We start from the raw sequence: 57,671 nt of genomic DNA on the forward strand, positions 1-57,671 counted from the left end.
ATGCGGCAACGCAGAACTCGGTCTTCAGGCATGCATTAAACAACGGCCTAGAGCGAGCACGTTCAAGGCGCAAATGCGGTTCGAAGGCTAAGTCGATAAAAAAGTGTGAAGATCACAAAAAAGCCCCGCCTTCTCACGAGGGCGGGGCTTTGATGAGGGACATCGACCGCTAGATCACGGTCGCACGTTGACGGGCTGTTTGGCGCTGGTGGCTTGAACGGGGGGCGGAACAGGCTTGGGCGCGATGGTGAAGAAGTAGCCGCCGCTACTGGTACCAGCAGAGTAGTCGAACTGTTTGGCGAGTTCGCAGGAGCTGAGGGCGGCGGCAAGGGCGAGGATGCTGAGGAGCTTGATTGCTTTCATGGCAACGGACGCGGGGTGTCAAATCACTAGGCAGATTACGGCAGCGTAGGTTTGCCAATCCGATCTTCGATCAGCTTCCGCGTAACGGACTTGTAATGATCCGTCTGTTCTTTGGTGAGGCCGATCAGGATGGCCATGTCTTCACGGGCAGCGGAGAGGGCGGCGTTCATCTTGTCTTCGCGCTCTTCCACATCCCGCTTATGAGCTGCCCATGTCTCGACGATCTCGCGCCTGTAATCAGCCACCTCGCTTTTGTGATCCTTCTGCTGCTGAAGGTAGAGCCTGCCGATGTAAACGAGAGCGATCAAGAGCAACACTTTCAAACTCAAATCCTCCCAGCCTTTGTAGTCGCCAGAGATGTCAGCCAGGAAGGTGCCCAGGCCCAAAGCTGAAGCGATGGCCAGCTTGATTTCAAACGCGAGATTATCGAATTGCTGTAGCATATTCTAACCAATGTTTGTTATTCGCCCTTGGCGGCGTCCCAGAGGGCTTTGTAGTGCAGGCCGTAGGAGACCATGATCTGTCGGAAGCGCAGCGTGGTGACAACGTGCAGCTGGTCACTCGCATCAGCGATACTCTGCGGAGTGGCATCTGTGATCAGGCCCAGGGCCTGGGCTTCACGAACTAGATTGAGCATCTGAGTGAACTGCGACCGATCCCGATCCTTGAGGCTGAGAACGAAGCCTTCAGGCTGGACGGTGTAGCCCACTGCAAGGGCATCAGCGGCTAGCTCACGCGCTGTCTTTAAACGCACTTCCCATTGCCTTTCCACACGATCCGCAAACCAAACCACTTTGGGTTCTGCCACTTCGTTGGAAGCCACTTCAGGAGCTGGTGTCTTGATCAAAGGAACCACTTGAGGCGGCTGCCAGACCGCCAGGAGCGGCACGCGTAGAACCTCCAGATCTGGCACGCCCTGCTCATCCACAGGCAGGGTGACGAGCGTGAAGGTATCCGTGCGGCCAAACTGCTTGTAGTCATCAGCTTGGCAGAAGGCGCAAAGGAGAAGGAAAAGAAGGAAGGATTTCATGATCTTAGTAGGCTAGTTCCACGATGTCGGCACGCATTACTGAGCGCCAGTTTTCGGAGGCGATGTTGGTCACCTTAACGTCCAAGGCATCGTTGGTGTCATCGGCCGTGATGGTGATGTCGGTCGCTGCATTGGATTCGTAATCGGTGCCCACGGTGGCCACATCCAGAAGCGTCGTCGTGCCGCTCACATTCTTAATGATGATATGCCTGGTATAACGATAAGCATCGCCGCCCGTGGACTTGCCCCCGATAACCATAATTTGGATCCCCATCACCTTACCAGCCGGGATAGTGAACCGGGAGGCCGAGCCGTTGAGAAAGAGCGTTGTAGGCGTGGCACCAGTCGTGTTGTTGCGAGCGACAAGAGCGCCCGCCTGGGCATCGCCAGTCGCACTGAAGATGCCCGCCGCCCATGCATCCATCCCAAATCGATCCGACAAAGCACCCGTGCCACCCGCACGGCCATGTTCCGCCGTGACTGAATTCGATTGGCCTCCCCCGATGAAACCAAATTGTGCGCTCACAGAATTACCGATGCCCGCAAACACACCCGCATAGTTTGAGGACGCGGTCGCCTGATAGCCGATGGCCTGGCTACCCGTGCCCCCGGTCGCTGAGGCCAGATACCCGCCCGCCATCCCATAGTTCCCTGTGGACCTGGAATATCGTCCCCAAGTGATGGAAGAAGTGCCGCTGGCAGTATCGGCTGCAGCGTTACGGAATGGCCCTTGCAGATCAATGGAGTAAGAACCCAACTTATTGCCCCCGGTCGCCGTACCATCCGACTCGCCGTAAAGCTTGAAGCCGCCCGTGCCTTTCGGAGTGAGGACTAGGTCCACATTCGTTGTCCCACTTGTCACCGTCAGCTCGGCTGCATTGATGGTATTGTTCGGCGATGCCGTATTGAGCGTTTCTGTGATGTTGGTTAGGCCCGATCCTCCTGAGGGTGCCGCCCACTTCATGCCCTTCGTCTCAGCGCTATCTGCCGTCAAGACGTGGGTATTGGTCCCCACGCCAAGGTCTACCCAGTTCGTCCCATCGCCCACGATCAGACGGCCTTTGGTAGGTGCGAGGCCTGCTACGTCTGCGAGCTGCGCATCGTAGGCCTGGACGTTGGTGCCGATGGCTAGGCCGAGGGCCGTCCGTGCAGCGCTCTCCGTAGTGGCCCCGGTGCCACCGCTGGCGATGTTCAGGGTGCCGCCCAGGGACAGCGTGCCGCTCGAGGTGATTGGTCCTCCCGTGAGCGTCATCCCGGTGCTACCACCACTACCCGATACGCTCGTCACAGAACCGACGCCCGTCGTGGTCCAGCTCGTCGTGCCGTCTGCATTGGTCGTCAGCACTTGGCCAAGGGTTCCAAAGCCGGAATACGGCTGAATCAGAAGCCGTCCGGGCTTGCGTGGCAGCATGATCTCCTCGCCATCGCCTGCAAACGGATCAGCGACAAGATGCTGCGAGTGATAGCTCACTTCTGGGGCATCTGGATAATCAGGATTGAAGAAGAACCTAATGCCCTGCGAGCCACCCCCGCTGGGAGCGTCTAACATGATGGGGATACCATATGCGTCATCGACCTGGTATCCAGACACGGCGGTGAGCCTCCCCTTGGCATCCACGGTAAAACCTGCAATCTCATGCGTGCCTGGCGAGACACCTGTGGAAGCCAGCGTGGTGGCCACCGATCCCGTGCCAGATCCCGTGACATCGCCTGTCAGTGCAGTGATGCCACTGCCGCCAGAAACGGTGCCCCATTTGATGCCTTTTGTCTGCGCACTGTCTGCGATCAGCGCTTGCCCATCGGTGCCCACGGCGAGGTCCACAAAGCTGGTGCCGTTTCCAACCAGCAGGCGACCTTTCGTCGGAGATAGTGCTGAGATGTCAGCCAGACTGTTCGCATAAGCCTGCACATTAGAACCAATCACCAGCCCCAGGGCGGCCCGGCCTCCGGCCTCCGTCGTTGCACCCGTGCCACCGTTGCTAATAGGCAGGGCACCCGTCACATCCCCGGTTAGGTCAATGATGGACCCTAGCACGGTCGTGTCCGGGTCGTAAGGCTGGACATCTACCCCTAGCTCCAAACCAAGCGCGGCGCGGGCATCGGTCGCATTTGCGCTCCCCGTTCCACCGTTGATGATCGGCAGCGTATCCGCTACCTCACTGGCCAGACTGATCGTATTGCCCAGGATGGTCGTATTAGCATTGTAAGCCTGCACATGAGTGCCGATCACCAACCCCGCCAGGGTCCGCAGACCTGAGTCATTCGCCGCCTCCAGCAGGCCGCGTCCATAGCTCGTCGTCGTCAGCGCTGCGATGTTCGTGAGATCCGAATCCAACGGCTGATAGCCCGCCACCGCTGCCGAGGTGGTGAGGTAGGAGGAAAGGTCACTGGTGAGAGCCACCGTCCCTGCGAGATCCCGCCAAGTGATTGTCCGGCCCGTGGTCAACGTCCCGGCGAAGGTCATCGTGCCACCCGTCAGCGTGCTCGCGAAATTCGTCAGCCCACCGCCACCTCCACTGCCAAACCCCAAGACGGTGCTTCCATCTTCAGCTTGGATAGTGGCCCCGGCTTTGATGATCAACGTGCCGCCGCTGGAGATCTCAATCGTTTTCCCGGTGGGCAGTTTAAAGCCTGCCGTCAGGTTTCCGGCAGATTTCGTTTTCACCACAGGCTCGGTGTTTTGAGCGGATGCCGAGCCATATAAGGCCAGGCCTAGCAGGATATTCAGGAGGGTCTTTTTCATCAGGCAATTTCTTTCCAGGTCTTGAGATTTTCAGCCGAGCGGTCGTCAGGGAGGATGGTTCCAGCAGGCACATCCTCGACGTCTTCATCATCAGGATCCGCGTATAACAAAAAGTGTCGTCGCACATCACGCTCGCCATCATGGATGATGACTTGAATCAGCGTGCGAGCTGACAGAGACACCGTAGGGATGCCATCCAGCTTCGTCGCACCGCCGCCCGTTAGGCCGATGATGTCAGCATAGTAAGGCACCGTGCGGGCCGGGTTTGGAACGGGATTCGGGATGTCGCCAGGCTCGATGTAAGCATTGACGATGAAGAGCGCGAAGGGATAGCTACGGCGCGGGACATCCTCGCCCGTGGGGGTCCACTCAATCTGCGCCATCACCTGCAGGCGATCCTTACCCTCGATCAAGGCCCGGAGGTCCACACCATCGACGAGGCAGGTAAACAGATAGCGGCTCGCTTCAGCGGATCCTGAGGCCACCCACGCGGCATCCATCACAAGCGGATCTTCCGTGTGCTTCTGAGGCTGCTTGATCACCAGCATGCCGGCCGTGGCCACATCCACCGCGAAAGGCACCTCGGCTTGCAGAAAGGCAACGCTCAAATTCAGCGCCGTCCCCAGCAAGGCCTCCAGTGCAGGCGCTGCATTGTCCACATTCGAAGCCTGCACTCGGCCGGTGGCGTGATTGATGAAAACGGGTTGAGCATCCACGCTCCCCCCGTCATGTCAAAGCGCCCGAGGGTTAACACGTGTTAACCCTCCCTAGTTCATCTCCCAGAAGCTCACACAGGCCCCAGCCTTGACCGTGATGGCACTGCCGGAAACTTCGCTGGCGAACCGGGCGATCACATCCCCATCCGCGCTAGGCTTCACCGTGCCTTTGATGATGGCCACATTACCGGCCGCTAAGCTGGTGGCACCTGCTCCCGCAGGCGTGTCATACCGGGCGCACACCGCCGCCAACACAGGCCGCCCTTCCTCCCGATGGTTCTTCGCCTTCACAAGCCATTCTTTGGCCGCCATGCAGTACCCGCCAAACTGCGCCCAAGCATGAGCCACACTGCCCGGCGGAATCTTACCCGGCCCCTTGCTCGGCTTATTCTTCGCCGCCACCACCGGGCCGCGCCCGCTCGGCTTCCGACGTTTGTTTGCCGCTCCCGCGACCGCTGCATTCATGTAGCTCATAATTCGGATGTGTGTTTTGTTGGTTAGGCACGTTTCCCATCACGCTCTCAGCGACAGTTCCGGATCTTCGCGCCGGATCTCACAGGCCGCGTTTCGGCTCCGCCGCCGCAGGTGCAGCACGTAGCCCCCAGGAAAGGTTCGCCCTTCAAAGCGACAGCACAGACGGCCAAACGCACTCCGCTCGCTGGGCAGGGACTGCCCGCTGGCCAGCATCCGGGGAAACAGGTTCAGGCTCTTCGCCAACTCGCGTAGCGTTTCCGCAGGCATCGGCTTTAGCCCATAGGCCCGGAATCCCTCTTCCAGCAGACGCTGAAACTCCGCTTCATCCAGATCCAGCACACTGGCCACCGGCTTGCAGCTCTGCAAAACATCCAGCAGCAGCAGCCGAGGAAACGCGAACAGCCGCCCCAGGCCGGGCCGTTCCACCGTCGAAGTCACCACCCCCATCGCCTTGCAGTAGCGGCGCGCCAGTTGCCCCAGCTCAATCTTTTTCTCCAGGCTCCAGCCCGCACAGTGATCCCGCACAAACGAAAGCAAAGTCACCGATTCCCCCTCGCCTCCACCATCCACCACAAAGCTCCCCGTCTGGCGAATGGCCGGCAAAACTTCCGATGTCACCCACTTGCGAAACACCTTCGCCTCAGGCTTGCGACTCTTGAAGATCAGCGCATACAGGCCGGATTCAGAGATGATGTTGAAAACCTTAGCCCCAGGACTGCCAGGCCGACCCTCGGGATTATCTAGGGTCGCTTTCTCATCTTCATCCAAAGCCTTAACCGCATCACTCGGATTCTGGATTTCCAAAGCTCGACAGACATCGACAGCCACAAACCAAGGCTCTTGCCCACGCATCATCACGCGGATCGGAGCACTGTTGAAGTCGAAGATTTCAAGGCTCATAAAATCGAAGGCTTATTGATTTTGATTGCCTATTAAGCAGCCATCTCAGGCTTAGTGAGCTGCATCAGGACAACCTTCCCGGTCTGCCTTCTTTCTGAGATGACGCGGATCATGCCCTGACGGAGCAAATCAGCGACAGACACCCCCGTTTCCTGCGAAAGAGCCTCTGCGGGCTCATTCAATTCAGGCGGAAGCGTCACAGTGGTTCTAGCGGCTTGTTTCTTCATGGCGTTATCAATGTTAACAATGATAACGCTGACGGCAAACACTTTTTGATGACAAAGTTAACTTTGTGATGAATCCATCAGAGCCATGAGTAAAAAAGACGCCCGCACATTAGGGCTGCGACTAGATGCCAATGACACATCTCGCGTAGCAAAATTTGAAAATGAAACCTCAATAGAGGGCGTCTCCCTCGCCCGAGCCGCTTTAAAGGCCGCCCTTGATTGCTACGAGGAAAACGGAGAGATAAGCGTCCCTCTGCGCTTCAGTATTGCACCGTCAAAGCAGCAAGCCCCAACCGTGAAACCGGGGCAGAATGCCAAACCTGTCGATTTCTCCAACATTACACCACTTCCGAAGCAGCATCTCGCCGCCGAAGACGAAGGGTCGGTGGAAGCCGATCAGTCGCAGCCGAAGAAGGTCAGCTATACCTCTGGCAAACGCAAGAAGGCCTAACGACGCCTAACCAATCATCCAACATCATCCCCTTCAAAAGCCCGTGGTAAAACCCACGGGCTTTTTATTGTGATGCCGCCAAAAGTCTCAGCGAAACAAACTGCAAGCCACCAATGATCAATGGTGCAAAGATCCAGACTCTCACGAGGTTCCAAATCCCGCTCGACGCCTGCCCTTTCGACATTTGCATCAAGCATAGCGCGGTGGCCACCATTGCCCACACACTCCACACGACATAGGCGAATAGGCCGATCAAAGGGACCAACCCTGTAAGGCAGATCACAGTGGTCACTACGTTAATGGCCAAGCCATAACCCTTTGCCAGCTCTGTATCCCGCTGGCGCATTGCCTCCTCAAAGGAAGCCTCGCGCCGCGCTGCAGCAGGTTTAGGCGTCATCTGCCGATGCAGCGCCTCCTCATGATCCAGCTCATCCACGAGCGGCAGCCAATCCGTCTCCCCTTGCCGACAGATCTGAGCCGTGGCCATCGCCTGGCCAGCCTCATACATCCGCTTGAGTTGTCCCATCGCATACGGCCCCTCGGCTGGGGATGCGCCATCTCTGGAAAGCCAATACACATTCATCTAAGAAACATCTCCTGCCAAACGTGCAGGATGCAAGTATGAAATTCGCCCTACCCGCAGGCCCGCTAAAGGTAGGGCGCATTGTCCCAATGCGCAGCCTTCCCCGGCCCGGTAGGGCGCATTGTCCCAATGCGCAGCCTTCCCCGGCCCGGTAGGGCGCATTGTCCCAATGCGCAGCCCGCCTTACAACCCAATCTGAAACCAGGCCTCGCCCTCCTCTTTGCGCAGCGGCCGCCGGTATGATTTACGGATCTCGCTTTCGCTATTCCCGCACCATTCTGCCACCTGGCTTCGGCTGTGCCCTTGAGCTAGCCGATACGAGATGTAGCTGTGCCTCAGGACATCCGCAGGCCACACCTCGATGATGCCCCGCCTCCTCGCCAGCTTGGAGAGGTACTCCCCGGCCATCGTGCCACAGATCACCTCATGCATGCGGCCGCGAGAAAAGGTTTTTGGCCGGGGATCGATGATCTTACCCCCGAGGATGGTCCTTACATTGTCCGGGATGGGCACAAACCGCTGCCTCATCACCTTATTGGCCACCTTGGCCGCCAGCTCCACATACCCACGGTCAAAGTCCCACATGCTCGGAGACATGCGCAGGATCTCTTTGGGGCGAGGGCCTAACCAACAGGCTGTCACGAAATAGTTCAGCAGTTTCGGCTCATCTTCCCGAACCGCCTGCAGCAGCGCCGTCGCTTGAGCCACCGTCAGGATCTCGGGGATGCCTTGCGCCACACGCTCACGCTCCAAAGTCTCGCCCGGATGCTTCTCGCCCTTAGGCCAGTAGTTCCAGGCCCGGCACTTATTCAGCAGCGTTCGCCAGCAGTCTAACCGATTGTTGTGTGTTCTCGGAGCCACCGCCTTCCCGTCTGTCATGCGACGGTTCACCCACGTTCCAAGGAATGCCTCCGAGACATCGCAAACGATCATCTGCCCATAGGTCTTATTGAAAAGGCCAATCTCCTTTTCCAGCGTCTCCACTGTCTCTTGATCCCGTTTCCCGTAGCTGTCGATCAGACGATCAAACGCAAACTTAACCGTGACCCTCTCCACGGTCGCCAGGCCCGAACTCTCATAATGGGCCACCGCCCGCTCAAAGAACTGCCATCCGCCAAACTTCCGCTCCGCCGCTTCCCATTGATCTAGCAGCGCGAAAGGCGACCTATCACCGCTCACTTTTTTAAGCCTCTCAAGCAGCACATGATCCGCCGTCGTCATGATGCGGCCGCCCTGGCCAGCGCTCAGCTCACGCACCTTCTTTTCTGCGAATTCCACAGCCTTCTCGCGCTTCGCCTTCGTTGTGGACCTCGTTTTGCCGGCCTCGCTCCAGCTCACCTTCCAGTACCCGTTCCCCCGCTCATAGATATGAGCCACCGCCGCCCCGAATTTGACCTCGATGACGCCCGGCCTGCTCTCAGTGATGCCTTTTTTCTTCTTCAATTTCTACACCACTTTACACCAAACTAAAGGCGCGAAAAGGCGTAAAAAGGCATCTTTTGGCAGAAATCCCCCAAACCCAAAAAAAAGCCCCGATGCCTGATTCTACAAGGCTCGAGGCGCGTTTGGGAATGGCGGAAGGGGTGGGATTCGAACCCACGGTGAACTTGCGCCCACGTCTGATTTCGAGTCAGGTACTTTAGACCACTCAGCCACCCTTCCGTGCTGCATGCAGCGACGTCATGTTAGGCAGAAGCGGAGGTTTGGCAAGATGTGCGTGGGAGATTTTCACTTTGGAAAAAAGTGCGTGCGTTTCTCCCGCCCTGTGCCTATGCTGGTTCTGTGACCTTTTCGGCCCAGACTCTGCTTTTGCTCTCCCTGCGACTTACGCTAGGGTAGGCGGCCCGTGTTTCCTCGCCATGCTTTGCCGTCACGTCACGGCATCCCCGCCCCCGGTCATTTCAGGAAATTTCTTTCCTGCAAAGCCTGCCAATCTTGTTAAAGCTGTCTAAATCTGTCCTGTCATGTTGAAGAATCCGTCCTCTAAATACCAGCCGTTTCGGCTGGTCTCTCTGCCGAATCGTCAGTGGCCCACGCGCCATCTCACCCAGGCGCCGCTGTGGTGCAGTGTGGACCTGCGCGATGGCAACCAGGCGCTGGCGGTGCCGATGAATGTTTCCCAAAAGCTGGAGATGTTCGATGCGCTGGTGAAGTGCGGGTTTAAGGAAATCGAGGTGGGTTTCCCCTCGGCCTCGAACACGGAGTTCAATTTTAACCGACGTCTGATCGAGGAAAATCGCATCCCAGAAGATGTCACCATCCAGTGCCTGGTGCAGGCGCGGGAGGACTTGATCGAAAAAACGGTGGAGTCCCTGCTGGGGGCGAAAAAGGTGGTGATCCACATGTACAACTCCACCTCGCCGGCGCAGCGGAAGTATGTGTTTGGCAAGACGAAGGAGGAGATCATCGCCATCGCCATCAAGGGCGCGCAGATGATCAAGGACCGTCTGCATCGCCTGGAGTCCACGGGCACGGAGGTGACGCTGCAGTATTCGCCGGAAAGCTTCAGCGCCACGGAGGTGGAATTCGCCAAAGAGATCAGCGAAGCCGTGATGGATGTATGGCAGCCGACGCCGCAGAAGAAGATGATCCTGAACTTGCCGGACACGGTGGAGGTGGCCATGCCGAATGTGTATGCCGACCAGATCGAGTGGATCTGCACGAACATCAAAAACCGCGAGAGTTTGATCATCAGCCTGCACACGCACAATGACCGTGGCACCGGCACCGCCGCGACGGAGCTGGGCCTGCTGGCGGGTGCGGATCGTGTGGAAGGCACGCTGTTTGGCAATGGCGAGCGCACGGGCAATCTGGACATCGTCCAGGTGGCGATGAATCTGTACATGCACGGCATCTCTCCGGGGCTGGATTTCAGCGACATGAATGGCCTGATCCGCATGTATGAGCACACCACGGGCATGACGGTGCCACCGCGCCAGCCATATGCCGGGGAGCTGGTCTTCACCGCTTTCAGCGGCAGTCACCAGGATGCCATCAAGAAAGGGCTGACAGGTTATGAGGAGCACAAAACCATCTGGGATGTGCCTTACCTGACGATTGATCCGAACGACATCGGCCGGGAGTATCATGAGGTCATCCGCGTGAATAGCCAGAGCGGCAAGGGCGGTGTGGCTTACCTGCTGGAGAGCGAATTTGGCATCGAGCTGCCGAAGGACATGCAGCGTGAGTTCGGCCCCATCGCCAACAACTTGGTGGATACCCTGGGCCGCGAAGTGAAGGCGGCGGAACTGCGCGCGATGTTCTGGAAGGAATACATCGAACGCGAGACACCTTTCTCCCTGCACCACTTCCATGCCGATGGCGTGGACGGTGTGTTTACCTGCCGCAGCAGCTTGGTGAAAAATGGGCAGGAGATCGGCATCACGGGCACGGGCAATGGCCCCATCGCGGCCTTTGTCCAGGCGCTGATCCAGGACGGGGGCGCGCAGCCATTTGAGGTGGTCTCCTACCGCGAACAGAGCCTGGAGGCAGGCTCCGAAGCCAACGCCATTTCCTACATCCAGATCAAGCTGAAGGACGGCAAAACCGTCTGGGGTGCGGGGGTGGATACGAACATCGAGCTGGCCTCCATCAAGGCCGTGATCAGCGCGGTGAATCGCGCTTCCTGAAAACCAAAAAGTGAACTTCCTGGCATCATGCGGCTTGATCTTAGGCCGCCTGTTGCCAGGGTAGCGGCCATGACTCAACCCCAACGCGAAGCCCTGTTCGACCTCCTTGCTCTCTCGATCTATGCCGATGCGCATATCTCGCTGGTGGAAGAAGACCTCATTCAGTCGGCCTTCGTCTCCAAAGGCTGGAAGTCTGAATACCCCAAGAGCCTTTTCATCGAAGAGTCCTTCGCCCGCGCCCGTGAAGTGGCGGAAAGCGACGACACCGTGATGGATTACCTCACGGAACGCTCCGCCGTCTTCACCACCAAGACCGCGCAGGCCGAGGTGCTGGGCATCGTCAAAAATCTGCTGGAGCGCGATGGCATGACGGCAGATGAAAACGAGTTTTTCAATCTACTGATCCAGGCGATGCCAAAGGCCAAGTAGTGATACTTCCGTGACGGCTGTGCAGGGGAGGGCAAAGAGTTTCCCAATCCCTGCCGTATGGCTGTCATGGACAGGCGCGACTTTCTCAAAACCAGCACGGCAGCCGCTCTCGGGGCACAGGTTTTTACCGCTCCAGCGGCGCATTCGGCCAGCCCCAGCGCCCGGCAGCCGGACCTCATCAAAACAGAAAATGCCAAACCGGGTGCGAGCTACCAGCTCACCCGCATGCGGCCAGATGGCGCGAAGTCTTTCCGCTCGTCCGTCATTGAGGGCTACTGCTCCCGCCAGTCCGCGAAGGCGGGGGAAACGCTGGAGATCTTCGTCAGCACCGCGCCCGTGGCCCGGTTCCAGATCGAGGTCTTCCGCATGGGTTATTATGATGGCGTGGGCGCCCGGCTCATGGCCACTCTGGGCCCCTTTGAGGGCAAGACCCAGCCCGTACCCGCCATGGCAGAGCAGCGCCTGCGCGAGTGTTCTTGGGAGGCCACCACCACGCTGACCATCCCCGCAGACTGGCCCAGCGGCGTGTATCTGGGCCGTTTGTCCACCCTGCCTGCACAGGCGGAGGAGCCCTACTGGCAGAGCTACGTCATCTTCATCGTCGCGGATGATCGCCCGGCCGACATCCTCTTTCAATGCAGCGACAATACCTGGCAAGCCTACAATCGCTGGCCAGAAAATGAGTCTCTCTATACCGATCCCCGCGCTGCCCACGCCCCCGGTGTCAGTGTGAGCTTTGACCGCCCATATGGGAAGTATGTGCAGATCCTGGATCACCCCTTGAGCATGGGCAGTGGCGAGTTTCTGCTGTGGGAGTACCCGCTGTGCTACTGGCTGGAAAAGGAGGGGTACGATGTCACCTACTGCTCCAACGTGGACAACCTGGACGCCGCTAACCTCAAGCGTTGCAAAACGATGATCAGCATCGGCCACGATGAATACTGGGACCTGCGCCAGTATGACTATGTGAAGCAGGCCATCGCAGACGGGCTGAACGTGCTGTGGCTTTCCGCCAACGACGTGTACATGGTCACCCCCTTCACGCCAAATGGCCAAGGGCAGCCGAATCGCCGACTAACCCGCGAGACCTGCTTTGGCGAATTTCGCGAAGAAGAAAAAGAGGCCTATTCCAAGGTGCTCGGCCCCTTTGAAAAGACCGGTCCAGATGAGCGCGACATCATCGGCGCACGCACCATCGTGCCCTTCAATGGCGGCGGCGACTGGACCTGCACGAAGCCTGACCACTGGCTCTTTGCAGGCACCGGCATGAAGCAGGGCGACAGCATCCCCGGCCTGGTGGGGTGGGAATTTCATGGCGAGCCCGATCTGCAACGCCCCAGCCTGGAGGTGGTGGCCGAGGGCAACGTCTGGGCCGGCGGCACGCGCCTGGGCAGGTACGCAGCAACGATCTTTGAAGGACCAAAGAAGAACTTCGTCTTCAATGCCAGCACCATCTTCTGGAGCCAAGGCCTCAGCACCCCACCCGGCCACATCATTCCCTGGAGCCATTTTTCCCGCCCGCACGGGCCGGATGAGCGCGTGCAGCGCATCACGCGGAATCTGCTGCAGCGCAGCTTGGCGTGAGGGCGGCGAAGGCGGAATCTGTGGAAAAAAGAGGCTTGGTAAAATGGGAGGCTGCTCTCGTCATCTTTCGCCTCACCTCCTTTTTTGTTATGCTCTGGGTCTATCGTCGTGAATGCATGCGAGCCGTAATGGGTGAGTTTCGGCCTAACGAGAAAGATGGAGGCCGACTTCGGTCACGCTGAAGAAGTAACGCATCGGATCACAGGTGGGGTCTGGGCGAGCTAAAGCTCGGGCTACTTTGGCTGCGCCTCGGTTGCGACTCTTTTTGTTAGGCGCGTCCATTTCCGATTGGGCAATGGGTGTGGCGCAGGCGACTTCAGAAGTCCCGAAGTGACGAGACAACAAAGCCCAGGGCCAGCCTGGGAACCAGGCGCAGCCCTGGGGAATAGGACGGGCGGTATTCTCCCATGCCATCGAGCCCTGAAAGGGCGGGAGAGGAGAAGGTGGTGCGGCCATACTGCCTCGCCCTTTCAGGGCTTGGGGAGGGAGACGATTTTCTCTTGGGAGTCCCAGGGCTTCGCTCGCTAAGGCTCGCTGACCCTGGGCTGGGTTGTCCCGCCCCGCTGGGGCTGGGGGAAGAGTGGGTTGAGGGTGTCAGGAGTAACGAATTGGTAATAGATCACAAAAAATCTCCACCTGCCGTTGACCGAGTCGCTCCGTTGTTGGATTGAGAGGTCATGTGGTCCTACCTGAAAACGTGGCTCCTGCAGCGACGCCTTTCTAAAGCCCAGCAACGCCTGATTGAGGTGCTGGAGCAGACGAAACTCTACATCGCACAATCCGAGGAGTCCATCTACTCCCCTTTTACCCCCACGGAGATCGCGAGCGATTTAACAAAGGCGATTGAAAGCCTGAAAGGGGGTCATTCCATCGACACAAGTTTGCTTCAAATGCATTTTGCACCCGCGAGCTCGATCCAGGAAACAGCCCTGAATGCTGGATGGGTGGACCCCTATTTAGATCTTTCCCGCCAGTTTGATGAATTGATTGAAGCGGTATCGTAACTGACACTGAAGGGCTAGGGATGCGGCGTTGAAAAGCATCCTGTTCTGAATGCGATCATCCATGAATTGCCTAACCGAAAATGAGATTTCGCACTGGTTGCGAGAGCGCGGTATCACGGAGGACCCTTATCACCAAGTTCCCCCAACGAGTTTTTATCTTCAGTTTTTCACGCCGCCAAATCAGTCTGCGGGTTCTTTTTTCCGGCAGTATTGGGACCGCATCATCGGTTGCGAAGCAGCGCTCGTTCACATCACGGACTGGGGGCTTTATACGAAGAGTGAAATGATTCCCATCATGGGCATTCGTGCCCTGCACTCCGAGACGCGTTGGCTCATTGATGCGCCGGGTCATCTTCTAGAAACCCACGAGTCTGAGACGGTCATTTCACTGATGACCCTCACGACTTTTTTCGCCTGGTCCTCTTATTTGTATAGCCCATTGGGCCATTCGATCCTCTACAACTGGGAGGGAGATATTTTTGATTTTTGGACGGACGATGCTGCGAAGATGGAGATGATGAAGGGACTGCTCGTGGACTTCAACCTGCGAGAAACAACGGAAGCCAAGTAAGGAGGATATTTTCACATCATGACGAGCGAAGAAGCCTTGCAGAAATTCGGTTTGCCCGCAGCGCCGGAAGATCGGGATGAAATTCGACGGCTCCTTGCTTTGGAGATTGAGCGTGAGCGCCAAGGAGAAAGCGGAGAAGAAATGCTGCGGACGTTGTGTCTTCAGCTCTTCAGTTTAGGGTATCCTGAAGATGCGCTTCTCATCTGGGAGGCCAAACAGTCCAGCTTCAATGCTGGCTATGGCCTCGACATTCAGTTTGTTTGCGGTGCCGGATTGACGGTTACTAAGGATTATCTTTCTCAATCTAGCGTGCTGGAGTCATCGGCCATCTTACAGTATTTGGCGGCATGCGACCAAGCTGGAGATTTTGCCAAGTGGACACCGCAGGTGACGATTGAGCACTATCGCAGTTATTACGGCCTTTGATCTTTCTTCCCATCCATCTCCATGATCCGTCAAATCTCAGAAAGCGAGTTTACAGGGCCGCGTTTGACGGAGGGAGCTTGTTTGTTTCGTACACCTGAGTCGCTGGAGATCGGGCAAACAATTGAGTGGGAGCCGGAAGTCGAAGATGGGCTGGGACCTGGGAAGTTTGCTGTGTTTGTGAGCCCTGGCGGATTGATTTTTTCACTTCAACTTTATGAGTTATCCCCACGGAAGGATCTCATGACTCTTTATGTGAGGCCGGGGGACCTTGGGTTGCATGTGGACCAGGCCTTGATCGAACTCTGTCTAACCAGTGCAGATCTTGGCTGGCTAGCAGATGGGGCCCGACTCCCTCCCGCCCGATTGATCCGCCAAGATGACAATGGCGTGCAGTTTCATGTGGGGGACTACCCCTGCCACGCGGATGCGGAGGCCACCCGCAGGCAGTTGATGGCTGGGCATCATAAGCAGGCGTATTTTATCGAGCCGATCTTAGAAGGTGGGCCGACCCTGCTCTTTCCAGCAGATTATAGTGGGCCTCCTTCGATAATTCCCGCGCCATGACAACTGGGCATGAGGTTTTAATCGCTCGCTTGGTGCTCAATGAAAGCAACGATCTCCAGAGAAATTCCATCACTTTCTCCCTCCGTTCGTGAAATCTCTAGCGTGGGGGTGAAGCACTGATTGCATCCGGGGAAATCCCGGCTCCACTGATCTTGCGAAATGCCCACGCCCTTCTCCTCCCGTCACATTGGACCTTCGGCTGCTGAAACAGCGGCCATGTTGGAATCGCTCGGTTACGAAACGCTGGATGCCCTGGTGGATCAGGTGGTGCCGGAGGCCATCCGGCAGCGGTCGGCGCTGAATCTGCCCGAGGCTCTCAGCGAAGAAGATGCGCTGCGTCGGCTGAAGCAACTCATGGGACGGAACAAGGTGGTGCGCTCCTTCATCGGCCTGGGTTATCACGATACCTTCACACCGCCAGTCATTCAGCGAAACATCCTGGAAAACCCAGGCTGGTACACGGCCTACACGCCGTACCAGCCAGAGATCAGTCAAGGTCGCCTGGAGGCGCTGATCAATTTCCAAACGATGATCACGGACCTCACGGGGCTGGATGTGGCTGGGGCTTCGCTGCTGGATGAAGGCACGGCCTGTGCCGAGGCATTAACACTGGCGGCGGCGCAGGTGGCCGGGGCAAATCGAGTGCTGGTCTCGGATCAATGTCACCCGCATAACATTGAAGTGGTGCGCACACGCATGCTGGCGCTGGGCATCGAGGTGCAGGTGGCGGATGTGGCCACGTGGCAGCCCGATGGCACGAAGGGTCTAGCGGCGGTGCTGGTGCAGTACCCGGATACCCAGGGGGTGATCCATGACTTTGAAGCCCTGGCCAAACAGGTGCATGAGGCAGGTGCCTTGCTGGTGGCCTCGGCAGATCTGCTGGCGCTGACGGTGCTGCGGCCGCCGGGGGAGTTTGGCGCAGACATCTGCGTGGGCAATAGCCAGCGCTTTGGCGTGCCGCTGGGTTTTGGCGGGCCTCATGCAGCCTTCATGGCGGTGAAGGATGCGCTGAAACGGCGCATGCCGGGTCGCCTCATCGGCGTGTCTAAAGATGCAGCGGGCAATCCCGCCTACCGACTTTCATTGCAGACGCGGGAGCAGCACATCCGCCGGGAAAAGGCGACGAGCAACATCTGCACGGCACAGGTCCTGCTGGCGGTGATGGCCTCCATGTATGCAGTGTATCACGGGCCGGAGGGGCTAAAAAAGATCGCCCTGCGCACGCATGGCGCAGCGGTGTGGCTGGCGCGGGAGCTGATGCAGGCGCACCTGGAGATCACCAGCGATGACTTCTTTGACACGCTGACGGTGAAGGTGCGCAGTGCGGATGATGTGCTGCGGACGGGCCTGCTCTTTGGCGTGAATCTGCGCAAGCTGGATGCCCAGCACGTGACCGTGGCGCTGGATGAACGCGTGCGTGAAGAGGAGCTGCAGGCCATCCTGAAGGCCTTCGGCATCAGCAAGGCCCAGCACCCGCTGCACCTGAATGATGCGGCGGATTTGAACTGCTCCGGCGTCTTTCATCGGCAGTCGGCCTACCTCACGCATCCGGTCTTCAGCCGTTATCATTCGGAGACGGAGATGATGCGCTACCTGCACCGGCTGGAGAGCAAGGACATCGCACTGAACCGCAGCATGATTCCCCTGGGCTCCTGCACCATGAAGCTGAACGCGGCGGCGGAAATGATGCCGCTGAGCTGGAGCGAGGTGGGTGGGCTGCACCCCTTTGCCCCACACGATCAAAGCGAAGGCTACCGCGCGATGTTCACGGAGTTGGAAAATTGGTTAGCCGAATGCACCGGTTTTGATGCCACCTCTTTGCAGCCGAATGCGGGCTCTCAGGGTGAATACGCGGGCCTGCTGGCCATCAAACGATTTCACGAAGCTCGGGGCGAAGGTCATCGGGATGTGTGCCTCATCCCCACCAGTGCCCATGGGACAAATCCCGCCAGCGCGGTGATGTGTGCTTTTAAAGTGGTGCCTGTCACCTGCGATGAGCAGGGCAATATCTCGCTGGAAGATCTGAAGACCAAACTGGCAGCGCACCCGGACAAGGTGGCCGCGCTGATGGTGACGTATCCTTCCACCCATGGCGTCTTTGAAGAAAGCATCGTGGAGATCTGCAAGCTGGTGCATGAGCACGGCGGGCAGGTGTACATGGATGGGGCCAACATGAATGCCCAGGTGGGCCTGACCTCCCCGGGCAAGATCGGCGCGGATGTCTGCCACCTGAATCTGCACAAGACCTTTTGTATCCCGCATGGCGGCGGTGGCCCCGGCGTGGGCCCCATCTGCGTGGCGGCTCATTTGAAGCCCTACCTCCCCGGTCACCTCACGTGGGAGCAGCAGCGGGAAGGGGCGGTGTGCTCCGCCCCCTGGGGCAGCGCCAGCATCTGCACCATCTCCTGGATGTATATCGCCATGATGGGCCCGGAGCTGACTGAAGCGACGAAGTACGCCATCCTCAATGCCAACTACGTGGCGAAGAAACTGGCCCCCTGTTTCCCCACGCTTTACAAAGGCAGCCACGGTCTGGTGGCGCACGAGTGCATCCTGGACTTTCGCCACTTTCACAAGGTGACGGTGGAAGATGTGGCCAAGCGGTTGATGGACTTTGGCTACCACGCGCCAACGATGAGTTGGCCTGTGGGCGGCACGCTGATGATCGAGCCGACCGAGAGCGAGAGCCAGGCCGAGCTGGATCGCTTTTGCAGCGCTATGCAGTGCATCCACGGCGAGATCGTGGGCGTGGAAAACGGCACCTTCCATCCGACCGACAACACGCTGAAGGCCGCCCCGCACACGGCCGCCTTCATGCTGAAAAATGACTGGCCGCATGCCTACACCCGCGAGGTGGCAGCCTTTCCCCTACCCTGGGTCAAGGAGGCCAAATACTGGCCCCCCGTGGCCCGCGTGGACAATGTCTATGGCGACCGCAATCTGATCTGCTCCTGCATCAGTGTGGAAGACGCGGCCCAGTAAAACGGCGCAAGGATGCAGCCCCACCGACGTTTGGTGGGGCATGCGTTTCTTGTTTTTGTCCTTGTTCGTCGCGGCCTCCCTCCAGGCTGCGGGTCCGAATGTGCTGTTCATCATGACGGATGATTACCGTCCTGAACTGGCCAGCTATGGTTCCCCGGCCATCACACCGAACCTGGACCGACTGGCGAAGCGGAGCGTGCAGTTTCAGCGGGCCTACTGCCAGCAGGCGGTGTGCAATCCCTCCCGCTCCTCCATGCTCACGGGTCGTCGGCCAGATACCTTGAAGCTGTGGAATAACGGCACGCATTTCCGGGAGCAAAATCCGGACGTCACCACACTGCCGCTATGGTTTAAGGAGCACGGCTACACGACTCGCTGCGTGGGCAAGATCTTTCACAACTGGCATACGGAGGCCAAAGGGGATCGACGATCCTGGAGTGCGGATGAGTTTCTGCACTATGCCAACCATGGCCATGACACCCCCCAAGTGAGCGGCAAGCTGCCGCCGAATCAGATCACGGCCCCGAGCCTGCGCGACTATAACCAGGTGCCACTGTGCGAATGCCGGGATGTGCCGGATGAAGCCTACTTTGACGGACGTGTGGCGGCGGAGGCGGTGAAGGTTTTAGCAGAGGTCATAGACCAGCCGTTTTTCCTCGCCGTGGGTTTTTGGAAACCACATGCCCCATTCAATGCGCCAAAAAAATACTGGGACCTCTATGATCGTAGCAAGCTGCCACCCCTGAATCCCAACCGTCCCGATGGAGCCCCCGAGCTGGCCTTTCACCAGAGCACAGAGGTGCTGGGCCCCGTGAAAGAACAAGTGCAGCCGAGCGCCGAGCAGATCGCCGAAATACGGCACGGCTACTTTGCCAACATCAGCTACCTGGATGCCCAGCTAGGTAAGGTGCTGGATGCTCTGGAAAAGAGCGGCAAGGCGGACCAGACGATCATCACCTTCGTGGGAGATCATGGCTATCACCTGGGTGAACACAGCCTGTGGGGGAAAACGTCTAACTTTGAGTATGACGCGCGTGTCCCCTTCATGATCGCACGTGCAGACGGCAAAAACGCGGGCACACGAACCGAATCCCTGGCAGAGCTGGTGGATCTCTTTCCCACCCTGGTGGAGATGTGCGGGCTGCCTATGCCGAAAGGTCTGGATGGAGATAGTCTGGCTGCCGTGGTGGAGGATCCGACCCAGGCCATCAAAGCCGCTGCCTTCACCCAGCATCCACGCCCCGCCTACTTTGATCGCGAACCTGACAAACGCCCCAAAGCCATGGGCTACAGCGTGCGTACAGCGGATGTGCGCTACACCGAGTGGCGGGACTGGCTGACGGGAGATGTGGTGGCCAAAGAACTCTACGATCACCGAAACGATCCTTCAGAACTGAAGAACCGCGCCGATGACAGCGGGCTGCCTGAAACACAAAACCAGGCAGCGAAACTGCTGCGGGCCGAGTTTCCCCCAGTGAAACATTGATCTCACTTCCGAGCCTTGGTCGCTTGCTTGCCCGGTGATGGGCGCTTTGGCCGGGTGATGAAGAATAGCGCGATGCCCAGCAAGGACACGACGCAGGTAGCAAAGGTGAGCGTGGTGAGGACCAGATCCCTGACGTCTTTGTTGGGGATGAATCCCAGCTTGTGGAAGTTGGTGAAAATGCGCGCTTCAAACTGGCGGCTGTCATCGGTATGACGCGTGACGCTGCCGGTGGTGGTGGACACGTAAACACGGGTGTTTAGCTCATCATCGAGATCAAACCGATAGACCGGGAGGATTCGGAAAATATTGATGTACTCCGTATTAAAGGACGTGAGAAAATCCGTCTTTAGCCCCTTTTTTCCTCCCAGAAAAGCACTGGCGATCTCGCTGGCGTAGGCCTCATCCCGGGATGGATCCACACGGCCATCCACGGCGCTTACATACTGGGCGGCATGTCCGCCTTTCACATAGACCTGATACCAGGGCTGGCCACCGATGCTGCGCACGTTCACGGCACTGATGCCCTGGGCGGCTTCGGGCAGCCGGGCCACGGCCTCACCCACGGCCATCCGGATCTGTGAGACATCCAGCCCCTCCCCGCTCGGGCGAGCTGACGGTGGCGGGGCCTGTGTGCGGGTCATCACGTTGTGAATGACGCCGCTGCCTGCGGACATTAGGATAGTGACGCTGAAAAGCAGACCTAACCAACGATGCGCCTTGCGAATGATATTTTTGTTCATGATCTAAAAATGTCCCTGAATGGAAACGGGCAGTGGAACACTCCCCCCCGCCCGCCTAAAATCACTTTACCACTTCCACTCCACACCCGCATACACGGCCCGGCCATCTCCAGGGAAATAGACGGCGCTGCCAGCATTGGCGGTCTTCAGCACACCCGTGGTGGCCGCGTAAGTCTCATCGGTGAGGTTTTTGCCCTCAATGAAAAACGAGAAGCCTTTGGGGGTGCGATAGCCCAGCTTGAAACCAAGCAGGGCGTAGCCATCCGCCTTCTGCGAATTGGCCAGATCCACAAAGTAGCTCTGCGGCACCCACTCCACATTCGGCCCGGCATAGAAGCCGCAGGGATGCTCATACAGCAACTCGGCGCGGTAGTAGTGGCGGGGCATGCCCGGCAGCTCGTTGTTCCCAAATTCGCCGTCACCGTCAAAGTGGAAATCGCTGAAGAGATACACCTGGCGAAGAAAGAGCCGATCTCCCTTCACAGCTTCCGTGGCAGCCTGCTTGCCGCTGCCCAGCGTCGCCTCCTGCCAGGGCGCGAACAGCCCGCGCAGCAGGTCGTAGTCCACCTGCGCCTCCACCCCGTGGTGGATCGTGCGGCCTGCATTCACCGTTTGCGTGGCGCTGACACCAGGGATGCCCAGAGACAGCAGTTCATTGTCCAGCCAGGCATAATACCACGCCACATCCCACGCCGCCCGACCTGCACGGCCACGTGTGCCGATTTCGACTGTGGTGCCGCGCTGAGCATCCAACTCCACCAGGCCCGGGGCTGCGCCTGCTGCTGTCAGCTCACCGAACGAAGGCGGCTCGAAACTGCGGCTGACATTGAAGAACATCTGCGTCTCTGGATTGACCTCCCAGAGCACGCCCAATTTGGGGCTGAAGCCCCAGTAGTCCTGGCGGTCTGTGTTGTTTGCACCAAAGACACGCTGCTCGTCAAAGTCGCGGTTCGCATAGCTGCCCTGTGCACCTAGGATGATGGCGACAGAGTCCGTCATGTAAAACGTGTCCTGAATGTACAGGTCCACGTTCGTGGACTGGAGCTGGTTCTCAGCCGTGCGGAGACCACGCTCGCCTAACAAGTTTTGGAATCGATTATCCTGGGTGATGCCATACATAGCCCCCAGCCCAAGGGTGAAGTGGTTGCGATGCCCAGCCAGATCTGCCAGCGAATCATAGCGCACGTCCACGCCAAAGTCGTTGGAGACCTGATCAATGACCTGGAAGATCGGGTGATCCAGATCTTTCCAAGACCAAAAGCTGCTCACCGTCAGCGTTTCATCGCCATCGCGAAAGGTCGTCTTGTTCGCCACCCGCAACAGCTCAAAGTCACGCTTCTGTTTCTGTAGCACACTGCCCGCATTCGCTTGATCCGGGCGGCTTTCCATCTGTGCCTTGGTCAGGCTGCCGGGCAATTGCGAATCCGTCTGCACATACGTGAGGTAGAAGCGGGTCTCGATGTCGTCGCTGATCCTGTAACCGACATTCGCGAAGAAACGCTGGTTGCTCTGTCGGCTCCAGTCACGGAATCCATCCGAGGAAGAGTGCGTGACACTGGCATAATAATCCGCCGAGCCGAAAACGCCGCCCGAGCTCACCTGAGCGCGGAAGGAATCAAAACTCCCCGCCTCAAAGCGCATCTGCAAAGGCGAGGCCTCATACCCTGTCATGGAGACAAAGTTGATCGCGCCGCCGAGGGTGGTAGAACCGTATTGCAAGGCATTGGCCCCGCGAAACACCTCGACATAACGCGCCGAAAGAGGCTCAATGGCCTGCATGTCAAAACCGCCATCGGCGAGGTTCAGCGGAGCGCCGTCCTGCATGAGCTTGATGCCACGGCCATGGAAGGTGCGCTGGATGCCGGAGCCACGGATGGAGATGCGCGATTCTTCAGCCCCGAAACGGGGCTGGACGAAGACGCCGGGAGAGTAATCCAGGGCATCCTTCAGCGTGGTGGCACGCCCGCGCTTGTATTCCTCAGCATCCACGACGCCGACGCCGCCGGGGATGATGGAGAGTTCCTTTTTCACCGTTGCCACGCTAGGCACGGTGAGAGATTCGGGCTGGGAAGAGGCCGTGACGACGACCTCAGGAAGACTGGCCCCAGGGGCCGTGGTTTGAGCTAAAAGGGACGGGCACATCAACGCGCCCAGGACGAGCAAAGACAGGGATAATTTCACAAAGAATGATGACAGGACATGGGCAAGAACACGCCGCGCAAGGCAGACGTGAATCACGGCACCGGGATGAGAGTAGAAACCGTAGGACCGCTGCGATTCAGCGGCCATTATCTCATACCGGGTTCTGTCGTGGCGGTGTCCAAAGCGGGGGTATCACCCTCCGTTCCCCCTGCTGAATCAGCGGAGTGTAAATCATCCGTGCCGGGGAGGGAGCCACCACGTGCAAGGATTGCACCAGGATCGCATCCAGCTTCTTCATGGGCACCTGAACTGACTTTTCCTGATCCTGCTTTTGCCCCTTGTCTACCGCTTTGCAAAGCGGACAGGGATGCTCGCCATCGAAGGTCTTGGCCACAGCCTCCACCAGCGATCCGTCGCGCGAAAAACTGATGAGCATGCCTGTCCAGGCTATGCCCTGCAACACGGCCCACTGGAAACCTAACGAACAGCATAACACGACCACCACCATCCAGCGCGCAAGGCGTGGAAGCAGGGTGGAGGCGGCATGAGTGGACATTTGGAGGCGAGGCTAGAGGGCCGTCCTGACACTGTCAACCGCCAGCCTGTGGCAAGCGTCAGATTGCCAGTGCAAAGAAGGCAAACACGATCAGCATGCCCCACCAGAGTACCCAGGTCTGCATGCGTCCATAGTCACGGCCGCCGCTTGTATCGCTGGGAATCTCATCATCAAAACCAAAAAGGCGGGTCTGATGTTTGAAAAAATACACGCCCAAGGCAAGCGTGCAGGCGATGCCTATCCAGGCAAGAATTTTGAAGGGGTAAAGGTCTTCGCGACTGAGGGCTGCCAGCAGGGGTTCCAGATTCATGGCCCAAGATAGGGGCCCTGTCCTGTCTGACCAGATACAGATGGCCGCTATCTCATCATGCACAGATGGTGCAGCAGACCAGAGGCAAGCCGTCCATCATGCCAGGTGCCTTTTGGCCAGACTGCCCAGAATCTGAAGGGCCTCCTGCAAGCGCGGAGACCATGGAACCCCGCAGGAAAGGCGAATGCAATTTCGGTATCCTTGGTTAGGCGAAAACATCGGACCTGGCGCTATATTGATCTCCCGGGCCAGGGCCTCGTCCTGTAGGCGAAGGGCATCCACCCTCGGTGGCATCTCCACCCACAGCACAAAGCCGCCCTGAGGCTGGGTGACCCGAGTTCCCTCTGGAAAAGCGGCGGCCACCGCCTGGGCCACACGCTGCACATTGCCTGCATAAAAGGCCCGTGCTCCGCGCAGGTAATGATCGTACCCACCCGTGGCCAAGAACTCCGCAATCGCGAGTTCCGGGAGAGTCGCGGTGGCGAGGGTGCTCGTCAGCTTCAAGGTCTTCACCTGCTCATAATAGCGGCCTGGGGCCACCCAGCCGACACGATAGCCCGGAGCCAGAGATTTGGAAAAGGAACTGCAGAGCATCACCAGTCCCTTTTCATCGTAGCCCTTGGCCAGACGTGGCCGATGAGGGCCGTGATGCAGTTCGCCAAACACATCGTCTTCGATCAGGGGGATGTCACGCTCGGCCAGCATCCGCACCAGACGTTCTTTGTTGGCATCCGGCATCAGGGCACCGAGGGGATTGCTGAAGTTGGGCACGGCGAGGCAGGCGGCGACCTGTCGCGTCTTCAGCACTCGGGCAAGCGCCTCCAGATCCATGCCATCGCGAGGATGGGTGGGGATTTCAATGGCCCTGAGCTTGAGGGATTCAAGGGCATGCAACACCCCGAAATACGTGGGAGACTCCACCGCCACCACGCTGCCCGGCACAGTGACCGCACGGAGGCAGAGCATGAGGCCCTCCGTCGCGCCGCAGGTCGTAATGACCTCCTGAGGCAACAACATCGCACCGGAATTCATGACCCGCTTGGCCACCTCCCGACGCAGGACCTCCGTACCGGGGGGCATGTCATAGGAAACTCCGCTCTTGCCCGCCCGCCGTGCGACGCTGGCGAGGATGCGGTTCAGCTTCACCATGGGTAGCAGTTCGGGACTGGGCACTGCACCACCCAGAGCTAAGACGCGCGGCAGCATCGCGGCCTCAAACAAGCGCGATTGCAAGGCACCGACGGTGACCTCGCTGACCGCGCGAGGCGTGCGCGCCATCATCGGTTCCTTCAGCACAGGCCTAGGCACCCGCACAAAAAAGCCGGACTTGGGCCGGGCCTCCACGAGGCCGCGATCCTCAAGCCAGATGAAGGCCTGGATGGCGGTGGTCAGGCTCACCCCATGTTGCTCGCTCACACGACGCAGCGAGGACACTCTTTCCCCCGGCCTGAGCACGCCTTCCTCAATCAGACGTGCGATCTTCTCCGCCACCTCCTGATAAAGGGGCGTGGAGGTAGCATCCGTGCGAGGAGTCCGAGACATGGTGAAAGCGCCGACGCCGTTTGGAGCGATACGCCAGCCACCCCAGCAAAGCGCAGTCCGTGCTCCAAGCAAGCGGCCAAGCCGTTAGAGGAAAAGAAGAGGCAGGGGATGAAATGCCTTAAAAAAAGGCTGGCACGACTTCACCGTGTGCCTGTGGATTTCGATTTCAGCCCCACTCAAACAGCCATTTTCCCATTCGATACCTTTTGTTATTCCCGGAATCAACGGCCCCACATACACGCATTTCCTTTTTTGAATTCGATCTCTGTTTAGCCATGAGCACTCTATCTACCCTCCATAACCTCATTCAAATCCTCAAAGACGGCCAGGAAGGCTTTCGCACCGCCTCCGAGGACATCAGCAACTCCGAACTGAAAACGCTCTTCAGCAGCTACTCGCTGCAACGCAGCAAGTTTGCCGGTGAACTGCAAGCCCTCGCTCACGAGCTGGGCGAACAAGACCCTCCATCCTCCGGCTCTGTCGCAGGGGTTCTTCACCGCGGCTGGATCGACCTCAAAGCCGCGCTGATGAGCCGGGATGAGCACGCCGTGCTGGCGGAGTGCGAACGTGGCGAGGACGCCGCTGTCGCCGCGTATCGCAAGGCCATCGAAGAAGATGACCTGCCTGCCAACATCCTGTCCATCCTGCAAATCCAGTTCATGGACATCAAGAGCGCACACGACAACGTGCGAAATCTGCGCGACAGCCGGAAGGCCGCTTAGCCCATCCATTTTTACACGGGAGCTCCAGGGAAACCTGGGCTCCCGTTTTTTGTTTGGCCAAGCGATACGGACCCGCTGCGTTTTGTTGGACAACCCTGCTTCGCCGGATATGGATGGAAGAGGCAGGAATTTCTTTTTATTTTTATTCTTACCTCAGTCCATTTCATTCCATCTGCCTTGGCAATGCATTGAAAATCAAACGTCTCCGTAGTTCAATGGATAGAACGAGGGTTTCCTAAACTCTAAATACAGGTTCGATTCCTGTCGGGGATACTGAGTTGATTATCAACCCTCCACGCGGCGGTAGATTCCTTATGGAGTACCAAAAGTGATGGCACGTTTTTTCGGCCTTCGCCTTTGAGTTTAGACCGACCGCGGACGAACAGGGCGCAGGAGGCGGATGCCTACGAACAGGGTGAGGAGGGGGAGGAGGAATTTGAGAACCTCGGCGGCTTTTTCCAGGAGGGCGAAAAGGTTCCCCTTCCATTCGAAACGGGCTCCTTCGGGCGTGCTCATGTAGAGATGGTTTTCACGGGCGCGGATGAGCTCGGCCATGTTGGAATGGCGACCGTAGTAACGCTGTCGCAGTTCGTTATTTGCGGCCAGTTCGTCCAGGCTCAGGACCTCGCCTGTGCTGTCTGTGGGGATGATTTCAAGATCGGCATCGTAGAGATGCCAGTCACCCTGATACCAGACTTCCATGACGACGTGCCCCTGCAGGCCGATTTGACGGGCCTTGTAGCCGTGGGCACGGGCAAGGTCCAGCATGAGGTAGGAGGCCTGATCGCAAAGGAGGCAGGAACCGTGTGAAACCAGGCCCTGCGGGGACCAGATGTGGTGAAAGGTGGGGTGAATGAAACCGGCGGCGTAGAGAATCCAGTTACTGGCCAGAGTATGCTGGGCCTCATCGTGGGTGAAGCGGGCAATGACGAGATCGTAAATGGTGCGGAGGCGGTCCGCATCGGTGGCAGCAGTAGTGAGTTTTTCATCCAACCGCTGGGAGAGAGCGTTGTAGGTGGGCAGTTGCGTGGGTAGGGCGGTGTCAAACCTCTCCCAATCCCGCGGGAGCGAGGAATAGCCCCGACCCCAGGGGGTAAAATGGCCCACGCTGGCCACGACCAGCAGTCCGCCCCCGACGATGGCACACAGAAAACCTGTGACGCGGCGCACGACGGGGGAAAGGAAGGGCATGGGAGAAAAATCTAAAGGCAATGGGACGAAGGACGAATGAAAAAACGCGGAACTGCGGGATAAATGGCCCTGAAAGGCAAAAAGAAGCCTTCTTGGAAGGCTGGCAGGAGGGGTCATCAGTCCTGTTCATGGTGTGCATGAGCAAAATCCCCTTTGCCAATATCCCCCTGGCAGGTATGACTTCCGCCCCCGCCCAGGCGGCCTAACTTACCCCTACTGACTGAAAATGAGCCAAAAAAGTGACTTCGGATTGATCGGCCTCGCCGTGATGGGCCAGAACCTAGTGTTGAACGTGGAAAGCCGTGGCTTCCAGGTTTCCGTGTTTAACCGCACCACCGCCACGACGGACGAGTTCATCGCCAAGCACCCTGGCAAGAAGCTGGTGGGCGCCAAGACCCTGGAAGAATTCGTCCAGTCCCTGGCCACTCCGCGGAAGATCCAGATCATGGTGAAATCCAACGCCGTCAAAGATAGCGACCGTGACGCCGTGGACGCCGTGATCGAGCAGCTCATCCCTCTCCTGGAAAAGGACGACATCGTCATTGACGGTGGCAACAGCTACTACCTGACCACCGAGCGCCGCGACAAATACCTGGCCGAAAAAGGCCTCCGCTTCATCGGCGCTGGCGTCTCCGGCGGTGAAGAAGGCGCCCGCAAAGGCCCCTCCATCATGCCTGGCGGCCCTGCCAGCACCTGGGAAGTCATGAAGCCCATCTTTGAAAGCATCTCTGCCAAAGTGGACGGCGAGCCTTGCGTGATCCACATCGGCACCGGTGGCGCTGGCCACTACGTGAAGATGATCCACAACGGCATTGAGTATGGCGACATGCAGCTCATCTGCGAAGCCTACAACATCTTCAAAAATGCCGGCTTCACCACCGACGAAATCGCCAAAGTCTTCACCGACTGGAACGACGGCGACATGCAGAGCTACCTCATCCAGATCACCGGCAAGGCCCTGGAACAGAAAGACCCTGAGACCGGTACCCCCATCGTCGAACTCATCGTGGACAAAGCCGGCCAGAAAGGCACGGGCCAGTGGACGCTCCTTAACGCCGCTGAAAACGCCGTCGTCATCAGCACCATCAACGCCGCTGTGGAAGCCCGCATCCTTTCCTCCAAGAAGAAGGCCCGCGTGGCCGCCAGCAAAGAGCTCACCGGCCCGACGGTGAACATCACCACGGACAAAGCCGAGCTGGTGCAGAAAGTGCACGATGCCCTCTACGCCTCCAAAGTCATCTCCTACGCCCAGGGCCTGGACCTGATCAAGACCATGGGCGAAGCCAAGAACTGGGGCCTCGACCTCGGCCGCATCGCCTCAATCTGGCGCGGCGGTTGCATCATCCGTGCCCGCTTCCTCAACAAGATCACCGACGCCTACCGTGAAAACGCTGAGCTGAGCAACCTCATGCTGGCCCCCTTCTTCAAGGACCTGCTGAGCAAGACCCAGCAGAACTGGCGCGAAGTGGTCTCCCTGGCCACCCTGAATGGCATCCCTGTTCCTGCGTTCTCCGCCTCCCTCGGCTACTACGACAGCTACCGCGCCGAGCGCCTGCCAGCCAACCTGCTGCAGGCCCAGCGCGACTTCTTCGGTGCTCACACCTATGAGCGCACGGACAAGCCTGAAGGCGAGTTCTTCCACACCGAGTGGCCTGAAGTGATCGGCTAAGGGACTTCGATTCCACGGGAATCACCACATCTCAACTTGATGGCGGCTGAGGGAAACCTCAGCCGCTTTTTTGTTAGCCTCACTTGTTAGCCTCACGGCAGACGAAGATGGCCATAACAAACCATGTTCGTATGCAGTCATTTAGATTTCCGGGGCGAAACAACCCTTGGTTTGGGCTCATTGAATTTTTTGATCTTCCAGCCGGAATCTGCGGCGTTGATCATTTTTCGATAAGCCCTAAAAAAATCTTCGGCGTTTGGCGATTTGTCGTCGTCCACTTCATACCATTGACCTTTGTGACCAAACATGGCTCCGAAAATAATGAGCTTCGAAAGACGACAGTTATCCGGCACGATCTCGACAAGGATTCCGGTGGCGGCAGGACCCTCTGGAGGGGGTTCGACAGGTTTCCAGGCCGCATGGTTTAACCACTGAATCAGTCGTGCCTTATCCGAAGGGTGGGTTGAGGTCGCATCAAATCTCCTCCTCCAAGGCTCATCCTCGTTCCAACCTATCAATGTCCCTCGACATCGCACTTCCTTGCATTGCGACAAAACGCCAATAGCATTTTGAGGAAAGGCGTCGCCCTGTGGAACGGTATCAGGGCAACCGACCCAATAGAAGATCGCGATGAATAGATGAATCATGGGAATTTGATGCGCTGAGATTTTTCCACCTACTAACTCATTCCAGTTCGGCGGCTACCGGGTTCAACGCTGCATCAATAAGCTTTCGTAGATCGCTGTTCCAGTCAGTCTTGCCTCCTTCACGACGGTTCGCGATGGCGGCGTAGTTAATGCCGTCGGCACGCTGGGCGCAAATCGCGGTGACGCCTGGGTGGCTGCCGTTGAAGGTGTAGCTGTAACGTGCACCAGGCTTTCGAGGAAGGCCGCTGATCCAGTAGGCGCCCAAAAAACGGCAGTAATCCGCCGCCGTGCAAGCGAGGACACCGGCCCCGTCGCGGGCCTCGGTCCGGAAAGGAAGTGGAACCTGTTCCTTCGGATACTCGGGATGATAGCAGTACCAGATCTCACCGGCCTGACGCTCCCGTGCATCGGAGCTGCTGAGGCTGAAAGAGGGAGCCTTCGCCGTTTTACAAACGGTCAACTGCAAGTAGTCCACAAACTTTTGGCCGCTGAGCTTTTCGATCACCCGCACGAGCAGGATGTAACCGTAATTGCAGTAAACCTCTTTGGCACCGGGATCAAAGTCCAACGGCAGGGTCAGGCCGTAACGGACGACGTGCATCGGCTCCAGCTCGTCGGGCTTGAGGCGGAAGAGATCCGTCATGAGGGTGCTGCGCGTGGTGAGGTCGCCTGAGGTATCGCGGTCCCAGCCGCCTTTGTGATCGAGGAGGTGCTGGATCGTCACGTTTTTCCAGTGTGGGTCACAGCCTTTGGCTTCTTTGTACTGGTCCAAATCCAAGACCGTAAAGACAAGGTCTTCGGCTTTGAGTTTGCCCTCCGCAATCAAGGTCTGGATGGCAGCTTTCACGACAGGTTTTGTCATGGAGGCGATCCGCATTTTCACGCCGGGCTGGAGCGGGGTCTTCATCGCAGAATCCGCCCAACCAAAAGCACGGTCATGAACGATCTTGCCGTTTTTGCTGATGGCGAAGGTGACGGCGGGCACACCTTTTTCCACCATGAACTGGCGAACGGCGGCATCCACTGTCGTCAGCGCCGGGTGCTCTTCCCCGCTGACCGGAATTTCCTCCGCCGTGAGCTTCTTCACCTCTTCAAAGCGATCTTTGATTTTGGATTCAGACAGCACGGCCCTCGAAGCTGGGGTGATCTGCTGCTGAACAAAGACCTGATCTTCGGGCGAAAGCCGGGACAGCTCCAGCGTAAAGGATGCGCCACCGCGCACTGCGATCTTCACCGATGAGGCATCCGCCGAGACAAAGTCCGCCTCAATCTTCTTTCCACTACTCGCTTCCGTCCAGGTGCGCGAGTAACTGTTTGGAACGGCCAGCGCGAGGAGTAGGCCAAGGAACAACCGATATTTCATCCGGTAAAAGTAATGAGCCGGAGATGAAATAGCAATGATGCACACGACATGCTGTCCACCATCTTTTCTCGCACTTTGCCATTCGAGGCCCCCTGCCTGCGGGCATCCTGCATGCCGCCTTTCTTCGGCTTACCAGGAAACGCCGTGTGTTCGGGGCACTCCGGGTACGTGGCACGGGCTTTGCAAGGTAGCACCCAACCTTTTTCTGCCATGAATGCCCCGTCCCCAACGCTTCATAACTTCCTCTTCATGCTACCCGCCTCCACCACCGGGGCGGAGCAGGAGATCATCGTGAACCTTGCCCGGCGGTTGACGAGCCTTGGCTATGTCTATATCGCCAGTGCTCATGAGGGGACCATGGTGGACCGTGAGGACATCCGTTTCATGCCCCTGCATGAAGACATGCTGCCATCGTTTGGCGCACTGACGGGCGTGTTTGTGGTGCGCGATGCGGGTATCGCTGCTGCGGCCCAGGACCACTACCCTGCTGCCCATGTGCTGATGATTGATCCTGCACGTGTGGAAGAGGACTTGCCGGAGTATGAACCGGAACAAGTCATCGCAGCGTGGCCTGCCTCCAAAACCCTGTGGTCTCGCCCGATCCGCGAAACGGCAAAGGTGCTGACGGCAGCGTGAGTTCTTGTCGCTGAGAACAACGTCTTCCCAACTTATACGGTCCCAGCCCGGCGGCGACGAAGGACAAAGGTGGCTAGGCCTAGGATGAGCAACAAAGCGCGGGAAGGTTCAGGCACTAGAGCGATGCTGAGGATGCCCTGGCTGTTGAGGAGGCTGGTGTCCCAGGCGAACTGGCTGGCAAGGATGGCCCCGCTGAGGTCCAGATTATTGGTCCAGTCCGTATCGCTGACGCTTCCCAGGGACGTCCAGTCAATGAGATTGAAGGTATCGCCGGCTGCCGGGGTGTAGCCGAGAAGGATGCGCAGGATGGCCCCAGATTCGAGGGTGAGGGTGTTGAAGACGACGAGGTCGTTGCTGCCATTGGCCCCGAGGCGGAAGTCGGTGCGGCTGCCGGTTTGCAGAAGGGTATCACCGGTGAAAGTGAGGGTGCCGCGGGTGCTGGCAGTCCCGGCTTGCAGGATGGCCCCGGCCTGGATCGTGGTGGCGCTGCCGATGCTACCAGTCCCCAGGAGAGTGCTGCCGCTGCGGAGGGTGAGCGGGCCGGTACCCGTGGCGCTTCCCGTGCTGTTGGTCACCAGCAAAATACCTGCGCGGATCTCGGTACCACCACTGTAGGTGCCAGCCGCGCCCAGGCGCAGCGTGCCGGGGCCTTGCTTGATCAAAGCGCCGGATCCAGTGACTGCGGCGGTGGTGAAAATCGTGCCAGTGGCGGTTTCGGTGCTGATGAGGACGCTAGGGCTGTTCAGCACAAAGTCGCGGTTAAAGGTGGTGGTGAAAACGTTGCCGCTGGTGGGGCCGTTGCTGTTGATTTGGCGGAGGGCACCTTCACCGCCGCCATCGCCACTGAAGGTGAAGAGGCCCCCGGTGGCCAGGGACCAAGTGCCTGCGGCGTCATCGTCAATGATGAACTGAGCCCCGCTGGCGACGGTGAGGTGGCGGGCGGAATTGAGCTGCGCAGAGGTCATCAGTAGCGAGCCTTCCTGGATGAGGATTTCGCCAGAGAAGGTGCTGCCGTTGGAACCCACACCCCAGCGGCCGGCGCCGGTTTTGATCACATTGCCGGTGCCGAAAAAGCCGTTGCCGCTGAAGCTTTGCGCGACCTGGAAGTCGAAGGTAGCTCCCGCTGCGCCGACGGTAATGCTGCGGGCCGTGTTGGACACGCTGCCGAGGGTATTCGCCGTGAGCTGAAGTGTACCGCCATTGATGATGACATCGGCCGTGGCTGCGCCCAGGCCGGTGGTGCCGCTGATGGAAACGGTGCCGCTGCTGATGACGGTGGTGCCGGTGTAGGTATTCGCCGCGCGCAGGAAGAGGGTGCCGGTGCCATTCATCTCCAGGGGGCGGAGAGCGGCCCCGCTGAGGATGCCAGAGAGGGTGACATCGCCACTGCCGGTGATGCGGAGGGCGGCGGGGGGCTCGGCCACAGCGCTGGTGTCGGCATTGATGGCGATGGCGCTGCTGTGGGTGAAGGCGGCGCTGCGGTCAATAACCAGGCTGCCCCCGCTGAGGGTGACGGGTCCGGTGAGGCTGCCCGTGCTGCCGCCTGCGCCTAGGCGCACCTGCCCGGCGGCGATGGTGGTGAGGCCGGTGTAGTCGTTATCGGTAGCGAGGGTGAGGGTGCCGGTGCCGCTTTTGGTTAGGCCGGTGATGCCGGTGATCTTGCCGCTGCCGCTAAAGGTGTAGTTCGTGCTGGCATTGACGGTGATGGCATTGGGCCGCACGGCACTGTTGAGCTGTACGTTAGACTGGCTGGCTCCGTCTTCGAAGTGGATGAAATCCGCCTGGACAAAATTGGTCGCGGCCAGGCTGGTGCGCGTCTGCCAGTTTTGGCTGCCGCCCACATTGACAGCGCTGCCCACGTCCCACACGGCGCTGGTGCTGCCGGTCCAGCGCACTTCTTCGCCCTGGACGATGTTTGCCTGCAGGCTGGTACCAGCGGTGTTATAAACGAGGCTGCCGGTGCTGCGGCCTTCCATCTGGAGGGTGAAGCCGCTGCTGATGGCGCTGCCGGCATAGTCCAGCAGGGTGTAGAGGCCGGTGGCAAAAGGCAGGCTGTTGCTGAGGCGCAGGGTGGTGCTTCCACCGTGGCTGAAGCCGCCAGTGGTGGTGACATTGATCAACGGCACCGCTGGGAGCGTGGCGGTATTCAGCTCCAGCAGCAGCGCCGTATTGCTGCCCAGGCTCAGAGTCGGCGTATTCAGGCTAGAGGCGGCCGCATCTCCCTGCACGGCCAGGGTGGCGACACTGCCGACGGTGAGGCCACCGGGGAGGGTGCCAGGCTTGATCCGCAGGGTGCCTTCACTGGCGGTGAGCAGGCCAGTGCTGCTGAGGCTGCCGGTAAGATTCAGCGTGCCTGCGCCGGTTTTCACCAGAGGGCCGGTGCCCGTCAAAGCGCCGCTGAGGGTGAGGGCGGAACCGGGCTGGGTCACCTCGATCCGGCCCCCGCCTGCGGCCACGGTGAGGGCGCGGGTGGAGGTGGCGGTGCCGGGGCCCTGGATCTGCCAGGTGCCTTCCGTGCTGGCGGTGCCAAATTCCAACCCGGCCAGGGGCGTGCCGGTGCCATTGGTGACGGTGCCCGCAGTGGGCACGCTGCTGAAGGGCATGGCCAGGGTGCCTTCGCGGATCTGGAAAGTGAGGTTGCTGCTGAAAGTGACGCCGCTACTTACCGTCACGGTGCCGGTCGTGCTTTTGGTTAGAACTCCGCCGCCTGACTGACCCAGGGCCCCGCCCACGCCGGTGCTGGTGAGGCTGCCTGCACGCAGGTCAAACACGGACGTGCCCACCACGGTGGTGTCCGCCGTGCTGGAGGCTCCGGAGGCGCGGTATTCACCGCCATTGAGGATGAAACCGCCGTAGCTTTCGCCCGTCTGGATATCGAACAAACCGCCGGCATTGATGGTGACGATGGTGGTGCCGGGCAGGTCGGGATTGCCATCGGGACCGAAGATGAAGGTGCCGCCGTTGTGGATGGCGATGGAGGCGGCATCGAGGTCGCCGCCTGCGCCGCGATCCGTCAGTTGCAGGATGCCCTGGTGGATATTGACGGTGCCGGTGAAGCCGTTGTCCCCCAGCAGGGTGAGCGTGCCGCTGCCAAATTTATTGAGGATGCCCGTGCCGGAGATGCCGCCCACCACATCCAGCGTGCCGCTGCCATCCATGGAGAAGGTGGCGGTGCCGAGAGCGAGGCGAGAATTCAGCGTGACGGTGGCCCCATCTTGGCGGATGCCATTGCTGCCCATGAGGGTGAAGACGTTGTCAAATGTGGTCGGCGTAGAACGGTTGAAAGCCAGAATGCCATCGCTCAGCGTCACTGGACCTTTGAGGCTGCCCTGGGCACCGCCCTGACCTAGCTGCAAAACGCCCCCGGAGACGATGGTGCCCCCTGTGTAGTCATTGTCCGTGGCGAGGATGAAGGTGCCGGTGCCACTTTTTGTTAGGCCTGTCGTGCCAGTGATCTTGCCCGTGCCTGCGAGAGTGTAAGTGCCCGCGGTATCCACGGTGACGGATTGCGGATTCACCACGGCATCGAGCTGCACATTGAATCGAGTGGCCGTATCGTCAAAACGCAGGGCATCCGTCTGGATGTAGTTGGTGGCGGTGCCGCCGGTGACGAGCTGCCAGTTGTTCGTGCCGCCCACATTTGCCGCGCTGCCCAGGTCCCACACGCTGCTGAGGTCGCCCTTCCATTTCAGAGTATCGGTGCCGGTGATGCTGAGCTGGATGCGGGTATTCGCCGTGTCATAGATCAGCGTTCCCAGGGTGCGGCCCGCGAGTTGCAGATTCAGCCCGCTGTCGATTTCAAAGCCATCGTAGTCCAGCAGGGTGTAGGTGCCATTGGCAAAGGGCAGCGTATTGCTCACGCGCAGCGTGGCCCCGGGCGTGAAGAGGAAGCTGCTGTTGTTGCGCACATTCACCAGCGTCTGCGTGGGCACGGTGGCGGTGGCCAGCTCCAGCGCCAGCACGGAGGTGCTATCCTCCAGATACAGGCCGGGCAGGCTGAATTCCGCCGTGCTGCTGCCCACATTCACAGCCAAGGTGCTGCCTGCGGCTACATTGATACCGCCAGAAAGAGTGATAGGGTTCATCCGCAAGGTGCCTTCGCTCACCTGCGTGAGCCCGGTGGCCGTCGAGGTACCCGTGAGGTGCAGGGTGCCCGGCCCGGTTTTATTCAGCATGCCGGAGCCCGACTGTGTGCCCGTCAGCGTCAAGATGGTGGTGGCATCTGTCACCTGAATGACACCGGTGCCCCCCGTCGCGCGGGTCAGGGTGCCTGCGCGGGTGGCGGTGGCGCCTTGATATTCCAGCGTGCCGGTGGTGCCGCTGGCACCAAAGGTGAGCGGGGCGGTGCCCAGATTCAGCGCATGGGAAAGGATGACGCGCCCGTCCTGGATGCGCAGACCACCGGTATTATTCAGCGCTGTGGAGCCGCTGAGGGTGACGGTGCCGCTGGTCGTCTTATTGATGATGCCGGTGCCGCCCAGATTGTACGCGGTGCCCGTGTACACATTTCCCACCACGCTGCCGCTGGTCCACGTCTGCTGCGTGCTGCCGCTGGTGTTGGGTGCGCCGCCGGTCAGCTCCAGCCGGCCGCCCTGGAGGTGAAAGCCGCCGAAGGTCTGCCCCTCCTGCCAGTTCACCGTGCCGCCGCTATTGACCGTGATGTAAGTGGTGAGCGGCAGGTTGGGATCTCCTGCGGCGGCATTGCCGAACTGGTAGGTGCCACCATTGTTCACCACGATGGAGACGGGGTTGAAGTTATTCACCAGCGCGGTGGTGCTGTTGCCACCCCAGTTGGAAAAACGCCCCTCATTGATGATGAGCGTGCCGGTGAAGCCCGCATTGTCACTGTCGTGGATGAAGTTCCCTGAGCCCACCTTCGTGATCGTGCCATTGCCCGCGAGAAAGCCCGTGAAACGCACCAGCCCGGTGATGTCCAGCGTGGGATTGGTCCCGGCAAAGGTGAGGGTATTCGCCGCAGCGGAGGCGGCCAGAGTGAGGGTGCCATTGCCCGTGTTTGACACCGTGAGCCGATTCAGCGTCATGGGGCCGATGTTGTTCGTGCTCGTGTAAGTGCCGGTGAAAAAGCGCAGGTGCAGGCCATTGCCACTCACGGGCACGGAGGCGGGCAGCCAGTTGGCGGCGGTGCCCCAGTTGGAGGTGCCCGCATTCCACGTGGCCGTCTGCGCCCGCAGTGCGGGGGCAACTAACCACAAACACGACCAAAGAAGGAGGCTACGGGAAAGCTTTATCATGGGGGGGCCAGCCCCTAACGCCCCGCTGCCGCCTCGTCAGCCGGAGTCGTGTCACAAGTCCGTGACACGCATAGGCAAGACCACCCCTGAGAGAGCGCCTAGTGACGCGAGAAGAAATAGAAGTTTCACGAAATAGCAGTGCGGCATCCATGAAAAGACAAAGCCACGCAGGCTATTCCTGCCGCCTCAATGGTTGGCCACATATCTTTTCAGCCTTTGATTTATCAGTCCACCCTCACTGCTGCACACACCATTTCCAGCAGGCGACCGAGGCCGCCGGGGCCTTCCATAAAGGCGTTGGTGACGAGAGGCTGCCAGTTCGTGCGATCGCTGGTTGCGGGAGGCTGGGGGAGGCGGGTCAGCTTTTCATCGTATTGGCCGTCTTTGCCGCCCAGTTTGTACACCACCAGGTCCAGTGAAGGCACCACGTAGAGGCAGAAGCCGCCTGCTCCAGATTTCCAAAACGCATCACGCGGCGCGCCTGCCACATGACCATCAGCATTGTGCTCCCACTGCAGGCTGAAGGGGGTGTGAGGATTGTAAGGGCTCCATGTCTGGCACTTTTCGATGTAGCTCGTGGGAACGAGCTGCTGGCCCTGCCACTGGCCTTTCTGCGCCAGGCAGTAGCCAAAACGCATGACATCCGTGGCATGCAGCGCGGTGCTGCCCGCGCCATTAGCGTGCTCCATCACCACATCCCCGCGATAGAGGCAGTAGTTCCATGCACCCCAGCCCTGCGGTTTGGCTAGGCGAGTTTGGATGTAGTCCTTCAACTCCACGCCGCTGACGTTGCGCAGCACGATGCTGGCGATGTGCGGAGAAGGACTGGAATACGAGTAGCCCGCACCCGGATCGCACCATAGCGGCACGTCCAAGGAAGACTGATCAATCGCACGCACGTCCTGGCCTTTCACGGGCTTCAGCGCCTGCGGTTTCGGGTCTCCCTTCACGTAGCCGCTGGGCGTCTGGCCCTCACCCCAGTAGCCGGCGCTCATGCAGAGGAGCTGGCCCAGGGTGATGTCGGCCTTGCGGGGATCATTCAGCGGCAGCGCCTGGGGCAGGTAGGTTTCGTTAAAAACCTTCGTGTCCAGCCCCTGCGGAATTTTGGCCTTAAATTCCTCCAGCATGATGCCGCAGGCGATGCTGCAAAAGGCCTTGCCGGTGGAGGCCATGTCGGGATTCGCATTCCGGCTGGCTTTGCCAAAGTAGCGCTCAAACACCAGGTACCCGCCCCGCACGACCACGAGGCCGCCGTTTGCCGTGCTGCGTTCTGTGGTGATGTAGGCGGGCTCCAGCTTCGCCACGTCCACACCGGCCAGATCACGCGCCTCCTTCACCCCCTTGGCCTCGCGCCAGCCGCCTTCGCTATCCGGCGGAGGAAAGTAGGGTGTGGCGGCAGACAGGCTGCCCAGGAGGGCAAAAAGGACGGGCAGGGCGGGACGGAGCATGCATGCACTGTGAGCGGGACGTGGGGCTGCGCCAGAGGGGATTTTCAGACCGTTTTTAAAAGCATACGCAGGCCCATCGCCTGGCCCGGGGCGGAAGCCCGGCTTGACTCCCCCCGCCGCCTCGCTTTGGGTGACTTGCCCGCCATGCACCTGAACGCCATTGTTGAATCCCTGCTCTTTGCGACCCAGGAGCCGCTGCCCCTGACGCAGATGGTCACGGCGGTGAAGGACACGGCCAAGGACATCCGCGATGCGACACCAGAGGGTGAATTGGCCCCCGAATGGATCGAGCCATTGCTGACGGTGGATGAGCTGGGCATGCGCGTAGCCATTGATGAACTGGTGGCCCATTACGAAGCTGACGGTCGCGCTTTCACCATTGTGGAGCGCAGCCATGGCTGGCGACTGTGTGCGAAGGTGGATTACGTGGAATGGTGCCGCGCGCTCTACCCTGGGAAAAAAGTCCAGCGCCTCAGCCAACCCGCACTGGAGACGCTGGCCATCATCGCCTACCGCCAGCCCATCACCAAAGCCGGTGTGGAGGCCGTACGCGGCGTGAGTGTGGATGCCATGGTGCAGCAGCTTGTGGATCGCGGCCTGGTGAAAATCGAAGGCCGGGCGGATCTTCCTGGACGCCCCCTGCTCTACGGCACCACGGATGCCTTCCTGGACCATTTTGCCGTGCGCACGCTGGATGAACTGCCGAACGCCACTGAGCTGCGCCGCGTGAAGCTGCCCACCCCTGAATCTGAACAGCCTGGCACCGCCGCCCCGGAGGAAACCCAGCTTTCCCTGGCCCCGGCTGAGTCCCCTGCCCCGGCCGCCTCTGAGTAAGCCCATGTCCCTCGAAGATACCCGCATCAAGATTGACGCCATCGATCAACAGCTCATCCGCCTGCTGAATGAGCGCGCGGAGCTTGTGCATGTCATTGGCGAGATCAAAAAGAAAGACGGCCTGGACATTTACGTCCCAGGTCGCGAGGAAAAACTGCTGCGCAAACTCTGCGAGCTGAACTCCGCCCAGCAGGGGCTCCTCACAGAAAAAGCCATCCGTGCCATTTTTCGCGAGATCATGAGCGCCGCCCTGGCACTGGAAAACAGCATGAAGATCTCCTTTCTCGGCCCCGCCGGGAGCTGGACCCACCAGGTGGCCATCAACAAATTTGGCAACAGCGTCTCCTACGTGGCGGAGGCCAGTACGGAAGGAGTCTTCTCCCGCGTGGCCTGCCAGGGCGTGGACTACGGCGTGCTGCCCATTGAGCATTCCACCGAAGGTGCCGTGCACCACACATTGGATCACCTCGTGGATTCCGAGCTCCAGATCTATGCCGAGATCCTTTGGAAGGTGGAGACCGTCGTCATGGCCAAGGGCGATGTCGCCTCCGTAAAGGTCATCTACGGTCACCCGCAGATGCTGGCGCAGTGCCGTCCCTGGCTGGGCCAGTGCTACCCCCACGCCACGCTCATCGAAAGCGCCTCCTCCAGCCTGGCTGCCACCCATGCCGAAAGTGAGCCGGGTACCGCTGCCCTGGGCACCCCACTGAGTGCGGAGCTGCACGGCCTGCGTGTCCTTTCCACCTCGCCGCGTGAGCACGCCACCCGTGCCCGTTTCATCATCCTGGGCCGCCGCAGCGGGGCCCCCACCGGGCATGACAACACCATGCTCATGGTGCATGCCCGCGACCGCGTGGGCGCCCTCCTTGAGGTGCTGCAAGTCTTCGCCAGCCGAAACGTCAACGTCCGCCAGATTGAAAATCGCCCTGTCCCCGGTGACCTCACGGGTGAGCAGGCACGCTTTTTCCTCGAGATCAGTGGTCATCACGAAGAAACCTCCCTCCAGGAAACCATCCACGATCTCACCGCCCAGGGTGCCAAGGTTAAAGTCCTCGGTAGCTACCCTGCCCCCGGCTGGGTCGAAGAGCGGTAAACGAGTCCTGCGCAGGCAGTGATATCGCCTTTTCACTGCTCGTTTCACGCCGCCCCATCAGTTCCCTGGCGGCGACCTTTCTGGAATAGTCTTGATTCTGCCCGCCAGATTCTCTAAGAGACTCGGATAAATTCATGCGATTTTCATCCTATATCTCTCACGCACTCCTCTTCGGAGCCACGCTGATAACAAGTCAGCTTTTCGGACAGGGAGGTGCTGGTACCCTGGACAGCACCTATGGAAACGCTGGAGTGGGGTTGGCCTCGGTGACAGATCAAAAGACGAAGACGCAGACCCTGGAGGTACTTTCCAATGGCAGCACCCTCGTCGCAGGGCAGCTCCTGGATGGGTCTGGCAACCAGCACATGATCGTCAGCCGCCTTTCAGGCAATGGACAACTGGATACCACCTTTGGAACCAGTGGTTTTTACACGTATTCGGAGAGCTCACAGGCCTTCACCGTACGGGCTCTGGCAGTACAGTCGAATGGCCGAATCATCGTCGCAGGAGATGCAGGCAATACCTACTACATCCTGCGGCTAACGGAGCAGGGTGCTCTGGACAATACCTTTGCCATCACCCGCATCAGCCACACCACTTCGTCCACCCTCACAGATGTGGTGGCCTTGGCCGATGGGCGTGTGATCGTCTCTGGGAACACGCGACGCGTGAGCGCATCTGACTTTGATGCAGAGCTGTTTAGCATCGTCTCGGCCGGAGGCACACTGGATGGTTCCTTTGGCACGAATGGGCGTTTGGTTTATGGAGGTTCGGGGGAGCAAACCGTCACCAGCCTGCAGGCGCAGTCGAATGGCCGCATCCTCTACGCAGGAAGCACATCCAACGGGGGATATGCCTACATCTCGCGGATCCTCACCAATGGGGTGCCGGACACGACCTTTGCCAATACGAACGGGCGGCTGCTCACCTCCACGATTGGCGGCAACGTCAGCAATAACCAGGGCGTGCGGGCGCTGACACTGGATGTGCTGCAAAACATCGTGGTCGCCGTCACCAGTTCCCCCTCCGGTGATGAGATGGGCCTCATGCGTCTCACCCCCGCAGGTGCGCTGGATACCACCTTTTCAAACGATGGCATCCAAACCCACACCTTTGGGTCCCCATCTTGGGTGCCAGGAGATTTGCTGGTGCAGAGCGATGGCCGCATCATCCTCGCCGCCCACCTGCCAGGGGTGCCCAGTTCCTCCCAGATCCGCCTGCGTCGTCTGGAGTGGAATGGTCAGTTGGACCATTCGTTTGGTGTTAGCGGGGAAATGACCTACACCCTCGGCAGCGGCGGAAATCTCTTGGCTGGCCTGCGGCAGGACCCGGCAAACAACCATCTTTTCATCGGCACCACCCGCGTGGACACCAATCCGCTCGATTCCATGGCCGTCCTGCGCGTGCTGCGCGGCAGCAATGCCCCTGCACCCGGCTTCACCATCCTTTCGACCCCGCCAGACCGCACCTTGCAGGCAGGCCAAAACACCCATCTCTATGCCGAAGTGGCAGTGCTCAGCGGCGTATCTGTAGTGTACAGTTGGTATTGTAACAATACCTTGTTAGGCCGCACGAACAATCCCAGCTTCGACTTCATCGCCCAAGGCAGCCATGAAGGCACCTGGCGTGTGGAGGTTACCGGTCAGGCCCCCACCCAGCGCATCACCCAGGCCAGCTCCCCCTTCCAGATCACTGTGCGCCAGCCCCCCGTTCTCAGCGTTCCCCCGCCTGCCCGGTCCCAGATCTTCACCGGCAGCTTCGGGTATTATGGCTACTACTACAGCGGCCGCCTGCCTGCCACCTGCAAAGTCTATGCCGACGGTGAGGTGGTCAATACCTTCGGTGTCAGCGGCAGTTACCTCGGCTTCGCTCTCTTTAACAACACCCCCGCCACCCGCACCCACCACATCGTCGTCACCAACACCGATGGCGAAGCCCGCAGTGAAGACTTCATCGTGGAATACGTCAACGACCCCTACATCCAGCCCCACAACAACATCCTCATCTCCCTTGGAGAAACCTTCCAACTCTCCCCCGCCATCCTCACCAATTACGAGTGGCGGAGCAGTTGGAAGCTCAATGGCAAAGTACTCCCTCTGGCCAACACCGTGGCTGAATACACCGTGGGAGCGGCCACCTTTGCCGATGCCGGCACCTATGCTTTCACCGCCCGTACCATTACCGGCAGCTACACGCGCGACATCCGCGTCGCCGTCATGGACAGTCGCCCCCGAAACCATCAGATCGCCGTCGGCCGCAAATTTACACTCACCATCCCCATCGCCGGATCCGGCCTAACCTACAGTTGGACACACAACGGAGTGCCCCTCCAGGCCCGCCCCGGCCTCAGCGGAGTGGATAGCCCCACCCTCACCTTCACCTCCCCCACCCTGGAGGATGAAGGCAGCTATGCTTGCACTGCCCGGTTCATCCCCAATGAACTTGGTGCCAACGAGCTCACCTGCGCAGACCAGACCCTCACCATCGTCACGGCCGTGCCCACCCTCCAGGCCTTCACGTTGGAGCCCGCCCAGATTGGCCTCTTGTATCAGGCCGAGCTACCCCTGCCCGAGCAGGCAGACCGCTTCACCATCAAAGGACTGCCCCCCGGCTTCCGCTACGATCCCATCTCCCACACCCTCAGCGGCACGCCCACCAAGTCTGGCCTCCACACCCTCACCTTCGCCGCCGTTAATCCCCTCGGCAGTTCCGTCCCCATCAAGGTTCTTCTGGAGGTACCCACCCTCCCCGCTGGAACTCATGGCCGCTTTTACGGCACCCTTTACGATGGCGTCCTCTCCACCCTCATCGATGTCACCATCACGCCAGATGGCCGCTTCACTGGGAAAATAAGCGCCAGCAACCACGCTGGCCGCACGGGGCACGTCGGCTTCACCGGCAGCATGGTCAATGGCCAGGACCTTGGCACCAGCAGCAGCCGCTACCACGGCACCGCCCAGCTAGCCCTCACTGGCGCTCTCGGCGGCCCTATCAGTCACGACGGCCCCACCACCTTCCACTTCCAGGTCGAAGGCGGCATCTTTGAATGCTATCTGGAGGTCCCCTTCACCAGCCCAGAAAATGGCAACGGTGTACAGTCCCTCAGCGGCAACCTCAGCCACTGCCCCTTCAACAGCAAAGCTCCTCTGGATGCTGGCTACCGCGGCGCTTTTAATCTCGGCTTTGAGCCCGCTGAAGGCAGTGACTCCCGCCCCGGCGGCAGCAGCTTCACCCGCTCCACCGTCAGCGCCAGCGGCCTCCTCAGCCAAGTAGGTAAATTGGCCGATGGCACCACCCTCACCGCCTCAGCCCCCGTCAGCCAAGACTTCACCGTTACCAGCCTTCGTCACCTTTATGGCAACCGTGGCGGCATCCTCTACAGTTACAGCCTCAACCCCGGCAGCCAAGGGCCCGACTACCTCAATGCCAGCATCAGCGGCAGCTTCTTGTGGTTCAAAATCGCCACCAGCTACAGCGGCCAAAACAACTACCCCATTGAGATCAACGCCAACGTCGGCCTCAACTCCTGTGGCAAATACCTGAAGCCCGATCACCCCAGCGGCCTCACCGGCCCGCTCATGATAAACACCAGCGCCGGGGCCCAAAACATCTCCGTGTCCACCCTCGGCATCACCCAATACGGCACCCTTCGCCGAGACCATAGCGTCGCCTTCCCGCGTGACCTCGGGGAAGACGCCCTCATCTTCAAAACTCTCAAGTTTAACTCCGCCACCGGTCACTTCAGCGGTACCACCAGTCTCCGAATCTCAGAAGAAATCTACGATCCCAAGACCGATACCTACAGCACCCGCGTCCGTATCCAACCCTACAACATCCAAGGCCTTGTGATTCGCGAGCCCAACAGCCTCAGCAGCTACGGACTGGGCTATGGCCTTTTGCCCGAATCCTTCCTGCGTCCCGATACCGAACAGGTCATCCGACTGAACCGCAGCTACGCTGTGGACCTCCGCAGCGCCTATTGATATCACCTCGGTAAAACGCGTCATAACCCCAGCGAACGCAGCTTGATCGCTGCTTCCTGGGCTTCGGGCGAAAGTGCCCCGCGTGCCCAGAGCGAGTCCTTCCAACTGGAAGACAGCGCCGGGCAGCCAGCCAGGCCCTGCGCACCAGCGGCATCCGCCCGGCGGTGGTGCATGATCTCATTCGCCAGCGCCACGCTCCACTGTGGGAAAGGGCGTTCCAGCCGGGTGAAACCCATCCCCGCCTGCACCCAGCCATGCTGTAGCACGCGAAAGTAAAAGCCGGTGAAGCCAGTCCGCTCCACCTGGGCCGTGAGATCCTTCACCTGCCAGCGCCGGGCCAGCTTCCAGCAAGGCTGGCGTGGCTGCGATATCTGCACTTTTGCCTCACCGATGGCATAGACATCGCCGATGCACACGTCCGTCTCAAGCAGACCCGCCGTGGTGAAGTTTTCCCCAAAGGCCCCAGGCGGCAGGGTGGCCAGGCCCAGCTTTTCCTGCCAATAGGGGAAGTGCTCACTGGCATAAACGCACACGGCCTTTTCCGAACCGCCATGGTAGCGTCGGTCCGCCTGCTGATCCCCCTTCAGCCCCTCATAGCCTAACCACAGGGGCGTCAAAACAGGCACCTTGTAAAAACCTGTAGTCCAGGCCTTATCCCACCATTCTCCAGAATCCTGCGAGGGCACTTCACGAATGGCCGATGTTTGGAGGGAGAGCAGGGTCATGGCGTTTCAGGAAGGGTGGCCGCGCTTTCGTGTTCGGCATTCAGTTCACGTAGTTGGTCCAGAATGGTCGCCAGCTTTTGCCCGGAAGGCGTCAGTGCATACTCCACGCGAGCTGGCAGCCCCGGATGCTCTGTGCGGGAGATAACACCATAGGCCAGCAGTTTGCGCAGGCGTTCATTGAGAATCTTGGTGGAAATGCCAGGCAAAAATCGTTCCAACTCCCCTGGGCGCACAATTCCGCGACCAATCGCTGCCACCACTCCAGCGCTCCATTTGCAGCCCACCACATCCTCCAACGAATGGTAGGAACGGCGGTCTTTCAGGCTCAGAAACTTCGTCTTCATGCGCCCAAAAATGTCGCACAAAAGGGTGCTGTCACCAGGGCACTTTTTGGTAACCCCCTCACCAAATCCTGCCCTCTTTTCAGCATTTAAACCCGCGTGAAGAAGTCACCCCCGCCCAACAAGGGCCTAACCAACAAACAAAACAATTCATGAAAACTCAAGCTGTCTTCTATCACGCAGGTTGCACCGTCTGTGTCGCTGCAGAACAAAACATCGCCCTAGCACTTGACCCTGCGCGTTACGCCGTAGAAATCGTCCACCTCGGTGAAGACAAGGGCCGTATCGCCGAGGCCGAGCAGGCTGGAGTCCTCTCCGTGCCCGCCCTGATCCTGGATGGCGTGCCGTTCCACATCAACTTCGGGGCCGACCTCGCCGCGTTGAAGTAAACCCGCCAAGGTACCGCTCCCGGCCTGGGCTGAGAGCGGTCGAAAACGCCCGGAGATGATGGAATCTCCGGGCAGTTTTTATGCAATCTTCTCCGCGCCAAAGTGACCGCGCAGGGCCTCGGGGATGAGGATGCTGCCATCGGACTGCTGGTAGGTTTCCACCAGGGCCACAAACAGGCGCGCCAGCGCGGTGCCGCTGCCGTTCAGAGTGTGGGGCACCTTGTTTTTACCGTTTTCGTCCTTGTAGCGCAGGTTCATGCGGCGGGCCTGGTAGTCGCCAAAGGTGGAGCAGCTTGAGACTTCCAGATAGGTGCCCTGGCCGGGTGCCCAGACCTCGATGTCATAGGTCTTGGTGGAGCCAAAGCCGATATCGCCCGTGCAGAGTTCGATGACGCGATAGTGCAGACCTAACAACTGAAGTACTTTTTCGGCATTCGCGGTGAGGCTTTCCAGCTCGGCCATGCTGGTCTCGGGCGTGGTGATTTTCACCAGCTCCACTTTGTCAAACTGGTGCATGCGGATGAGGCCGCGCGTGCCCAAGCCTGCGCTGCCAGCCTCGCGGCGAAAGCAAGGGGTGTAGGCGGCGTAGTTGATGGGGAGTTGCTCCAGCTTCAGGATCTCGTCCCGGTGCAGGTTCGTTACGGGCACCTCGGCAGTGGGGATGAGGTAGAGGTTATCCTCTGGACTGTGATAGACTTGATCGCCAAACTTGGGCAACTGGCCTGTGCCGACGAGGCATTCCGGCTTCACCAGCAGGGGCGGGCTGATTTCGTGATAACCGTGGACGGTGGTGTGGAGGTCCAGCAGGAAATTGATGAGCGTGCGCTCCAGCCGCGCGCCCTGGCCACGATAGACGACGAAGGCGCTACCAGTGATCTTGGCCCCAGCTTCAAAGTCCAGAAGACCCAGTTGCTGACCAAGAACGGTGTGGTCCTTCGGTTCAAATTCGAAGACGGGCTTCTTACCCCAGACACGTACCTCAGGATTTTCCTCGGCGCTGTGGCCTACGGGGCAGGCTTCGTGCGGCAGGTTAGGCAGGCCCAGCAGAAGCTCGCGCTGGCGGGCATCGGCACTGTCAGCATCGCGGCCGATCTGCTCAATACGGTCATTGATGCCACGCACTTCAGCCTCAATGGCGCTGGTGTCCTGGCCGTTCTTTTTAGCGATGCCAATCTCTTTGCTGATGCGGTTGCGGTCGCCCTGCAGCTTCTGCCGCTCCGTCTCCGCCACGCGCCGCGCGGTATCGATGGAGAGCACTTCATCCACAACGGACGCGTAGTCACCACTGCGGGTGGCGAGGCGTTCTTTAACCAGATCAGGGGTGTCGCGGATGAGGCGGATATCGAGCATAGGGCGCGGAGAGTAGCGGGAGAATGCACGTTGTCGAGTGTCTGGGCTACTTTGTCGGGAGGAAGATGCTTGCGGGGGAAAAAGTGCGCCTGGTGAGTAATTCCTGCATTGCAGGCGAGGTGGAGAGGTTTGGGCACCGGGCTGCGCCCGTGCTTTCGAGCGGTTTTTTCACGCAACACGCCACTTCCGCCCGGCACGCTCCCATTTCGTCCGTCTCTAACCCTTGAATACCCGCTTGGCCCCTGCGAGGCGACCTCTATCGGGGCCTTCAGCGCGGTACCGATAACGCCGAAGTGCTGACCGGTTACGGCCACTCCTTCGACCTGCCCGCTTTGATCAAGAGCGATGTGGAGTTCCAGGGGTGAAGCATGGCAGCAGCCCCCCTCAATCCCCTACCCCAAAAAGCCGACGGTGGTTTTCTCCCACGTGGCCGATGAGCTCAGGTAGCGGCATGCCGCGAAGTTCCGCCAGCAAGGCGTAGCTCACGTGCAGATTGGCGGGGTGGTTTAAGGGCGGAGTGGAGCTGCCCAGCGGGTGCTCATTCAGCTCTGGCGGCGGGGCCATGTCGGGCGCATCGGTCTCGGCCAGCAGACGATCCAGCGGCACAGCCTGAAAGGTGGCGAGTTGGGCAGCTTTGCGCGGGTGGCCAAAGTACGGGGAGAGAGAAAAGTAAGCCCTCTTTTTCACCAATCCAGGAATCATCTCCACAGGACCACCGTAGGAGTGCAGCAGAAAGCCACGCTCGGGTAGCGGCTGGCTGCGCAGAGTCTCCTCCAGCAATCCCCAGGCCCGCAGGCAATGGATGGTGGCCGGGCGCTGCCACTTCACCGCCAGGGCTAGCTGGGCATGGAAACAAGCCACCTGCGTGGGCACGTCGGGGTTTTCGATCCAGCGATCCAGCCCGATCTCCCCCACAGCCGCCCCAGGAAAAGCGCGCAACCAGTCTTCAAGCGTGGTCAGCCAGCCCGGACTGCGCGCGGCCACATGCCAGGGATGCAGGCCAAAGGAAGGCCGTACCCACCCATGTGCCTGGGCCAGGGCGGCCACGTCGGGCCAATCCGCCTCGGTGAGGCCATTCACCACGGCCTCCACCACGCCCATCGTCGCCACATCCGCCATCACCTGGGTACGCCAGGGGTGCAGGCGGGCATCTTGCAGATGGTTGTGGGCATCGTAGAGCATGGCGGCGATTTCGGAATAACTTGCCCCCTTCATGCGTTTTATGAAGCGTTTTCAGCCCACCGCTGTCAAACTTCGCCACTGTCCCCTCCATGAAACACACCCTCACTCTCCTCGCCCTCGCCGCCAGCCTCTGCACCAGCGCCTTTGCCGGCGAAGGTGAAAAAGTCAGCCTGCCCGCCCCACAGGTCTCCGGCATCAATCAGGATGGCAAAACCGTCGCCTTTGCCGATGTGTATGCCAAAGGCCCGACCGTCGTCTTCTTTTACCCGAAGGCCAACACCCCTGGCTGCACCAAGCAGGCCTGCTCCCTCCGCGACGCCTTTGCGGAGCTGACCAAGGAAGGCGTGCAGGTGCTGGGTGTCTCCTTTGACAAACCGGAAGCGCAAAAGAAATTCAAGGACGACTTCACTCTGCCCTATGATCTCATCGCCGACCCTGAAGGCCAGATTGTGGACGCCTTCAAGGTAGACCGTATTGTCAAAGGCACCATGAACTTGGCCAGCCGTCAGGCCTTCCTCATCAAAGGTGACAAGATCGTCTGGAAAGACACCAAGGCCTCCACCGCCGAGCAAGCCGCCGACATCAAGCGCGTGCTGGCCGAGACGAAATAATCCACTTTGCATTCTCACAACGCCGCCTGGAGACAGGCGGCGTTTTTTGTGGACAGGAGCGGACTCAGCCTAACAAATTATGCGCCGCGTCCTGCCCCTCCTCACTTCCGCACTTCGCGCTGGGCGAGAACGGTTTTCACCAGGCGCAGCATGTCGGCTGGCTCGTAAGGCTTGGGCAGCACAGCCGCAAAGCCGTAGGCGGCGGGCTTTGCCATGACGGGGTCATCGGAATAGCCGCTGGAGACAATGGCGAGAACTTCGGGATCGAGCTGGCGCAGACGCTCCATGGTGCGCACGCCCCCCATCCCATTGGGAATGGACAGATCCAGGATGACAAGATCGTAAGGATGTCCCGCCTGCAGGGATTCCTGATAAAGGCGAACTGTCTCGCTGCCTTCGGCGCTCTCGGCGATCTCGTAGTTCTGGCTGGTGAGATTGCGCACGATGAGGCTGCGCACCAGAGGATCGTCCTCCAAAATCAAAATACGCGGAGAGGCGGAGGAAGGGGCGGCATCAAAGGCAGTGGTGATGCCCATGGCGTCCACTTCCTCGCCATCGGCATCCACAGGCAGATAGAAGCGCACCGTGGTTCCCACACCGGGTTCACTGCGCACGGAGATGGAACCGCCGTGAGCTTTGGCGATGGATTCGCAGACAGTCAGGCCTAGGCCTGTGGCGTTCTCGGCCTTGCGGGTGCTGAAGTAAGGCTCAAAAATATGCGTGAGGTTTTCCGCTAGAATGCCTTCCCCGGCGTCATTGACCTCGATGACAATGCCCGTGGGCTGAGCAGGATGATCCGCCAGCATTTCATGGGGGAACATTTCCCCCGGGTCTGCCGCGACACAGCGCACCGTGATGCGGCCGCCTTCAGGCTGGGCCTGTTCGGCATTGCGGATGAGATTGCCTAACAAACGACGTATCTGCGCTGGATCCACCGCAAGATTGGGCAGGCGTGGGGCGAGCTCCAGCCGATATTCGATGCGGGTGGCGCGGCTGTGATGGAGGAAAAACTGTTCCACCAAGTCACTGAGCAGGGTGGGCCGCTTGATGGGGGCACCCCCGCGGGCAAAGGTGAGGAGCTGCTGCACGAGGCCCTGGGCCTGCAACGTGGCCTGCTTCGCCGTATGCAGCTCCGGCAGTTGCACGGCACTGCGCAGGCGCATCTCCGCGAGGGAGATGTTCCCCAGTAGGACGGTGAGCAGATTGTTAAACTCATGGGCGAAGCCACGGGCCAGGAGACCGAGGGATTCGAGACGATCCAGGCGGTTGCGGCGGTCGGCTTCTTCACGGCGACTGGTGATGTCCTGCATCAGGACAAGGAGACCTTCGGCAAAGGGGTGGCCGCGAATCTCCAGCCAGGTCTGCTTTTCCTCAAAGTAGAGCTCCCGGGTCACGGACTCCCGATGGAGCAGAGCATGGGACAGAGCCTCATAGTGAGACTCGCGGGTGGCGGTGGGGAGGAGGTCCCACAGATTGGCCCCCAATAGTTTTTCCGGACCGCGCTCAAAAAGCCTCTGGGCGCTGGCGTTGGCGTAAATGAGCTGCCACCGGCTATCCAAGGCAATGAGCGGATCTGAGATGCTTTCCACCACGTCCACCAGAGGGGCCTGGGCAGCTCGCTCGCCAGGGCTTGGGGCGGGCAGATTTTCAGATACGGGAACGGAAAGCCCACGAAAGAGAATGACTACTCCCGTTAATTGGCCGGACTGGTCACGAAGCGGGGTGGAACGGTCCTGCACGGCCACGCGGGAGCCATCCAGCGCAGTCAGCCACACGGTGCGCTCGGGCATCGTCTGGCTGGCAGAGGTCAATTCCACGGCCGCAGGCTCCCCGCTGGCATGGTAGATGCGAAAAACCTCGTGGAGGGAACGGCCCACCACCTGGGCCTGTGGCCAGCCAGTGATGCGGGCCGCAGCCGGATTCATGAAAACAATCACGCCGGCCAAGTCTGCCGCGATGACGCCATCCGCCAAACTTTGGAAGGTCTCGAAGTAACTACGCTCGCGGCTGATGCGCTCCTTGTCTGCCAGATGGCGGGAGGCGGCCACTTCCACTGTCAGGCGCAGCTCATCCTGATTGAAGGGCTTCAGCAGATAGCCATGCGGATTCGTTTCGCGGGCACGGTGTACCGTTTCCAGATCGGCACAGGCGGTCACATAGATCACGGCTACATGGCCTTTCTTCTGCAGACGCTTTGCGGTCTCGATCCCATCGAGCGAGCCATCCAGATGAACATCCATCAAGACGAGATCGGGCTGCAGCTCATCATAGAGCCGCAAGGCCTCCTCCCCTGTGGCACAGGTGCCGACGACACGATAACCGAGGCCATTGAGACACGCGGCCATGTCACAGCCTACGAGCCCCTCGTTCTCGACTATCAGGATGCGGATGCGGTCAGAACCATTCATTGGAATTAGCGTTTATCACGCTAACTCTAAATATCAGCATATGCTATAGGAAATCGCAATTGAATTTCTGTGCCATTAGAATTTGGTGTTCCAATGCTCAGTTGTCCCCGCATCTGTTCCGCAAACACGCCGAGGATCTTCAACCCCAGCCCTCGGGAATCTCCAGGGTGAAAGTCGGGCAACAGACCGATTCCGTTGTCTTTGACCACCAGATGGCCTCCTTGAGCCCCGAAAGTGAGGCGGACATGAACCTGGCCTTGCCTGCGCTCTGGAAAGGCATGCTCAAAGCTGTTTGAAAGCGTTTCATTCAGCGTCAGGGCCAGCGGCATCAGCCACTCCTGCTGGATGCTGCCCTCCTCCAACTCCAAATTCACCTGCACCTGTTCCGGCGAAACATTGTAGCAATCCCGCAGACGCTGCACCAGCCCATCAGCAAAGATGCTGAAGCTTTCGGCGGTACCGAGTGCAAGCTGGTAGAGGTGCTGATGAAGCTCCGCAATGGCACGAACACGGTTTTGGCTGGAACGCAGGGCACTGCGAGCAGAATTATCTGCCATCGTGTTCGATTCCAAATTCAGCAGGCTGGAGATGATCTGAAGATGGTTCTTGATGCGATGATGGGTTTCGCTGAGCAGCAGCTTCTCACGCGAGAGGTCCGCCATCGGCCAGCCCTGGGACAGGTAAAACGGCCCACTCTGCACCAGTGGCAGCGGTTCTTCTGCGACCTCCATCTGGACCTCCCTCAGCTCGGAGAGTTCAAAGTCGAATCCTCCGCCATCCGAAGCAACCACCCGAAGCCGGCAGATCTGACGATCTCCAGCGCGGGTAAAGCAAGGCAGCTCGGTCACCGGATCGGCGAGATGGGACACTCGGACAAGCTCGGCATAAAAACCGGTAGGATCAGATGGACGGAAATGCAGATGCAGGGAACGCCCCTTGGCCTCAGACTCAGTCAAGCCTAGTAGTTCAAGTCCCCTCTCTGTGATCTCCTTGATGCGGCCATTGACGTTGGTCTTCAGCAGCAAGGTCTCCACAGGCTCGCTGGGCAGCAAGGCCGGGGCCGCAGAAAGGCTGGCATGTGCTGGGGCGGGAGTTGGCAGAGAAGCCGGAGTCACCGCCGACGCTGGACTGACAACGACACCTTTTTTCTGAAGGAAATGAATGGTGCAATGCGGCTCGCCCAAAGCATCCAAAACTGGAGCCACCGTCAGGGTGGCAGGTACCGTCAGCTCGTCCTGCTGCCGCAGGCTGACATCCATCGAGAGGCTGCGCTCCCCGGTCTCAAGCATCTGTTTCAGCGCCTCGCGACGAGCACTTGCCGAGTCCGGCTCCAGCCAGGCGTCCAAAGGATAGCGGCGCAGCTCGGTCTTAGGTTGGCCTAACAAACTTTCCGCCAAATGATTGACTTCAAAGACCGATCCCGCCTTGTCCATCAGCACCACCGGCACCGGGCATTCATGCAGCAGGGTGCGGAACTTGGCTTCAGTGGCACGCAACTGCTCCTCGTGACGGCAGTGCTCCGTGGCATCTTGAATGCACACCAGCAGTCCGCCTCCGGGCAGGCCTGAAGGCTGAAACTCGAGCTCCTTGAGCAGGCCGTCCGCTGTGGCCAGCGAAAAGGTGCGAGTGAGCTGGCGACGCCACACATCCTCACGCCAGAGCGTGGTAACCTCCACCCGATGTTCTTCATTCGGGCAGGCGGCACCGAGCCAGTCCTCGACCGTCTCTTCTTTGACGACTGGTCTTCCCAGCAGTTTCATCAGCGGCTCGTTTTGATACACTGGGGTTCCCAGCTCATCCAAAACCAGCACGCCACAAGGCAGCGCATCTACATACTGGCGCACGCGGGATTCCTTCTGGGTGAACGTGCGCTCCGCCTCATGAAGCGTGCGCAGCTCCTGCTTCGTGCGGGCGAGTTCATCCTGCAGGCGACGCAGTTCCAAAAGTTGGCCGGGCGACTCAGCCACAGGCTGCTGAGAGATGGCGGCCACGGCCTGGGCAATCGCCGGCAGATTGGGCGCGGCGGTAAAGGCTGGGCGGGCAGGTTCAGGAGTGGCGATGGCAGGTAGCAGCATCGCCAGATAGCGCGGACTTTCACCCGACTGGCAGTGGGTGACCAACCAGCGCTGGGGGGGCAGACGCCCAGCATCGGTAAAGACCTGAGACTGTGAAGCCGGCAGCTCCATCACCCAGCCCGTGGTCCGGCTTTCGCCCTCCAGCTTTTCCAGCGTCACTCCCCATTGGAGCTGCAGCCGGGCAGATTCGCGCACATCCGCAAAAACATCCCAAAAGATCGAGAACCCCTCCTGGATTCCCTTGGCGAGCCCCAATTCCATGGCCGCCGCATTGGTCTGGTGCACCACGCCCCTTTCATCCAGCAATGCCATCGGCATCGTACAATCCGTCAGATCCGCAGTCCGGTTTTTAGACTCTGCCGGAGCGACGGGAGCTTCCTCGGCCGCGATCGCTTGGATGGCCGCAGCATTGCCGAACTTTTCGCAGGTGACCATCAGGCCGCCAACGCTTGCATCGCGCTTCCGCCTCCAGGGGCGGACTTCCCAGCGATAGACTACACGTCGGCCATCAGGACCGGAAAGCGCATCGTGCTCACTGCGCACCACATGCCCTTGCAGCGCGCGGTCGTAAACCTGACGCCACCCTGGGTGCATGCCTGGAAAGACTTCATATTGGCTGCGCCCGATTAATGGATGCACACCCTGTAGGGAAAACTCCTCGACCCATGAGCGATTTGCCAGCACATAGCGCATCTGGTGATCAAACATCGCCATGGCCACAGGCGCATTCTCAATGAGCACCCCCAGTACTGCTTCCATGTCATCCACTGACTTGCCTGGATCTCCAAATTCTTCTGCCCCCGTTCTCGCATTTGGAGAGGGACTCTGTTTAGGTTGAATCACGTTTCGGAGGACGGATGAAGACATCGAGTGACCAGGAGGCTGAAAGTCGTATTTTTTTAAATATAAGCCTATCTCAAGTTCTCAACAAGGCGAATCCTCAGTGAAATGCGTCTCATTTGAGAAAATACAAAACGGCAAGATTTCATTCCCGATGGTAGGGTTCCTTCCGTAAAATAGTGTAGGCCCGGTAAAGCTGCTCTGCCAGGACGACAAGGGCGATCTCATGCTGCAAGGTAAACGAAGACAATGTCCAGCATTCATCAGCTTGCTTGCGAAAAGATTCACTATGACCGTCGGCTCCGCCGATAATGAGGCTCGCCCGCTTAGTTCCCTGGATGTCTTTTTGCTCGATCCAACGCGCCAGATCCAAGCTGCGATAAGCTTTCCCGCGTTCATCCAGGATCAGACGCAGGCTTTCGGCACTGGCATTAAGAAGTTGTGCCTCCACTTGGTCGCGCGGCCCTTCTTTAATCACGACATGCTCCACTTTGGCCACACGCCGCAGCCGATAAAGGTAATCCTCAAGACCCAACTTGGCCCAAGTCAGGGCTGGTTTTCCCACAGTGATGATTCGCCAATGCATAAATGATAATCGGGCAGAAAGCAGACTGCTGAATGGTATGGTAAATATAATAAAAGCGAAAAATTAAGCTTCTATTACTGTCACGTTTTGGCATTGATGTTGCATAATCTTAAAAATTCACTAGATTTCGAAAGCGAATTCAAAAAAACGCCTCACGCCATGTTAAACTCTCTGACGCTCTCCCGGCTCCGTCTCCCACTCTTGGGTTTTACCGTTGCGGCACTCTCCTCGTGTTCCATGCCTCCCCGTGAAGCCTGGAATCAGATCCAAAGCAAAGGATTGATCAGCTATTATGTGGGCAAATCTTCCGGTGCGCCTTTGACGTCCGGCAGTTCCCGCCAGACTCTCGCCATCAACACGACCCCGACGGCGGCACCTAGACGTCAAGCTCCAGCAACGACCCCAGCCAGCAACCTGCCAGTGGCACGAGCAGTTGGCGAGCTCCCGGGTTACGTTCGTTCCCCCTACACTACCCCCGGTCGTCTCGTAGATGTGCGCGGCATGGGTCCTGGATCCAAAGTGGTGTGCCCATACACCCAGAAACCTTTTATCGTGCCCAGCGGCATGAACGAAGCTGCAGCACCCCGAATCGCAGCCAGTCCCACTCCCCAACCCAAGGTTCAAGCCGAGCCGCAACGCCAGACGAAGCCGCGCACCAGCGTGACCGTACCGGTAACCCCTCCCGCCCCTAGCAATGTGGCTGCGATGACACCCGCACCTGATCCCAAGCTGGAGCCCGCCCCTGCTCCCGCCCCGGCACCAGCGCCTGCCTCAGAACTTCCCTATGGCACGTCCATCCCTGGCCGTGCAGGTTTTGTGAACAGCCCATACGCCGCCAAGCATCAGTTGGTGGATGTGACAGGACTGCCGACTGGCATGGAAGTGAAATGCCCTTACACAGGCAAACTCTTCCGCGTGCCACCCCAGTAGCATCTTCTTCAATTCCTCGTTGTGAAAAACCCCGCCAGCGAAAGCAGCGGGGTTTTTTGTGGTCTCGAACACAAAAAAGCCGCGATCCCCAGAAGGAATCACGGCCTTCAAAAAGGCGAACAAAATCAAACCTTGGCCAACACCTTTTCCACACCCGTGACAATCTCGCCGATACGGAAGTTGAGGCCGTCGGTTTTGCAGACGGATTGGATCTTCGGATCTGCGAGGCTGGCGCGCAGCAGCATGGCCAGTTGGCCGTAACCATAGACGCCTGCATCATTCATCTCTACGACGATGATGTGCTTGTACTTGGCGAACAGCGTGTCCAGTTTGGCGGGCATCGGATGCAGGTGACGCAGGTGCGCTGCGCCCACCTTATGCCCTTCGGCACGCAGGCGGTTCACGCTTTCCTTGATCGGGCCGTAACTGCTGCCCCAGCCGATGAGGAGGGCATCGCCTTCCTGGTCGCCGTGCACCTCGGGCAGAGGCAGGCTGTTGGCCAGGGCCACCAGCTTGTTGCGGCGTTTGTCGGTCATCTTCTGGTGCATCTTGGGGTTGCCACTGGGGTGGCCCCATTCGTCGTGCTCCAGCCCGGTGACATGGGGGTAGCGGCCACTGGCCATCTTGCTCCCCGGAGGCGCGTGGCGGGTCACTTGATCCAGCGGATACGGTTTGAAATCCACGGGCCGTTCGGCCAAGTCGAGGCCGGGCTCCACCCAGTGCTTGTCCAGGTCAGGCTCGGTGAAGGCCTCAATGCGGCTGCTGAGTGCCTGGTCGCTCAAAATGATGACCGGGCAGGAGTATTCGCGCGCCAGTTTTCCTGCTTCCAAAGCGATGTAAAAGCAGTCTTCCACATCCTTGGGCGCGAGGACGATGCGCGGGCAGTCGCCATGGCTGCCGTAGATGGCCTGGAGGAGATCGCTCTGTTCCACGCTGGTGGGCAGGCCAGTGGATGGACCGCCGCGCTGGACGTTGATGACGATGAGCGGGATCTCCGCCATGCTGGCGTAACTGAGGGCCTCCATCTTCAGGCTCAGGCCGGGGCCTGCACTGCCGGTCACGGCCAGATGGCCGGAGTAGGCAGCGCCGATGGTCATGGAGACGGCGGCCAGTTCATCCTCCGCCTGTACATACAGGCCGCCATACTTCGGCAACTCACTGCGCAAGGTTTCCATGATGCTGGACCACGGTGTGATGGGGTAGGCCGAGCCGTAACGCACGCCAGCGGCGATGAGGCCCATGGTCATCAGGGTGTTCCCATCCGTGCTGAGGCGGTGCTCATCCGTGTGTTCACCTTCTTCAAAGTTAAAGGTGCCCATGTCGCCGATGGGGTAGGCGTAGCCTGCATCAAAGGCCAGCATGGCATTGCGCAGCACGCTCTCATCTTTCTTACCGAACTGTCGGCTGACAATGCCCGAGAGCTTCTCCTTATCCAGTTGATAAACCGCGCACAGCAGGCCCAGAACGAACATGTTTTTTCCACGATCCCGTGCGCTGCCGCCGATGGCCTCCACCGTGGCCGCTGTGAAGGGAACGCCGATGTGGTGGATGCCGCGCTCGCTCTTCAGCTCTGTCACTTCGCCACTGTCATAAAAGCAGATGCCACCTTCGCGCAGGGAGCTGAAGTGGGCATCGTAACTGTGCTGGTAAAAAGCCACCAAGACATCGCTTTCATCGCCTGGATGAAGCACCTCGCCCGAGCCGAGATGCAACTGGAAGATGGAAGGCCCGCCAGAGATAGTGGACGGGATGGTCATGTAGGTCATCACATCATGCTGGGTGCGGCCCGCGAGACGTGCGAGGAACCCACCGATGGATTGAATCCCGTCCTGCGAATTGCCTGCAAGACGAATGACGGCATTGCGAAGAGTCGTCGAGGACGACCCCGTGGAAGCGGTGGCTGTGGACATGGTTAGGCTGAGATCAACGCCGATGGTTGGTGAC

The 57,671-nt window shown here is 59.4% G+C and carries 46 protein-coding genes and 2 tRNA genes; 19 read left to right on the forward strand and 29 right to left on the reverse strand.

What is annotated here, in order from left to right; all coding sequences use genetic code 11:
* Positions 1 to 174 precede the first annotated feature (174 nt).
* From ABEB25_RS12350 to ABEB25_RS12385, 8 genes are read right to left on the reverse strand one after another with little or no spacing between them, the layout of a single operon-like run.
* Complete coding sequence (locus tag ABEB25_RS12350) at positions 175 to 363, reverse strand: hypothetical protein (protein WP_345736720.1); 189 nt, start codon at positions 361 to 363, stop codon at positions 175 to 177.
* Between the two features lie 35 nt (positions 364 to 398).
* The gene (locus ABEB25_RS12355) at positions 399 to 806 is read right to left on the reverse strand and encodes a hypothetical protein (RefSeq protein WP_345736721.1); all 408 of its coding nucleotides are present in this window, start codon (positions 804 to 806) and stop codon (positions 399 to 401) included.
* A 17-nt stretch (positions 807 to 823) separates the two neighbouring features.
* Positions 824 to 1,393: a hypothetical protein gene (locus ABEB25_RS12360; RefSeq protein ID WP_345736722.1), complete on the reverse strand. Its 570-nt coding sequence runs from the start codon at positions 1,391 to 1,393 to the stop codon at positions 824 to 826.
* A gap of 4 nt (positions 1,394 to 1,397) precedes the next feature.
* Positions 1,398 to 4,136 carry a beta strand repeat-containing protein gene (locus ABEB25_RS12365; protein ID WP_345736723.1) on the reverse strand — a complete coding sequence of 913 codons (2,739 nt, stop codon included), beginning with the start codon at positions 4,134 to 4,136 and terminating at the stop codon, positions 1,398 to 1,400.
* Positions 4,136 to 4,852 (reverse strand): hypothetical protein, encoded by a 717-nt coding sequence (locus ABEB25_RS12370; protein WP_345736724.1) that lies wholly within the window; start codon positions 4,850 to 4,852, stop codon positions 4,136 to 4,138. The genes ABEB25_RS12365 and ABEB25_RS12370 overlap by 1 nt, the downstream gene beginning before the upstream one ends.
* Positions 4,853 to 4,903: 51 nt before the next feature.
* Positions 4,904 to 5,326, reverse strand: a complete 423-nt coding sequence (locus ABEB25_RS12375; RefSeq protein WP_345736725.1) for a hypothetical protein — start codon at positions 5,324 to 5,326, stop codon at positions 4,904 to 4,906.
* 39 nt (positions 5,327 to 5,365) lie between these two features.
* Positions 5,366 to 6,226 (reverse strand): BRO-N domain-containing protein, encoded by an 861-nt coding sequence (locus tag ABEB25_RS12380; RefSeq protein WP_345736726.1) that lies wholly within the window; start codon positions 6,224 to 6,226, stop codon positions 5,366 to 5,368.
* A gap of 32 nt (positions 6,227 to 6,258) precedes the next feature.
* Entirely contained in the window at positions 6,259 to 6,495 is a 237-nt protein-coding gene (locus ABEB25_RS12385; protein WP_345736727.1) for a ribbon-helix-helix domain-containing protein, read from the reverse strand.
* A 43-nt stretch (positions 6,496 to 6,538) separates the two neighbouring features.
* Here ABEB25_RS12385 and ABEB25_RS12390 point away from each other — a divergent pair, with 43 nt between their 5' ends.
* The gene (locus ABEB25_RS12390; RefSeq protein WP_345736728.1) at positions 6,539 to 6,904 is read left to right on the forward strand and encodes a hypothetical protein; all 366 of its coding nucleotides are present in this window, start codon (positions 6,539 to 6,541) and stop codon (positions 6,902 to 6,904) included.
* A gap of 64 nt (positions 6,905 to 6,968) precedes the next feature.
* Here the strand turns inward: ABEB25_RS12390 and ABEB25_RS12395 are convergent, their stop codons facing one another.
* From ABEB25_RS12395 to ABEB25_RS12405, 3 genes are all read right to left on the reverse strand, one after another.
* A complete protein-coding gene (locus ABEB25_RS12395) occupies positions 6,969 to 7,487 on the reverse strand; it encodes a DUF4339 domain-containing protein (protein ID WP_345736729.1) in 519 nt (172 codons plus the stop codon).
* Between the two features lie 183 nt (positions 7,488 to 7,670).
* Positions 7,671 to 8,930, reverse strand: coding sequence for a tyrosine-type recombinase/integrase (locus ABEB25_RS12400; protein ID WP_345736730.1), 1,260 nt, complete (start codon positions 8,928 to 8,930; stop codon positions 7,671 to 7,673).
* 129 nt (positions 8,931 to 9,059) lie between these two features.
* A tRNA-Ser gene (locus tag ABEB25_RS12405) sits at positions 9,060 to 9,149 on the reverse strand.
* Between the two features lie 302 nt (positions 9,150 to 9,451).
* On the opposite strand from ABEB25_RS12405, the gene leuA reads away from it, so the two are divergent.
* The 8 genes from leuA (at position 9,452) to ABEB25_RS12445 (ending at position 20,162) form a co-directional block, all read left to right on the forward strand.
* The gene (leuA, locus tag ABEB25_RS12410; protein ID WP_345736731.1) at positions 9,452 to 11,116 is read left to right on the forward strand and encodes a 2-isopropylmalate synthase; all 1,665 of its coding nucleotides are present in this window, start codon (positions 9,452 to 9,454) and stop codon (positions 11,114 to 11,116) included.
* A 69-nt stretch (positions 11,117 to 11,185) separates the two neighbouring features.
* Positions 11,186 to 11,545, forward strand: coding sequence for a hypothetical protein (locus ABEB25_RS12415; RefSeq protein WP_184204481.1), 360 nt, complete (start codon positions 11,186 to 11,188; stop codon positions 11,543 to 11,545).
* Positions 11,546 to 11,611: 66 nt separating this feature from the next.
* Positions 11,612 to 13,129, forward strand: a complete 1,518-nt coding sequence (locus ABEB25_RS12420; protein ID WP_345736732.1) for a N,N-dimethylformamidase beta subunit family domain-containing protein — start codon at positions 11,612 to 11,614, stop codon at positions 13,127 to 13,129.
* Between the two features lie 677 nt (positions 13,130 to 13,806).
* On the forward strand, positions 13,807 to 14,133 hold the full coding sequence (locus ABEB25_RS12425; RefSeq protein ID WP_345736733.1) for a hypothetical protein: 327 nt from the start codon (positions 13,807 to 13,809) through the stop codon (positions 14,131 to 14,133).
* A 61-nt stretch (positions 14,134 to 14,194) separates the two neighbouring features.
* On the forward strand, positions 14,195 to 14,704 hold the full coding sequence (locus tag ABEB25_RS12430; protein WP_345736734.1) for a hypothetical protein: 510 nt from the start codon (positions 14,195 to 14,197) through the stop codon (positions 14,702 to 14,704).
* Positions 14,705 to 14,722: 18 nt separating this feature from the next.
* Positions 14,723 to 15,130, forward strand: a complete 408-nt coding sequence (locus ABEB25_RS12435) for a hypothetical protein (RefSeq protein ID WP_345736735.1) — start codon at positions 14,723 to 14,725, stop codon at positions 15,128 to 15,130.
* 723 nt (positions 15,131 to 15,853) lie between these two features.
* Positions 15,854 to 18,676 carry an aminomethyl-transferring glycine dehydrogenase gene (gene gcvP / locus ABEB25_RS12440; protein WP_345736736.1) on the forward strand — a complete coding sequence of 941 codons (2,823 nt, stop codon included), beginning with the start codon at positions 15,854 to 15,856 and terminating at the stop codon, positions 18,674 to 18,676.
* 40 nt (positions 18,677 to 18,716) lie between these two features.
* On the forward strand, positions 18,717 to 20,162 hold the full coding sequence (locus ABEB25_RS12445; protein WP_345736737.1) for a sulfatase: 1,446 nt from the start codon (positions 18,717 to 18,719) through the stop codon (positions 20,160 to 20,162).
* 2 nt (positions 20,163 to 20,164) lie between these two features.
* Here the strand turns inward: ABEB25_RS12445 and ABEB25_RS12450 are convergent, their stop codons facing one another.
* The 5 genes from ABEB25_RS12450 to ABEB25_RS12470 form a co-directional block, all read right to left on the reverse strand.
* Positions 20,165 to 20,902, reverse strand: a complete 738-nt coding sequence (locus ABEB25_RS12450) for a hypothetical protein (RefSeq protein WP_345736738.1) — start codon at positions 20,900 to 20,902, stop codon at positions 20,165 to 20,167.
* A 66-nt stretch (positions 20,903 to 20,968) separates the two neighbouring features.
* Complete coding sequence (locus ABEB25_RS12455; RefSeq protein WP_345736739.1) at positions 20,969 to 23,083, reverse strand: TonB-dependent receptor family protein; 2,115 nt, start codon at positions 23,081 to 23,083, stop codon at positions 20,969 to 20,971.
* 112 nt (positions 23,084 to 23,195) lie between these two features.
* A complete protein-coding gene (locus tag ABEB25_RS12460; RefSeq protein WP_345736740.1) occupies positions 23,196 to 23,600 on the reverse strand; it encodes a hypothetical protein in 405 nt (134 codons plus the stop codon).
* 58 nt (positions 23,601 to 23,658) lie between these two features.
* Complete coding sequence (locus ABEB25_RS12465) at positions 23,659 to 23,910, reverse strand: hypothetical protein (RefSeq protein WP_345736741.1); 252 nt, start codon at positions 23,908 to 23,910, stop codon at positions 23,659 to 23,661.
* A 96-nt stretch (positions 23,911 to 24,006) separates the two neighbouring features.
* Positions 24,007 to 25,452, reverse strand: a complete 1,446-nt coding sequence (locus tag ABEB25_RS12470) for an aminotransferase-like domain-containing protein (RefSeq protein ID WP_345736742.1) — start codon at positions 25,450 to 25,452, stop codon at positions 24,007 to 24,009.
* Between the two features lie 275 nt (positions 25,453 to 25,727).
* Here ABEB25_RS12470 and ABEB25_RS12475 point away from each other — a divergent pair, with 275 nt between their 5' ends.
* Positions 25,728 to 26,174 carry a ferritin-like domain-containing protein gene (locus tag ABEB25_RS12475; protein WP_345736743.1) on the forward strand — a complete coding sequence of 149 codons (447 nt, stop codon included), beginning with the start codon at positions 25,728 to 25,730 and terminating at the stop codon, positions 26,172 to 26,174.
* A 201-nt stretch (positions 26,175 to 26,375) separates the two neighbouring features.
* Positions 26,376 to 26,447 (forward strand) — tRNA-Arg (locus tag ABEB25_RS12480).
* 90 nt (positions 26,448 to 26,537) lie between these two features.
* On the opposite strand, the gene ABEB25_RS12485 is transcribed toward ABEB25_RS12480, so the two are convergent.
* Positions 26,538 to 27,365 carry a hypothetical protein gene (locus tag ABEB25_RS12485; RefSeq protein WP_345736744.1) on the reverse strand — a complete coding sequence of 276 codons (828 nt, stop codon included), beginning with the start codon at positions 27,363 to 27,365 and terminating at the stop codon, positions 26,538 to 26,540.
* Between the two features lie 226 nt (positions 27,366 to 27,591).
* On the opposite strand from ABEB25_RS12485, the gene gnd reads away from it, so the two are divergent.
* A complete protein-coding gene (gnd, locus tag ABEB25_RS12490; protein WP_345736745.1) occupies positions 27,592 to 29,034 on the forward strand; it encodes a decarboxylating NADP(+)-dependent phosphogluconate dehydrogenase in 1,443 nt (480 codons plus the stop codon).
* A gap of 137 nt (positions 29,035 to 29,171) precedes the next feature.
* Here the strand turns inward: gnd and ABEB25_RS12495 are convergent, their stop codons facing one another.
* Positions 29,172 to 29,681: a hypothetical protein gene (locus tag ABEB25_RS12495; protein WP_345736746.1), complete on the reverse strand. Its 510-nt coding sequence runs from the start codon at positions 29,679 to 29,681 to the stop codon at positions 29,172 to 29,174.
* 37 nt (positions 29,682 to 29,718) lie between these two features.
* Positions 29,719 to 31,044, reverse strand: a complete 1,326-nt coding sequence (locus ABEB25_RS12500) for a serine hydrolase domain-containing protein (RefSeq protein WP_345736747.1) — start codon at positions 31,042 to 31,044, stop codon at positions 29,719 to 29,721.
* A 210-nt stretch (positions 31,045 to 31,254) separates the two neighbouring features.
* Between ABEB25_RS12500 and ABEB25_RS12505 the strand changes: the two genes are divergently transcribed.
* Positions 31,255 to 31,680 carry a hypothetical protein gene (locus ABEB25_RS12505; RefSeq protein ID WP_345736748.1) on the forward strand — a complete coding sequence of 142 codons (426 nt, stop codon included), beginning with the start codon at positions 31,255 to 31,257 and terminating at the stop codon, positions 31,678 to 31,680.
* A 32-nt stretch (positions 31,681 to 31,712) separates the two neighbouring features.
* Here ABEB25_RS12505 and ABEB25_RS12510 read toward each other — a convergent pair whose 3' ends face one another.
* Both ABEB25_RS12510 and ABEB25_RS12515 read right to left on the reverse strand, forming a co-directional pair.
* Entirely contained in the window at positions 31,713 to 36,932 is a 5,220-nt protein-coding gene (locus ABEB25_RS12510) for an autotransporter-associated beta strand repeat-containing protein (protein ID WP_345736749.1), read from the reverse strand.
* 224 nt (positions 36,933 to 37,156) lie between these two features.
* Positions 37,157 to 38,380, reverse strand: coding sequence for a serine hydrolase domain-containing protein (locus tag ABEB25_RS12515; protein ID WP_345736750.1), 1,224 nt, complete (start codon positions 38,378 to 38,380; stop codon positions 37,157 to 37,159).
* A 144-nt stretch (positions 38,381 to 38,524) separates the two neighbouring features.
* Here ABEB25_RS12515 and scpB point away from each other — a divergent pair, with 144 nt between their 5' ends.
* From scpB to ABEB25_RS12530, 3 genes are all read left to right on the forward strand, one after another.
* On the forward strand, positions 38,525 to 39,214 hold the full coding sequence (gene scpB / locus ABEB25_RS12520) for an SMC-Scp complex subunit ScpB (protein WP_345736751.1): 690 nt from the start codon (positions 38,525 to 38,527) through the stop codon (positions 39,212 to 39,214).
* A gap of 4 nt (positions 39,215 to 39,218) precedes the next feature.
* Entirely contained in the window at positions 39,219 to 40,307 is a 1,089-nt protein-coding gene (pheA, locus tag ABEB25_RS12525; RefSeq protein ID WP_345736752.1) for a chorismate mutase, read from the forward strand.
* A gap of 134 nt (positions 40,308 to 40,441) precedes the next feature.
* Positions 40,442 to 44,290 (forward strand): hypothetical protein, encoded by a 3,849-nt coding sequence (locus tag ABEB25_RS12530; RefSeq protein WP_345736753.1) that lies wholly within the window; start codon positions 40,442 to 40,444, stop codon positions 44,288 to 44,290.
* Positions 44,291 to 44,310: 20 nt separating this feature from the next.
* Here the strand turns inward: ABEB25_RS12530 and ABEB25_RS12535 are convergent, their stop codons facing one another.
* Positions 44,311 to 45,015, reverse strand: coding sequence for an MOSC domain-containing protein (locus ABEB25_RS12535; protein ID WP_345736754.1), 705 nt, complete (start codon positions 45,013 to 45,015; stop codon positions 44,311 to 44,313).
* Positions 45,012 to 45,359: a winged helix-turn-helix transcriptional regulator gene (locus ABEB25_RS12540; protein WP_345736755.1), complete on the reverse strand. Its 348-nt coding sequence runs from the start codon at positions 45,357 to 45,359 to the stop codon at positions 45,012 to 45,014. The genes ABEB25_RS12535 and ABEB25_RS12540 overlap by 4 nt, the downstream gene beginning before the upstream one ends.
* A gap of 149 nt (positions 45,360 to 45,508) precedes the next feature.
* Between ABEB25_RS12540 and ABEB25_RS12545 the strand changes: the two genes are divergently transcribed.
* Positions 45,509 to 45,745, forward strand: coding sequence for a thioredoxin family protein (locus ABEB25_RS12545; protein WP_345736756.1), 237 nt, complete (start codon positions 45,509 to 45,511; stop codon positions 45,743 to 45,745).
* A 78-nt stretch (positions 45,746 to 45,823) separates the two neighbouring features.
* Here the strand turns inward: ABEB25_RS12545 and serS are convergent, their stop codons facing one another.
* Positions 45,824 to 47,095 carry a serine--tRNA ligase gene (gene serS / locus ABEB25_RS12550; RefSeq protein ID WP_345736757.1) on the reverse strand — a complete coding sequence of 424 codons (1,272 nt, stop codon included), beginning with the start codon at positions 47,093 to 47,095 and terminating at the stop codon, positions 45,824 to 45,826.
* 384 nt (positions 47,096 to 47,479) lie between these two features.
* Positions 47,480 to 48,310, reverse strand: a complete 831-nt coding sequence (locus ABEB25_RS12555) for a TatD family hydrolase (RefSeq protein ID WP_345736758.1) — start codon at positions 48,308 to 48,310, stop codon at positions 47,480 to 47,482.
* Between the two features lie 56 nt (positions 48,311 to 48,366).
* Between ABEB25_RS12555 and ABEB25_RS12560 the strand changes: the two genes are divergently transcribed.
* The gene (locus tag ABEB25_RS12560; RefSeq protein WP_345736759.1) at positions 48,367 to 48,888 is read left to right on the forward strand and encodes a peroxiredoxin; all 522 of its coding nucleotides are present in this window, start codon (positions 48,367 to 48,369) and stop codon (positions 48,886 to 48,888) included.
* 101 nt (positions 48,889 to 48,989) lie between these two features.
* On the opposite strand, the gene ABEB25_RS12565 is transcribed toward ABEB25_RS12560, so the two are convergent.
* From ABEB25_RS12565 to ABEB25_RS12575, 3 genes are all read right to left on the reverse strand, one after another.
* Positions 48,990 to 51,296 carry a hybrid sensor histidine kinase/response regulator gene (locus ABEB25_RS12565; protein ID WP_345736760.1) on the reverse strand — a complete coding sequence of 769 codons (2,307 nt, stop codon included), beginning with the start codon at positions 51,294 to 51,296 and terminating at the stop codon, positions 48,990 to 48,992.
* Positions 51,297 to 51,322: 26 nt separating this feature from the next.
* On the reverse strand, positions 51,323 to 54,130 hold the full coding sequence (locus ABEB25_RS12570) for a PAS domain-containing protein (protein ID WP_345736761.1): 2,808 nt from the start codon (positions 54,128 to 54,130) through the stop codon (positions 51,323 to 51,325).
* 226 nt (positions 54,131 to 54,356) lie between these two features.
* Positions 54,357 to 54,797, reverse strand: a complete 441-nt coding sequence (locus ABEB25_RS12575) for a 23S rRNA (pseudouridine(1915)-N(3))-methyltransferase RlmH (RefSeq protein ID WP_345736762.1) — start codon at positions 54,795 to 54,797, stop codon at positions 54,357 to 54,359.
* Positions 54,798 to 55,034: 237 nt separating this feature from the next.
* On the opposite strand from ABEB25_RS12575, the gene ABEB25_RS12580 reads away from it, so the two are divergent.
* Positions 55,035 to 55,727, forward strand: coding sequence for a hypothetical protein (locus ABEB25_RS12580; protein ID WP_345736763.1), 693 nt, complete (start codon positions 55,035 to 55,037; stop codon positions 55,725 to 55,727).
* 125 nt (positions 55,728 to 55,852) lie between these two features.
* On the opposite strand, the gene ABEB25_RS12585 is transcribed toward ABEB25_RS12580, so the two are convergent.
* The gene (locus ABEB25_RS12585) at positions 55,853 to 57,637 is read right to left on the reverse strand and encodes a 2-oxoacid:acceptor oxidoreductase subunit alpha (RefSeq protein WP_345736764.1); all 1,785 of its coding nucleotides are present in this window, start codon (positions 57,635 to 57,637) and stop codon (positions 55,853 to 55,855) included.
* Positions 57,638 to 57,671 lie beyond the last annotated feature (34 nt).

The sequence above is a fragment of the Prosthecobacter algae genome (genome assembly GCF_039542385.1).
Classification (GTDB): Bacteria; Verrucomicrobiota; Verrucomicrobiia; order Verrucomicrobiales; family Verrucomicrobiaceae; genus Prosthecobacter; species Prosthecobacter algae.

Coding starts and splice junctions, on each gene's coding strand:
- ABEB25_RS12505 (WP_345736748.1), top strand. CDS start 31,255: ATGAATGCCCCGTCCCCAACGCTTCATAACTTCCTCTTCATGCTACCC.
- ABEB25_RS12580 (WP_345736763.1), top strand. CDS start 55,035: ATGCCTCCCCGTGAAGCCTGGAATCAGATCCAAAGCAAAGGATTGATC.
- ABEB25_RS12585 (WP_345736764.1), bottom strand. CDS start 57,637: ATGTCCACAGCCACCGCTTCCACGGGGTCGTCCTCGACGACTCTTCGC.
- ABEB25_RS12415 (WP_184204481.1), top strand. CDS start 11,186: ATGACTCAACCCCAACGCGAAGCCCTGTTCGACCTCCTTGCTCTCTCG.
- ABEB25_RS12570 (WP_345736761.1), bottom strand. CDS start 54,130: ATGGAAGCAGTACTGGGGGTGCTCATTGAGAATGCGCCTGTGGCCATG.
- leuA (WP_345736731.1), top strand. CDS start 9,452: ATGTTGAAGAATCCGTCCTCTAAATACCAGCCGTTTCGGCTGGTCTCT.
- ABEB25_RS12365 (WP_345736723.1), bottom strand. CDS start 4,136: ATGAAAAAGACCCTCCTGAATATCCTGCTAGGCCTGGCCTTATATGGC.
- scpB (WP_345736751.1), top strand. CDS start 38,525: ATGCACCTGAACGCCATTGTTGAATCCCTGCTCTTTGCGACCCAGGAG.
- serS (WP_345736757.1), bottom strand. CDS start 47,095: ATGCTCGATATCCGCCTCATCCGCGACACCCCTGATCTGGTTAAAGAA.
- ABEB25_RS12465 (WP_345736741.1), bottom strand. CDS start 23,910: ATGAATCTGGAACCCCTGCTGGCAGCCCTCAGTCGCGAAGACCTTTAC.
- ABEB25_RS12560 (WP_345736759.1), top strand. CDS start 48,367: ATGAAACACACCCTCACTCTCCTCGCCCTCGCCGCCAGCCTCTGCACC.
- ABEB25_RS12425 (WP_345736733.1), top strand. CDS start 13,807: ATGTGGTCCTACCTGAAAACGTGGCTCCTGCAGCGACGCCTTTCTAAA.
- ABEB25_RS12545 (WP_345736756.1), top strand. CDS start 45,509: ATGAAAACTCAAGCTGTCTTCTATCACGCAGGTTGCACCGTCTGTGTC.
- ABEB25_RS12435 (WP_345736735.1), top strand. CDS start 14,723: ATGACGAGCGAAGAAGCCTTGCAGAAATTCGGTTTGCCCGCAGCGCCG.
- ABEB25_RS12500 (WP_345736747.1), bottom strand. CDS start 31,044: ATGAAATATCGGTTGTTCCTTGGCCTACTCCTCGCGCTGGCCGTTCCA.
- ABEB25_RS12470 (WP_345736742.1), bottom strand. CDS start 25,452: ATGTCTCGGACTCCTCGCACGGATGCTACCTCCACGCCCCTTTATCAG.
- ABEB25_RS12350 (WP_345736720.1), bottom strand. CDS start 363: ATGAAAGCAATCAAGCTCCTCAGCATCCTCGCCCTTGCCGCCGCCCTC.
- ABEB25_RS12395 (WP_345736729.1), bottom strand. CDS start 7,487: ATGAATGTGTATTGGCTTTCCAGAGATGGCGCATCCCCAGCCGAGGGG.
- ABEB25_RS12495 (WP_345736746.1), bottom strand. CDS start 29,681: ATGATTCATCTATTCATCGCGATCTTCTATTGGGTCGGTTGCCCTGAT.
- pheA (WP_345736752.1), top strand. CDS start 39,219: ATGTCCCTCGAAGATACCCGCATCAAGATTGACGCCATCGATCAACAG.
- ABEB25_RS12375 (WP_345736725.1), bottom strand. CDS start 5,326: ATGAGCTACATGAATGCAGCGGTCGCGGGAGCGGCAAACAAACGTCGG.
- ABEB25_RS12445 (WP_345736737.1), top strand. CDS start 18,717: ATGCGTTTCTTGTTTTTGTCCTTGTTCGTCGCGGCCTCCCTCCAGGCT.
- gcvP (WP_345736736.1), top strand. CDS start 15,854: ATGCCCACGCCCTTCTCCTCCCGTCACATTGGACCTTCGGCTGCTGAA.
- ABEB25_RS12575 (WP_345736762.1), bottom strand. CDS start 54,797: ATGCATTGGCGAATCATCACTGTGGGAAAACCAGCCCTGACTTGGGCC.
- ABEB25_RS12485 (WP_345736744.1), bottom strand. CDS start 27,365: ATGCCCTTCCTTTCCCCCGTCGTGCGCCGCGTCACAGGTTTTCTGTGT.
- ABEB25_RS12555 (WP_345736758.1), bottom strand. CDS start 48,310: ATGAAGGGGGCAAGTTATTCCGAAATCGCCGCCATGCTCTACGATGCC.
- ABEB25_RS12535 (WP_345736754.1), bottom strand. CDS start 45,015: ATGACCCTGCTCTCCCTCCAAACATCGGCCATTCGTGAAGTGCCCTCG.
- ABEB25_RS12450 (WP_345736738.1), bottom strand. CDS start 20,902: ATGAACAAAAATATCATTCGCAAGGCGCATCGTTGGTTAGGTCTGCTT.
- ABEB25_RS12565 (WP_345736760.1), bottom strand. CDS start 51,296: ATGAATGGTTCTGACCGCATCCGCATCCTGATAGTCGAGAACGAGGGG.
- gnd (WP_345736745.1), top strand. CDS start 27,592: ATGAGCCAAAAAAGTGACTTCGGATTGATCGGCCTCGCCGTGATGGGC.
- ABEB25_RS12515 (WP_345736750.1), bottom strand. CDS start 38,380: ATGCTCCGTCCCGCCCTGCCCGTCCTTTTTGCCCTCCTGGGCAGCCTG.
- ABEB25_RS12460 (WP_345736740.1), bottom strand. CDS start 23,600: ATGTCCACTCATGCCGCCTCCACCCTGCTTCCACGCCTTGCGCGCTGG.
- ABEB25_RS12530 (WP_345736753.1), top strand. CDS start 40,442: ATGCGATTTTCATCCTATATCTCTCACGCACTCCTCTTCGGAGCCACG.
- ABEB25_RS12360 (WP_345736722.1), bottom strand. CDS start 1,393: ATGAAATCCTTCCTTCTTTTCCTTCTCCTTTGCGCCTTCTGCCAAGCT.
- ABEB25_RS12540 (WP_345736755.1), bottom strand. CDS start 45,359: ATGAAGACGAAGTTTCTGAGCCTGAAAGACCGCCGTTCCTACCATTCG.
- ABEB25_RS12510 (WP_345736749.1), bottom strand. CDS start 36,932: ATGATAAAGCTTTCCCGTAGCCTCCTTCTTTGGTCGTGTTTGTGGTTA.
- ABEB25_RS12475 (WP_345736743.1), top strand. CDS start 25,728: ATGAGCACTCTATCTACCCTCCATAACCTCATTCAAATCCTCAAAGAC.
- ABEB25_RS12430 (WP_345736734.1), top strand. CDS start 14,195: ATGAATTGCCTAACCGAAAATGAGATTTCGCACTGGTTGCGAGAGCGC.
- ABEB25_RS12390 (WP_345736728.1), top strand. CDS start 6,539: ATGAGTAAAAAAGACGCCCGCACATTAGGGCTGCGACTAGATGCCAAT.
- ABEB25_RS12420 (WP_345736732.1), top strand. CDS start 11,612: ATGGACAGGCGCGACTTTCTCAAAACCAGCACGGCAGCCGCTCTCGGG.
- ABEB25_RS12355 (WP_345736721.1), bottom strand. CDS start 806: ATGCTACAGCAATTCGATAATCTCGCGTTTGAAATCAAGCTGGCCATC.
- ABEB25_RS12380 (WP_345736726.1), bottom strand. CDS start 6,226: ATGAGCCTTGAAATCTTCGACTTCAACAGTGCTCCGATCCGCGTGATG.